A 56,320-nucleotide genomic window follows, 5' to 3' on the forward strand; every position below is an offset into this window, starting at 1 on the left:
TCGGCCAGAAGACGGCCGGCAATTTGCTCCGGCGACCAGTAGGCCTCCAGTTTCTCAATGACCATACGACGCAGATGCGGATGGCGCCGCAGCTTTCTCAGGCGTCGGCGCCGTTCCTTGGCAATATCATCGGCAACCGTCGAGAAGTAGCCGCTGTATTCGGGAAACTCGTGATCCTGGAACGTATTTCGCCTGATCTCACGGTAAATGGTCGAACGATGGCGCCCGAGTTGGCGGGCCATCTCGTTGATCGGCACCTTGCGTGCGACGAGGTGGTGAAGCCGCCGGCGATCGGCGAGGGTCAATTGCTTATAGCATCGGGACATGCCAAAATCTCCAAAGTGAAGCCATTGAAATCATTGGCATGTCGCACTTGGAAATAGAATGTACCCCGCTACACGGGTGGATCAGATAATCTATGTTATGGAACATAAGCCATGGGACCTGTCTGCTGGGGCGAAAGGTATTTCATCAAACTGCGGTTCTTCGGGATAAAGCGTAGCTTTTGCCCATTGCGTTTGCTTCGAGATATGGGAGCCTCGCATTCCGCCCTCAGCGAATGGCGTGTTGCGCCGCGAAGTGATTCGGAAATGACAATGCAACTTGATCAGTTCTTGGAGGCGGCTGATGCCCAACGGGTCATTGCTGTGCTCCAGAAATTGAACACCTGCGGTCTGGATTACGCCATCACCGGAGGAATAGCATTGGAGCCAAGTCTTGGCTCTGGCCTCGGCCGTCGGCGCGCTTTCAACGATATCGATATTGTCGTGTCGGCGTTCGAGGCATTGCCGTCGACCCTCGCCTCAGCATTCATGATTAGCCATGCACACCCAGATCGTCCAACAGGCAAGCTGGCCATCCAGCTTGTGGAGCCAAACCAGCGTGTGCGCGTCGACGTGTTTACCGCGTGCGGTGATACGCTAGCGCGGACCAGACCTGCGCTGATCGGCGACCTGACGATCAAGCTGGTCGCTGTCGAAGACCTTGCCTGTCGTATTGCTTCGGAAATGATGGGCTTTAGCAGAGGTGATACAGTCCCGCCCAAATGCGCTGACGATCATATCCGTGCGAGGCAAGCAGTAGATATGAACCTCGTTGAAACAGCTTGGCAGGACCAGCGTCTGGAGAAGGATCCTTTGACATATGCCGAAGCGGCGGTCCAAGTTACCGACGCCATGGAGCGGCAGAGCGGAAAGCTCGCAAAGCAAGTCTATAGCACGGATTCACATGCGCTCTGCCGTCACTGCCGCGATACCGCACACTTCACGGTAGCGTCTCCCAAGTCGATCCTTGCCATACTCGGTTACTGCTAACCAAGGCTGCTTCAACACTTGAGTGCGGGCAATTTTGAAACCGATCCGATGCCGGCATATCCGCTACGAAACGATGGGCCGTCTTTCGGATGAGTTTCAGTGATCGGCTTCGCCAGCGGCGGCGTCCGCGCTTACCAGCAGCTTGTCGATCCTGCGGCCGTCGAGATCCACGACCTCGATGCGCCAGCCGCCCTTCGAGAAGCTTTCGCCCACATCCGGAAGATGGCGTAGCTCCTGCAGAACGAAACCTGCGACCGTCTGATAGTCGCGATCGTCCTCGATCTGCAGGTTCATGAAATCGGCAAACTCGTCGATGGGCATCCAGCCGGATACGAGATAGCTGCCATCGTGACGGCGGACGAGAGCCTGCTCGCCGCTGGCATCGGTTTCCTCCTGAACGGCTCCCAGGATGGCTTCGAGGATATCGCCCGATGTGATGACACCTTCGAAGTGGCCGTATTCGTCGTAGACGAGCACCATATGCGAGGAAGAGCGACGCAGCGCCTTGACCACGTCAAGGGCGCTGGAAAGGTCCGAAACGATCGGGACCTGTTTGGCAAGCTTGAGAATGTCGGCTTGCCCGCTGGAAGCCAGGGCATCGAAGAAGTCCCTGGTTGTCAGCACGCCTACGATTTCATCGGAGCTGTCCTTGCGCAGCGGGAGCCGTGCCTTTTCGGTGCGGCGAAGCTGTTCGCGAACCTCGTCGATACCGTCTTCGATATCGATGACCTCCACGTCGCGACGCGGTGTCATCAATGCTCTTGCGGTGCGGTCGGCCAATCGCATGACGCCCGAGATCATCGCCTGCTCTTCCGTCGCAATGACGCCGGCGCTTTGGGCTTCCGCCAGAACCGTCTTGATTTCCTCATCGCTGACACCATCCGCGGCCTTGCCGGATTGGCCGAGCGCACTCAGAACCAGCCTTCCCGAGATGTCGAGCAACCAGACGAGCGGCGCTGCGGCCCGGGAAAGAAACACCATGGCCGGCGCAACCTTGCTGGCGACCGCTTCCGGCGCCCGCAGAGCGACCTGCTTCGGCACGAGTTCACCGATGATCAGTGACAGATAGGTAATGGCGACCACGACGGAACCGACGCCGATGGCGTCGGCGGCTGCAACAGAAAGACCCTGCTCGGCAAGCCAGCCCGACAGCCGAGCGCCGAGTGTGGCGCCTGAGAACGCGCCGGACAGGACGCCGACGAGCGTGATGCCGATCTGCACTGTTGAAAGGAAGCGGCCCGGTTCTTCCGCGAGCCTCATCGCCATAGTCGCGCCTCTGCTGCCTTGGTCGGAAAGCACTTTCAGGCGGGCAGGACGGGATGAGACGATTGCCAATTCCGACATGGCAAGCACGCCGTTCAGGAGGGTGAGGACAATGACGATAGAAATTTCGAGAAGCAAAATCAGCCCTTTTTGGTTGCAGCGGAAAGATAGGTGGCAAAGGCTGCAAAAGCCAGGGTTCCGCGGAATATGATTTCCGCGGTGCTGTCACCGAGGGCAATTTGCTGAAGCTATCGCATGGCCGGCAGAATATCCGCGGCGATCTCTTCCATGGTTTCCCCCGGCGGGCGTCCCTGCGCGATAAGATTGAAGGCGACATGATGAATGCCCGCTTCACGCATCGCCGACAAGGCGTCGATCAACCCTCGCCTGCCGGTTCTGCCGCCGAGATTGATTTCCTCATAAGAGGCCTGAGGGTTATCGAGCAGATCCAGGACCATGGACTGACCGAAGCCACGAAAATCAGCGGTGACCTTAGCCCGGGCATTGTGCCAAAGCGCCAACCGGTCTTTCTGAACGGATAGCGGCCGGTAATAGGTCATCCAGGCTGACGCGCGGCGGGCGATCCATTCGAGCGATTGCGACGATGAACCCACAGCCACCATGGGAATGGACTGTTGTTGCAGCACAGGTCTTATGGCGAACTCTTGCCGCACGCGACCCCCTTCATCGACGACCTTTTGATCCGGGCCAAGCGCTACGGCGAGGCGCTCCCAATGCGATTGAAAGAGCGCTTTGCGGTTCTCAATATCCTCTCCGAAAACGTCATATTCGCTCGGCCGGTCTCCCGAACCGAGACCGAGGACGAACCGGCCTTTCGACAGAGAGGCGACGGATAGCGCGGCCTTGGCGATATGGAGCGGATGCCGCAAAGGCAGCACGATCGCGCCCGTCGCCAGGGCGATCCTGGATGTGGAAGCGGCTAGAGCTCCAAGGAAGACCCAGGGATCGGCATGTCCGATCGGATCAGGATAGCTGTCGCTGTTAAGGGGAACATCCCTCACCCACAGCGCATCGAAGCCCAATTTATCGGCTTGGCCCGCAATGCCGAGCTGAGCATCGAACTCTATGTCGGCAGCAGTTCTCGTTTGCGCCGGCAGGACTATGCCGAATGAAAGCCTGTCTGGATGGAAAAGCACGCCGCACCCTGAAATTTATATCCTTGCCAAGGAGATAAGGAGGCTTGCGCTTGAGGAAAAGGGGCCGCGCAAGACGTACGGCGATTGTGCAAGGCACGTAGTCCGCCCCGTGGAGCGGACTGTCGTTATGTGATGGGTCCGGTTCGGATCCGTGATCGCGGGCCGATGCTCAGCTTGCGGTGATGCACTGCTTGACGTAATCGCGCAATGCTTTCCTTTCCAGACCTTTGGCGGTGCCTTCGTCATGACAGGTCTTGCGTTTCGCCAGGACTGGATACTTCTGCTGCAGGCAGCTTTTGACTGCGCCCTTGCGCGCGTCGCCCTTGAGGCCCTGCCCCGTTGCATCCTGCCGGCAGGCTTGCCGCGCCGTCTTGATCTCATCCTTCGAGGGCATGATCGACGACGTGGCCGATGTGGAAGGGGTCGTGGCGGGAGCTGGCGTTGCGGTCGTCGCAGGTGCGGTCGTTTGGGCGAAGACGACGGTTGCGGAAGATAGAGCGAAGAGAGCAGCGGCGGTCGCACTGAGCAGCTTGCTGGTCATGGGCATATCCTTTTGCCTGAAGGCCATTCGTGTTCAAGCCGCCGACCCCATCACGAGGCCGGCGTCCTTCTTGAACGGTGATCATCGGCTTATCCGTCGTTCGGACTGCCAAAAAACTTCCAGCGAGGTCGCCTGCAGCCTCAATACAGCACGACGCTACGAATGCTTTCACCCGAATGCATGAGCTCAAAACCCTTGTTGATGTCGTCGAGCGGCATGGTGTGGGTGATCATCGGATCGATCTCGATCTTGCCTTCCATGTACCAGTCGACGATCTTCGGCACATCGGTGCGACCGCGCGCGCCGCCGAAGGCCGTGCCCATCCAGGTGCGGCCCGTCACCAGCTGGAACGGACGCGTCGAGATCTCCTGGCCGGCGCCGGCCACGCCGATGACGACGGACTTGCCCCAGCCGCGATGGGAAGCTTCCAGCGCCTGGCGCATGACCTTGGTGTTGCCGGTGCAGTCGAAGGTATAGTCGGCGCCGCCAATCTGGTCGGCCCCGCGCTTCGTCATGTTGACGAGGTAGGGAACGATGTCGTCGCCGACCTCCTTCGGATTGACGAAATGCGTCATGCCGAAGCGCTCGCCCCAGGCCTTCTTGTCATTGTTGAGATCGACACCGATGATCATGTCGGCACCGGCAAGCCGCAAGCCCTGGATGACGTTGAGGCCGATGCCGCCGAGACCGAAGACGATTGCCGTTGCGCCCATCTCCACCTTGGCGGTGTTGATGACGGCACCGATGCCGGTGGTGACGCCGCAGCCGATATAGCAGATCTTGTCGAAGGGGGCGTCGGGATTGACCTTGGCGACGGCGATCTCCGGCAGCACGGTATAATTGGCGAAGGTGGAGCAGCCCATATAGTGATGGATCTTGTCCTTGCCGATCGAGAAGCGCGAGGTGCCGTCGGGCATCAGGCCCTGGCCCTGGGTCGCGCGGATCGCGGTGCAGAGATTGGTCTTGCGCGAGAGGCACGACGGGCATTCGCGGCATTCGGGCGTATAGAGCGGAATGACGTGATCGCCCTTCTTCACCGAGGTCACTCCCGGCCCGACATCGACGACGATGCCGGCACCCTCATGGCCGAGGATTGCCGGAAACAGGCCTTCCGGATCGGCACCGGACAGGGTGAAATCATCGGTGTGGCAGATGCCGGTCGCCTTGACCTCGATCAGCACTTCGCCGGCCTTCGGCCCTTCCAGCTGAACCGTCATCACCTCAAGCGGCTTGCCCGCCGCAACCGCAACCGCTGCTCTTACGTCCATAGAAAATCCTCCAAAATCAATAGTCTACTGTTGATACTTTTCTTAACTCATTAGCCAGTGGTTCTTGCCCACAAATCATATATTTCCCCCTTCATCAGCAGGGATTCTTCCCAGCGGTCGGTCGTGTCTTCACCGTCCTTTCCGGTGATGGCATAGGGCTTCGGCCCCAGTTCGCAGGTGAAGGCAAGTGTGGCGTCTTTGTCGGCGCGCTTCCGCCAGCTTTTGAAGCCATACTCCCACCAGCCGAGGAAAAGATCGACCCAGGGTCTGTGATGCGGGAAGGAAATTTCGATCTGAACCTGTTCGCGGGAGGCAACGCGGCCATGGAAGGCCCAGGAACTGTCCAATATCCGATGAATAAGGGCATGATTTTCGTCGGATACCGGCCAGGCGAACTCCCGCCCGACAAGGAAATGGGAGATATCGCCGAGCAGCCGCAGGTCCGGCAGGCGATCGAGCAGGTCGAGCGTGAAGAAGAGATCCGTCGTCATGCGGTCGCGATGCGTCTCGATCCAGACATCGATGCCGGCCTCTTCCGCCAGACGTTGCCAGCCTTCCAGCAACGGAATGCAATCCTCAAGCCGTCGCAGGCGCACGTCCGGCTGCAGACAGATATGATGAACGTTGTATTCGGCCGCGATCTCCAGCACCGGCTTTAGATCGTCGACAGTCTTGGGGAAACATTGGCCCTCCGCCTGCAGCCCATGCTGTTTGAGCAAGCCCGCGACGCGAGAAACGACCTTGCGGTCGTACCAATGGATACTGATGCCATCAAAGCCCGCAGACGCGATCTTTTCGATATTTTCTTCCAGAGAAAGCTCCGGATATCGCGCGCTGCGTCGCTCCATGGACCAGAGTGACTGGAATATGAGCAAGTTCTGCATGGTTTCTCCCCTACCAGTGCGCTGCTCAGATCATGAATCCGAGATCTCCGCCAGCCGGCGCGATGATGGCTTTTGATCATCGGCGCGTTTCATTGCAAAGCGGATGTATTCGCTCGTCGAGCGCCGGTCGCGTGAGGGGTTTTCATCAAGATGCTCTGAATGCGCCAACCGGGTCCACCCGTAACTCTTTCCAAATAGTCATGTGGCAGGTGTTTCTGTGCGACGCCTGGAAGAAGGTAATCGCCACCTTCTCCTCCCCCGATCGCGGCTCAGCAGAGTTCCCGTCGCCGTGAGCAAATTTCATCAAATCAATGCTGTCGTTTCGCGCCGAGGTCCCTGACACTGACCGCATAGTTCATTCACCGGGAGGCACATTATGGACGACACGCTCTACGGCACCCGCGACAAACGCGGCGACTGGAAACCCAACAAGCTTCTGCAATATCCGCCCGTCTTCATTTGGCCGGCCAAACCGATCGCCTTCCTGAAATGGTTCTTCGGCTATCCCGGCTATCTCATGCCCTGGAATGCCGTCTATGCCATCATCGCAACCTTGCTGTGGCTCTACGCGACACCTTCCATGGAAACGATGAAGACACTGGCGCCGGGCTGGATCGCCTATCTTCTCCTGCGCAATGCCGTGTTAGTCTTCCTGTTCTTCGGCGCCTTTCATCTGCGGCTCTATATGCAGAAGAAGCAGGGCACCACTTTCAAATATAATAGCAAGTGGCCGTCGAAGGATAACTCGGCCTTTCTTTTCAGCAACCAGACAGTTGACAACGTGATCTGGACTTTTGCGAGCGCAGTGCCTTTATGGACGGCATTTGAAGTTCTGACGCTCTGGGCCTTCGCCAATGGCATCATTCCCTACGTCGACTTTGCCGAGCACCCCATCTATTGCTTCATCATCATACTGCTGGTCCCGGCATTTCGCGATCTGCATTTCTATCTCGTCCATCGACTGATCCACTGGCCGCCGCTCTATCATACGGTTCACAAGCTGCATCATAACAACGTCAATCCCGGTCCCTGGTCCGGCCTCGCCATGCATCCGGTCGAACATCTGCTGTATTTTTCGGGTGTCCTCATCCATTGGATCGTACCGTCCAACCCGGTCCATGCGTTGTTCCATCTGACACATGCCGCTCTCGCACCGGCGCCAGGCCATGCCGGTTTCGACAAGATCGTGATCGGCGAGGAAGCCGGGATCGATACCCATGCCTACGACCACTATCTCCATCACAAATTCTTCGAGTGCAATTATGCCGATGGCGTCATCCCGCTCGACCAATGGTTCGGCACCTTTCACGACGGCTCGAAAGAGGCCGAGGACCGCATGAACAAGCGCTTCATGGAGCGCGCCAAGAAATACGCAGAAAAGCAGGCCCGTCGCTCCGGCACGCCAAGCTAGCAAAGAGCCGAGCCTGGCTGGGTTCTTCCAGCCAGGACAATGATCTCAAGGACTTGCCAAAGGCGCTATGTGCTCCATATGCGCGTATTGAGCTCCCCCCCCCCGCCACCGGTTCAATCGGCCGTTGATGGCGGGAAATGCCGGAGCCTGCGGTCCTCCTTCCGCAGGCTCCGGCCTTGTCACCTAGTGGTGACTGGATGCCGGGCCAACATTCTCCGTCGTATAGGTCAGGAACGGAACCGGCTCTTGGCTAACGGGCGCATCAATAATCTCCATACGCGATAATATCGTATCCAGTGCGCGCCTCGCCTGGGTTTCGGGTGCCTGATCGAGAACGAGCGTCATCAGTCCCGAGGCGATGAAGCGGTGCGTTTCGTCGTTGAGTTCGTGCCCTATCCAGACGCAATCCCTTCCCTGTCGTTCCTGAAAGCGCTGAAGCACCGAGCCGACGCCGAGATTGGCACCGTCGCGGCATTTAGATACCGACAATATCCGGACAGCGACGCAGCGTCTGCGTCATCACTTCCGCGGCAACGATCAGGCCATGCCGGCGAATGCTGCTATCGGCCACATGCGCAGCGAACTTCTCCGGCTCGCTCTCTTCGACAAAGGTCCGGTGGACGGTGATCGAGCTGTCCAGCGAGGCGGCGATTCGCTCGAAGGCATGGTTGAGCCGGCTGAAAAAAACGGCGACTCCGGCCTGACTAGGATGACTTCGATGCGGATCGTGCCGCGATAAAGACTTGGGATGATCCTTTTGTAGCCTAAGCGCTTTGCGGCAAGCACCACCTTCTCCGCCGTTTGCGGCCTGACGCTGCCGCGTTCGTTGAGAACGCGCTCCACGGTCGGAAGGCCGACACCAGCGGCAGCGGCGATGTCCACGAGACGTGCCTTCTTCATGCCGCTCCTCCCTGATGAAAAATGATCATAATCGGCGTGGAATGTGAAGGGGCATTTCGCGCATGCTTGGAATCAGCCGGGAGGAAAAAACGATGCGCGATCAAAGCGCAACGTCGACCTGCTCCCAAGATTGGATGATGCGTTTCGCGCCTTGCGGCGACTGCAATGAGGAGGAAGAAATGACGAACTGGGTTGATGCCTGCGCTACCGATGAGATCGATCAGGAGGATGTTGTCCGCTTCGATCACGCCGGGCGAACCTTTGCGATCTATCGTAGTCCCGATGACGAATATTTCGCTACGGATGGGCTTTGCACTCATGAGAAAATCCATCTGGCCGATGGGCTCGTCATGGATGACACCATCGAGTGTCCGAAGCACAATGGCCGCTTCAGCTATAAGACGGGTGAAGCGCGAGGCGCTCCGGTCTGCATCAATCTGAAAACCTATCCGGTCAGAGTGGAAGGCGATCGCATCCTGATCGGAATCGGCGCATGAGCAGCGATGCGGGCATCATCATCGTTGGCGCCGGTGAATGCGGCGCGCGCGCCGCTTTGAGCCTGAGGGAGAGCGGTTACCGGCAGGCGATCACCCTCATCGGCGATGAGGTTCACCTTCCTTACGAGCGGCCGCCTCTTTCCAAACAGGTTCTGCTTGGCGAGAAGGAGCCTCGGATGCCAACCGTTCTCAATGATTTCGTGCTGGCGGAGCAGGCAATCCGTCATATCGGCAGCACTTCGGGCGATACCATCGACACGTCCGGAAAGCAATTGCTCCTCTCCGATGGCCGGGCGCTGCCCTATGACAAACTGCTACTGGCGACCGGCGCGGCACCAAGGCGATTGCCGAACGCGCCCGTCAGCAGCCGCATAGTCTATCTGCGGACGATCGATGATGCGCTTGCACTCCGTTCCTTCGTCCGAGCCGATATGCATGTGGCAGTGCTTGGGGGCGGTTTCATCGGCCTGGAGGTCGCCGCTTCGGCACGCGGCCGCGGAGCGAGGGTTACGGTCATTGAGTCCCAGGAGCGTATCCTCAAGCGCGGTGTCCCCGAACCGATCGCCGAAACGATTACTGCCCTGCACCAAGGCAATGGCGTCGTCGTGAAATGCGGTGTAGCGGTTCTCGGGCTCGAAGCGGATGAGCAGCGTGCCGATATTTCTCTTTCCGATGGCGATGCGATTTCGGCCGATGTGCTTGTCGTCGGGATCGGCGCGCTGCCGCGCACCGAGCTTGCTGCACGCGCCGGTATCGCAATCGACAACGGCATTGCGGTCAATGAGCGCCTGGAAACATCGGAGCGCGATATTTATGCCGCCGGAGACTGCTGCTCGTTTCCGCATCTCCTTTATGACGGTCGCCGTCTGCGTCTCGAAGCATGGCGCAACGCGCAGGAGCAGGGCATTCTCGCGGCCGCAAATTTGATGGGCGCGGCGCGCAATTATCAGGCCGTTCCCTATTTCTGGTCCGACCAGTTCGATCATACGCTGCAGATCGCCGGACTCGTCGATGAGGGTCGCACGGTCGTTCGCAGAGACCTCGGGGACGGTGCCTTCATCCTGTTTCATCTCGACGACCAGCAGCGACTGGTCGCCGCAAGCGGCGTCGGCCCCGGCAACAAGGTCGCCAAGGATATCAAACTCAGCGAGATGCTGATTGCCGGGCGCGTCACGCCATCGGCCGAAGCGCTGGCTGGCAACGCGAACCTGAAATCCATGCTGCCTCGAGCGGCCTGACAGGCTATCAAGATACGTTGGCTTTGCCTCTTCGATCGCGACAGCCTGCCGGTATCATCGGCAGGCTGCAGCAGTGCATTCATGAGCAGATGCCATAAGTGTTTGCAGCATTCAGGTGTTAATCCGGCATCCGGATCGTCCTACATTCTTTCTGCAGTTCCCTAGGACTTAGCCGCGGCGGTAATTCGTTCGTATCGCTACGAGATCCGATGTGGATATCTGCCTTGTTCCGCAAAGACGTCGGGCCGGAGCCGAAAGCCCCATGAGCGACGTCCGCAGGCAACGCCAGACCCAATGAAGGATAGCCATGGAACGCACCCTTCCGCAGCAAGCTTCATCCTCGCAGTGCTTTTCCTGTGCGAATAAGCAAAGAGCTTGGAGCTTGGTCCGGCGGGCAGCCGCATGGCGGCAAAGCCCCGACAGAGACTTTTACCGGCCTGACAACCTCCGACGAGCACAGGAATGACCCGATGCCCCATATAATTTTGAAAATGGCAGCAGGAAGAACCGAAGCAATGAAGCATGCCGTGGCTGAAAATCTGACCAAGGCGGTCATCGAGACACTCGGCGCTGACGAGAGTTCGGTATCGGTCGCGATCGAGGATGTCGCGATGTCCGATTGGACTGGGAAGGTCTATGTCCCCGATATCCTGGACAAGTCAGACACGATCTATAAAAAGCCTGGCTACGATCCGTTTCGGTGAGGGCTAGTCAATCGGATCTGGCAGAGAGACGCAGATTACCATTTGCATCGATGCCCGCACTCACGCGATCATAGTCCTCAATAGTCGGATGCCGTGTGAATAACGGCGTCCGATGGGTCGCGCTGATCACAAGCACGGAAGCACCTGAGGCCTCCGCCGCCTCTATTCCCGCTGGCGCATCCTCAAAAATAAGACATTCTTCAATGGGTTGTGCCAACATCCTTGCAGCTAACATGAAACAATCCGGCGCCGGCTTGCCGTGCTGCACATCCTCGCCGGCAATCAGAATTTCGGGCCAGGGAATACCGGCTGCCGCAATGCGGACTTTGGCGAGTTCACGGGGAGCGGAGGTGACGATCGCCCAGCGATCCAACGGCAGGCTTTTCAGAAAGCCGATAGCGCCCGTGATCGGTTCAACGCCGGCAACATCATCGATTTCGGCCTGTGTGAGTATCCTGACCTCTTCGGCAGGATCGATCCCCGAAAGGCCGAGGCGGGTGATCGTCTCGATCGCCTTGCGACCATGAATGGTCGCCAGCAAGGCGATGGCATCGACACCGCGTTTTTCCGCCCACGAGGTCCAGACCCGTTCGGCGACCGCTATCGAATTCAGGACGGTTCCATCCATATCGAATAGGAAGGCGCCGAAGGAACGGTCGTCAAAGGGCATCAGGATCGATCCTCGACTTTTGGGTTGGATGACAGACGATCGAGGATAGCCTGCGCGGTATTGGCATCGGTGACCAAAGCATTGATCATTCCTGATCGTGCCGCGCCGATAATGCCGCTTGCTTTGCCGGGAGTAGCAGCAACGGCGATGCAGAGCGGCACCTTCCGCAATTGTGCGGGAGAGGCTGCAATCATCCCCTCCTCTCCATCCCAGTGCAGGATCTCGCCCTCCTCGGTGACGTAGTGGCGCAGCACATCGCCGGCTGCATGGCTCAGCGCCTTTTCGCCCGGCAACGCTGTTTCCGAGGGGTTGGCGGCATGTGTCAGCCCGACGCCGACGATTGCCGCGTCCAGCCTGTCCCAGAGAGACGTCACCTGCTGGACTGTGGGATCTCCGAGAAACGCATCCCGGAGTTCTGTCGAAGAGATATAGGGCGCATGCAGAAAATGCGGCACGCCACCCATCTGGACCGCCGCCTGGCGCACGAATTCGTTGATCTGGAAGTGAGGCGCTGCGTGCTGCATGCCGCCGTTCAGCGCAACCGTGAGGATACCAGGCAATTGCGGCAGACCAGCCAATGTCACCTCGCGCACCGCCCGTCCCCAGCCGATGCCGAGCGTCGAACCTGAACGCAGGCCCGCCTGCTGCAGAAGCGAGCCGACAGGCGCTGCAAGCGCGCTCAGCACGTTTGATGACGGCGTATCGATTACGGCAGCGGTGCGCAGCTTCAGGCCGTCGATCAGTGCAGCACTCAGATCTTCAGCAGGTGAGAGATCTATTACTTCGATCCGGACGATCCCAACCGCCCGCGCTCGCTGCAGCAATCGCGAAACCGTCGCCGTCGACAGGCCGAGCTTCCTGGCAATATCCACCTGCGCCATATCGGATTGGTAGTGCAGTTTGGCGACCGTGTGCAGCAACGCGCGATTTGCCGCAGCCTCCTGCGATTGAGACGAATTCAGATTGAAATTCCTTTCTGCAATGTGTTACACATACGCCACTTGAGGAGTTATCGCTTAAAAAGCCCGGTTTCGCAACGTTTATACCGCGCATGAGAGTCCTCAATTTCAAGAGTATTGCCCTCTTCGAGGAGTGGGGAAGGCTTGCTCGTATGGGTGCCGTTTTCGCAACGGCTGGAGGAAGGATCACATGACGAAATTGACGACAGCGGAGATGCGCGGCTACCAGCAGATTTGCGGCAGCGACGGTGCCATGATGGTGATTGCCTGCGATCAGCGCGGCGGCATGCGCAGCCTTCTGGCCACGGACCCGGCCGAACAGGCGGCGATCTCCGATAAGGTGCTGGGGGACACGAAGGCCGATATCGCCCGCTTCCTCGCGAGCAAGGCGTCCTGTGTTCTCGTCGATCCCATCTGCGCCGTGCCGGCGCTGGTGGATGATCGTGTCCTTCAGCGCGATACCGCACTGCTGATCGGCCTCGATGCTTCCGGCTGGGATACATCGGCGGACGGCTATCGTCTGTCGAAGCTGGTTGCCGGCATCTCCGCACGCCGCGTGCGCCAGCTGGGGGCAACGGGTGGCAAGATCATGGTCTATCTGCGCTCGGATCGGGATGCGGCGAATGCCCACAATATTCAGATCCTGAAGCAGTGCATCGAAGATTTCGCGCATGAGGATCTTCTGCTGGTCGTTGAATTCCTGACCTACAAGTTCGAAGACGAGGATGAGACAGATTACAAGGCGAAGCTGCCCTCTCTGATCGTCGGCGGCAGCAAGATCTGCCTCGATCTCGGTGCGAAAGTCTTGAAAATCCCTTATCCCGGCTCGTCGGAAGCCTGCGCCGAAGTCACGCGCCTTTCCGGTGATGTGCCGTGGGCGGTGCTGTCGGCCGGTGTCGACCACGCCACCTTCCTCAGCCAGGTCGAGGATGCCATGCGCAACGGCGCTTCGGGCGTCATCGCCGGTCGCTCGCTGTGGAAAGACTGCATCTCGCTCGATCGTTCGGTAACGAAGGATCGTCTGGAGACGGTCGCGGTGCCGAGGCTTCGGGAAATTCAGGCCGTCATTGCGACGCACTTCAAGGGCACAGGCTCGAACGGCGATGATCAAAGGCAGCGCGCCCATGGCTGACATCGCCATCGGTGTCGATATTGGCGGCACGAATATTCGTGCCGCCCTCGTCTCCGTTCAAGGCGAGATCCTTTCCAAGCTGTCGGAAAGAACCCCGACCGATCCGCTGTTGGCATTGGAGCGCGTCATTGCGATGGCGCGCACGCTCGACACTCCTGAAGTTTTGGGGATCGGTGTCGGCATACCAGGGCGGGTCGACGTCGACAGACGCGAGATTCTGTCTGGCGGCATCCTCAACCTTTCCGGTCTCGATTTCGTAAAACGGCTCGAGACAGCGCTGCAAAAACCTATTGTCATCGAGAATGATTGCAGTATGGCGTTGATCGCCGAAATGCGGATCGGCGGCGCCAAGGGCTATCAAAACGTCGCGATGCTGACGATCGGGACGGGCATCGGGGGAGCTGTCGCCCATGCAGGGCGCATCTACCACGGGCACAAGGCGGCCGGACAGCTCGGCCATATTTGTGTATCGCAGGATGGCCCGCCCTGCCCTTGCGGCAGACGCGGCTGCGTCGAGACCTTCAGTTCCGGAACCGCTTTGCGCCGGCATATCGCCGAATCCGGATTATCCGTCACGACAATTCGTGAAATCTTCGAGATGACGGCGGAAGGAAACGACACGGCAGTCCGTGTGCTGCGCCAATGGGCAACACCCTTGCGTGCCGCACTCGACAATATCGCAGCGACCATGGATCCGGAGATTATCCTGCTCGGCGGCGGGCTTGGCTGTGATGCCGCACGGGTTCTTGCCGATTTGCCAGCAAGCGCTCCCTGGTTCTGCCCCGCCATATTGCCAGCGAAGCTGTCAGACGATGCCGGCGTGATCGGCGCCGGACTTTCGATTTTTGGCGCTGATGCCGCGCCGCAAGGAAAGCGGGTTGTCATGGTCAACGGCGTGCCGGCTTCCGGCAAAAGCCGCCTGGCCAAAGCTTTGTCGCTGCGGACCGGCTGGCCGATCCTGTCTCTCGACGGCATCAAGAACCCGTTCCTGCAGCATATCGGCCCCGTCGACCGCGACTTCAATCGGACGCTGGGAAAGGCAAGCTACCAGGCGATCTGGTCCTTTATCGCGGAGGCGCCGACGGGCTCGACCTTCATTGTCGATGCATGGTTCGGCTTTCAGCCGAAGGCTCAACTAGAGAGTTATCTCAATGCTGCGCAGATAGGCCATGTCGCAGAGCTCTGGTGCAAGGTGCCTGGATCGGTTGCCGGCGCGCGTTACGCCAGTCGATTGAAGGACCGATTACCTGGACATCCAGGTGCCGAATATGTGCCGGAATTGGTAGCGCTTGCCGATCGGGCCGAGCCTATGAGGTGTGGTGCCGTAATGACGGTCGACCAGACGGAGGAACCGGATATGGCGGCTATCATGGCCTGGCTTTCAAAGATCTTCGAGGGCGAATCATAAGCGCCGCCGTCCGGGCAGACGGCATAAATGCGAAATAATCCTGAACTGTCGTGCGACGCTATGTCCCCGGCAGATGCCGGCATTGTGTGCATGGCAGAATTGTGGAGCTATATCAACAAGATGATGGAAATTCTTTGCAGAAAAAAATTGCTTGACGTGCCGCAGTAACCCACTGATTATCGCTTTGCCGGACAGGGGAGGTTCGGCTTCAAGAGGAGGAAAATTATGGAGCGCCGCTCATTTCTCAAGGCTACGGCCGTGGCATCGCTCGCTACCGGTGTTGCGGCAGTTGCCGGCAGCACCAAAGCCGCAGACAAGAAGTTTACGATTGCCCTCATTCCGGGTCTGACGACCGACGCCTTCTATATTACCATGCGCAAGGGTGCCGAAGCGGCAGCCAAGGCTGTCGGTGCCGAGCTCGTTTTTCAGGGCGGCCCCGATTTCAACCCGGTGACCCAGGTTCCGGTTCTTGACGCAGTGATCGCCAAGAAGCCCGATTTCATTCTGATTGCGCCGACCGACAAGGATCAGCTCATCCAGCCTCTGAAGAAGGCTGCTGATGCCGGTATTCCGATCATCACCGTCGATACCTTCATCGGTAACGGCGTCTACCAGACCGGCAGCGGTGATGCCGATTTCCCGCTGGCCTATATCGCTTCCGACAACCTGCTCGGCGGGGCGATTGCCGCCCGCGCACTGGCAAAGGCCGTTGGCGAAAAGGGCAAGGTCTATGTTTCCAACGTCAAGCCCGGCGTCTCGACCACCGACCAGCGTGAGCAGGGGTTCAAGGAGGAGATGAAGAAGTATCCGAACATCACCGTTCTGGAGACGCAATATAACGATGACGACGCCAACAAGGCAGCATCGCAGCTGCAGGCCGTCTTCGCACGCAACTCCGATCTCGATGGCGTTTTCGGGGCCAATCTGTTCTCCGCTCTCGGTGCCGCCAACGGCGTGCAGCAGGCCGGCCAGACGGGTAAGATCCGCGTGGTGGCCTTCGATGCGCCGACGTCTATCGTTGATAACATCAACTCCGGTCTCGTCGATCTGGCGATTGCGCAGCATCCGGCCGAGATCGGCTATTTCGGAGTGATGGCCGCTTATGCGCATCTCACCGGCAATTCGATTCCGACAGCGATCGGGACCGGCTTCACGGTCATCGACAAGTCGAACGTAGCCGACAAGAAGATCGCGAAGTTCATCTACTCCGATTGATGCGGAGATAGTCTGTGCCTCGCCCATCGGCGAGGCACATTATCCAACGATGATAGAGCGACGGCGCCCTAATCTTCGCGCTTCCAACGCTCCAGTTTGGACCGATCCATGACACTCGACAATGCAGAGGTCCGCAAGGCGGATCAGCACGTGGCGCCACAGGCAGACCACGGCGACCAGGCAAAAACACTTCTTAATCGTATCGCGCAATTGCGCGCGTGGCTCTTTCTTGCTGCGCTCATCGTAACTTTCGAGATCTGGGCGCGGATCGACTTCGGTGGCACGTTCATCGGCTCGAGCTTCAACTGGCAGTCCGTTGCGATCTTCGCGGTGGCACCGTTGCTGCTGGCAATCGGGCAGACTTTCGTCATCATCTCAGGCGGTATCGATCTGTCGACCGGCTTCATCATGGGCCTTGCGGCCGTCGTCGCCGCGCATATTGCCAATATCGCCGGTCTTTACATGCCTCTGCCCGTCGCAATGGTCTTCGGCATCCTCGTCGCCATGCTGGCAGCCGCAGTCCCCGGCCTCATCAATGGTCTCCTGATCTCCCGTCTCAAGGTTCCGCCGTTCATTGGTACACTCGGCATGTTCGGCGTGGCGCGTGGCACGGCCTTCCTGCTCGCCGGCGGTACGACGGTGCCGGTCAAGAACTCCTATTTCGCCGAGCTTGGCAACGGACGATTCTATGGCGTACCCTATCTCGTCATCGTCACGCTCGTCTTCGTGGTGATCATGCATTATTTGCTGAGCCAGACCCGCTTCGGCCAGCATAATTATGCCATCGGCGCCAATGCCCAGGCGGCGCGGCGCGCCGGCATCGACATCAAGTCCCATCTGCTGCGGCTCTATATTCTCTCGGCCGTCTGTGCGGGCCTGGGCGGAGCGCTCTATGCGGCCCGTTTCACTGCAGGCGCCGCCCAGGCGGGCGAGCCCCTGCTGCTCGATAGCGTGGCCGCCGTCGTTATCGGCGGCGCCAGCCTCTTCGGCGGTTCCGGCACGATCATCGGCACCATTGCCGGCGCTCTCGTCATCGCCGTCATCCAGTATGGTCTCGTCTTCATGAATGTGGAGCCGTTCTGGCAGTTCATCGCCGTCGGCGTCGTCATCATCATTTCGGTGCTCATCGACCAGGCGCAGCGTCGGTTCAGCGGAGCAAAACAGGATGAATAGTGCAACTCCCCTCCTCGAGGTCCGCAATCTCTCGCGTTATTTCGGTGCGGTGCGTGCCCTCGACAATTGCTCCATGGTCGTGCGGCCCGGTGAAGTCGTGGCACTTGCGGGTGACAACGGCGCCGGCAAGACGACGATGATCAAGGCGATTTCCGGCGTCTATCCGCCGACCGCCGGCGAAATCCTGATCGAAGGCAAGCCTGTCACCTTCTCATCGCCGCAGGATGCGCGCGAGAAAGGCATCGAGACGATCTATCAGGATCTGGCGCTTGCCGATAATCTGCCGATCGGCGCCAATATTTTCCTCGGCCGTGAGCCGATGAAGAAGCTCTTCGGCTTCCTGCCGGTGCTCGATCGGAAAGCCATGGCCGAAGCGGCGCGCAAGACGATGGCGGAGCTGGATTTCCACGTGAAGAGGCTCGATGCGCCCGTCAGCAACTTTTCCGGCGGTCAGCGGCAGGCCGTCGCGATTGGGCGTGCCGTCTATTGGAATGCCCGCATCCTCGTTATGGACGAGCCGACCGCAGCACTCGGCGTGCCGGAACAGCGCAAGGTCGTGGCCCTCATCAAGTCGCTGAAGGCGCAGGGGCGCGGCGTCATCTTCATATCGCACAATCTGCAGGACATTTTCGCGGTCTCCGACCGCATCGTCGTCCTGCGCCGCGGCATCGTTGCCGGTGAACGCAACATCGCCGACACCAATCATGAGGAAGTCGTGCGGCTCATGGTCGGCGGTTAGCAGGATCGCCGGCACATGATTTGAGCCGAGAGCGGCAACGGTGTTTCGTCGCCATTGCCGTTTCGTTGTCAGCAATCAAAGGCGCTCATTTTGGATTCACCAGAGCAGTAGCAGAACCAAGAGGCCGGCAGTTAATGCTGGAGCGCGTAGAAAGCCGGCAAGCGCGTTTCCGCTTGCTTTGCTTTGATTGCGTTCTCATATATTGCTATCAATGCAATCAAATATGGGAGCGTGAAGCAATGGCATCGATCACCATTCGCAATGTGCCGGACGAGGTGCATCGTGCGATCCGAGTGCGAGCTGCTATGCACGGTCGCAGCACTGAAGCCGAGATCCGCGATATTCTGGAAAAGGCAGCAAAACCAGAAGGCCGCCTGAAGCTGGGTTCGCTGTTGACATCCATTGCTCGTGAAGCGGGAGGGCTAACCGAAGCCGAAGCTGAGGGTTTCAACCAGCTTCGCGATAAGACCCCGGTCGGGCCGATTAGCTTCGAATGATTGTTCTCGACACCAACGTCATTTCCGAGCTGTGGAAGATCACGCCCGATCCGAATGTGTTGTCGTGGATCGATGCGCAGATGATCGAAACACTCTACCTCTCGATCATCACCGTTGCCGAACTGCGCTTCGGCTTGGCTGCGATGCCTGAGGGCAAGCGGCGTACGATCTATCAAGACCGATTGGAAAGGGAGGTTTTACCGGCTTTTGCCAACCGGGTTCTGCCTTTTGACCTGGATGCCTCGCAAGCCTATGCCGATTTGATGGCGTTAGCGAGGAGGGCAGGCAAGTCCATTGGCACGGCAGACGGCTATATTGCCGCCACGGCTGCCTCACATGGCTTTATGGTAGCGACGCGCGATACTAGCCCTTTTGAGGCTGGCGGTTTAAGCGTCATCAACCCTTGGAACATGAAATGAAGGCGGTTAAGGCAGTCGCGTGATAAGTCTACCGAACAATCCGAATATTCAAATGGCAACAGCTTGTTCACGCTGAGCATCGCCCGACGATCCGCGGGACCGCACCCGCTGATCTTCCTACTCTCGCGGTACCGAATGCATTCGATCCTTAATCGGGGAGCTAATCAGGAAATATTCGTAATCTTCAAACGGGATGTGCGACTCCTCAGCCATCCCGGCAACAAATGCAATCTGGAGGCTGGATCGAGGAAGAGCCACCGGGCTATAAGTGCTTTTCCTGGAGGCAAGCAGGCATGACCGAAGCCGTACCCATCGTGCGTTTCACCGGTACCGCACCGAAGATAAGCGACATTGCTTCGATAGCGCGCCGTAGCGCATGCATCGAGGTTTCGACTGACGTCGAAAACAAAATCGTCGCTGCGCGCGCAGTCGTGGAGCGCTATTTGGCTGCCGACCAGCCAGTCTATGGTTTGACGACGGCATTGGGCGCAGGTGTCGACACACGGCTCGCCACGGAGGACCTGATCGCATTTCAGTTACGTGTACCGCAAGCCCGCGCAGTCGGGGTTGGGCCGGCGCTGTCATGCGAAATCGTCAGGGCGATGATGGCCGCTCGTATTGCTGGCATGGCGGCTGGCGGCTCGGGCGTATCGCTCCCGGTTTTCGCCGGTCTCGTCGCCGCGCTGAATGCAGGCTTTCATCCGGTGGTTCCCTCGCTTGGCTCGATCGGCGCAGCCGATCTTGCGCCTCTGGGGCATATGGCACGGGCCTTGTTGGGCGACGGCGAGGCGGAGCTTGATGGCGCGATCATGCCGGCGCGGGATGCCCTCTCGAAACTCGGTCTGAAACCTTTGCCGATCGCGCCGAAGGATGGCCACGTCCTCGTGGTCGCCAACAGCCTGTCGGTTGGCAAGGCCTGCCTCTGCATCGAGGATATCGTGCGCCTGTTCGATTGGTCGCTTGCAGCCGTCGCACTGAATTTCGAGGCATTCCGCGCCAATGTCTCGGCTTTCGATGACCGCGCGCTGGCGGCAAGACCAGCCTTCGGCCAACGCGAAACCGCGGCGAGACTTCGCGAGGTGCTTTCCGGGAGCTCTCTTTTTGTCGACGGTGCGGCACGGCGCTTGCAGGATCCTTTGAGCTATCGCTGTGCCCCGCAGGTCTGGGGTGCCCTGCTCCACGCGATCGGCGAAGCGCGCGCCGCCACCGAGATCGAGCTTGCCAGCTCCGGGGACAATCCCGTCGTGCTCGCCGACGAGGGACTTATCTTGTCTCACGGCAATTTCGACATGACGGCCTTCGTTCTCGCATGGGAACGGCTTGGCCAGGCAATCGCACATTGTGCGGCGGCGACCGCCTATAGAACGATGAAAATCATGTCTCCGGGCATGTCGGAGCTGCCGCGCTTCCTGACCCCGCTCGGACAGAGCAGGACAGGATTTGCCACCGTGCAGAAAACGGTCTCGGCGCTTGAAGCCGAGATACGCCATCTGGCCAATCCGGTTTCGCTCACGCCGATCCCGGTCGCGGACGGCGTCGAGGATCAGGCGTCGATGGCGCCGAGTGTCCTGACGAAGATCGAGGCGATGATCGAGCGGATGCGTTATCTGGTTGCGATCGAGCTTGTCGCGTCCGCCCAGGCCGTTGATCTGCGCGGTTTGGCGGGCGAACTCGGCGGCGGAACGCAGCGCGCCTATCGCAAGGTGCGCGAAATTGTCCCGCCGCTGGAGGAAGATCGTGCGCAAGGACCAGATTTTCAGAGGCTGTCGGAGTTCATTGAGAATGCCGACATGATGGAGATGGCTTCCTGATCGATATGGCGGCAAGGCGGTCCACGCCCGCCGCCTCGCTTTCTCGCAGGCCGTCTGGCGGCCTGCATCATCCAATAAACCGGCACGGCCGGTGACATGCTGGAGAACGGTAATGCAGGAAATCTGGATCGACTATCTCAACGCCATCGACGCCAAGGGGCTGGCCCTTTCCAACGACGAAATACTCGACGCCGTGACCAAGGCGCTCGATGCTCAGGGGCGCGGCGAGACGGTCATCGAGCCTCGCGTTCATCTCGTGCCCGAGAGTTCCGACAAGGGGCATTTCAATGTGCTGCGCGGCTATGTGAAGCCGCTCGATTATGCCGGCGTCAAGGTCGTCGGCGATTTCGTCGACAACTACAAGCAGGGCCTGCCCTCGGAGCTGGCGGTTCTCAATCTCTTCGATCCGCGCACCGGCGTACCGAAGGCGATCATCGATGCGACTGCCATCACCGATATGCGCACCGGCGCGGTCACGGCTATCGGCGCGCGCCATCTCGCCCGCAAGAACAGCAGGATTCTCGGCCATATCGGCGCACGCGGCACTTCCTACTGGAACGTGCGGCTGCTCGATCACCTCTTCGACTTTGATGAGATCCGCGTGCATTCGCGCCGTCCGGAAAGTCGCGACGCCTTTGCGGCGCGGCTGGAAAAGGATCTCGGCAAGAAGATCATCGTGACGGACAATTGGGAGGATTGCCTGAAAGGCGCCGATATCATGATCGAGGCGAGCCGGCTGCCAGAGCCGACGCCGCTTTTCAAGACCGCCTGGGTCAAGAAAGGCGCTTTCGTCGTACCTTATGGCACGATGAGTGCACTCGAATTCGACCTGACCGACATCATGGACAAGGTCGTCGTGGATGACTGGGGACAATGCGGACCCGGGCGTCCCTTCGGTGCCCTTCGCCGCCATGTCGATGAAGGTAAGGTGACGGCGGAGACGCTGCATGCCGAAATCGGCCAGATCGTTTGCGGCACGAAGCCGGGCCGCGAAAGCGACGACGAGACCATCCTCTTCTGGCATCGGGGCCTGAGCACCACCGACGTCGCGCTTGGCGCAGCCATGGTTGAAAAGGCAAAGCGCATGAATATCGGCCAGCGCCTTCGGTTTGCGTGACGCGTCATGACGATATCCTCTGCCGCGGCCATTGCCTGCTCACGAATGTACAATCTGAGCCCGAAAATATCCGGTCTCTGGGATGAGCTCTTTCATTGGCTTGCCGACCGGTCAGGCGTCGAGCTCGAAATCATTGCGCATGCGGCTCCGGCACCTCTGTCCGACCTATGGAGACGTCCGGACATGGGTGCCGTTTTCATGTGCGGCTTTCCGTTCTCCCGGCTATCGCCGGCGGAGCGTCCGCAGCCATTGGCCGCGCCGGTTTCCCTGGCGGACTGGGCAAACGGGCAGCCTGTCTATGCGAGCCATATCGTCGCCGCTCGTGAAAGAGCGCTGACTGAAGCCGATCTCGCAACTGCACGCTGGGGCTGGACCGTGCGGGACTCTCAGTCCGGCTATAATGCGCCGAGGGAATTCTTTTCCATGCTTGCGAATAGACCCGCAGTGGCGCAGATCGTCGGCCCACTTCTCAATCCACGCGGCGTAGTCGACGCCATTCGTTTAGATACCATAGATGTCGGCGCCATCGACGCCTATGCCTTTCAGCTGATGGCAATGCACGAGCCGGACATGATTGTGCCGTTGCGCATCGTCGCTACCACGAAGCCGGCTCCCTTCCCTTTGCTGGTGGCCGCAAGGCAGCAATCGCCAGATATCGTCGACGCGCTACGCGCCGTTCTTCTCAATGCCCACCAAGACCGGCAAGGGAGCGATATTCTCGCATCGCTCGGACTGCTGGCCTTTGCCGAGCCGGATGTTGCCGCTTATGACCAGCTTCCCGCAAGAGCGCGCGCCATCGATTCTGCTCTCGGAACATGGTGAAGTTCGGATGCGCCAATCAATAGCCGGCACATTATGCGCTGGCGACGTGTATCAATAAATTCTTTGCTGCGAGACCCAGACATTCCTCGAAGGCCGTCAGATCCAGAAAGAGCTGGTCAGCCGCGACCTGACGCGTGACGATGACGCCGTCACGTGTCGCTATGCCGCCATCGAGCATCAGATTGTCGGTCATGTCGAAATTTTCCAGCGCCATGCCGTCGGGACCACGGTGGCGTCCGTCCTCCCCGAGCTGCACTTCGCCGCCATAAAGCCTGCTCACACGCTCGAAGTGGTTATCGAGGCAGTTGGAAAAGGCAAATGCCGGGCAGCCGCGGGCGCACATGAAGCCGAGTTCGAAGGCCGTGCCGATATCGGCGGCGACACCACGAAACGGCGTCAGGTTGGCGATGATGAGATCGGCGCTCATCATCAGTTTCTCGTTGATGGAACTGATGGCAAGTCCGCGCTGCCGGCGCGTCTCCGTCTCAGGCACGGCAAGGTCACCGGGAGAAACCGGCGTAAAACCATAGCTGCGCGCCAGCGCGATCTTGCGATCGAGGATTTCCCTAGCGTTCGGGAGGAAGACTTCCGGGCCTGCCAGATATGCTCTCAATGCCTCACCTCTTTAATGAAATCTTGCACCGCAGCAGTTGCGGAACCATATGAAGCCTATGGCTGATTCAAGGCGCAACCGCCATAGCTGGGCGCATAATTTACGAAATCGCGAAATAACGGCGATTGCCGTTCCCGGTCAACGACGAGACGCGTATAGTTCCCTTCGGACCGAATGGCGCTCTCTGTCCAGGACAGGTGACGGAATTTGTGGGGTATAGAAAATGCAATCTTCTCTTGAGGCCGTTGCCGCCTCGACACAGGACGACCAGGGCAATTGGCCGACGAAACAAAGCAAGATCCTCGATTGGCTTATGAATGATGTCCGCGACCAGCGTTTCATCGACAATATCCTCGTGGAACTCTGCGAGAAAATGCGGGCAATCGGAGTTCCGGTCGCAAGAGCGACGATGCACTTCCGAACGCTGCATCCGCAATGGCTGGGGGCGAGAATTCTTTGGCGCACCGGCATGAAGGAGGCCGATATCGCGACCTTCAGCTATGGGGTCGAGAACACGCCGCAATTTCTGGCAAGCCCTATCAATGAGATTTTCAATGGCGCGACGGAAGTCCGGAAAAATCTCGAGGTCTGTGAAAAGTCGGAGCTGAAATATCCACTATATAAAGAAATGCAGGCGGAAGGACTGACCGACTATATCGCCTGGCCGATCTACCACACGCTCGGCAAGCGCCATATCGTGACCTTTGCCTCGGATGCTCCGGGCGGCTTTACCGAACAGCACATCACTTTCTTGAAGGACCTGTTGCCGGCCCTGACAATGGTGACCGAGATCCGGTTGAAGAACATCATGGCCCGCACGCTCCTGCGCACCTATGTCGGACCGCATGCCAGCGAGAAGATCCTGGCTGGCGCCACGACGCGCGGCAGCGGCACCACGGTCGGAGCCGCGATCCTCATTTGCGATCTGCGCGACTTCACCACCATCTCTGACATGTGGCCGCGCGACGATGTTATCGAATTACTAAATGGTTATTTCGACGCGATGGTCGACCCGATCGAAAAGCATGGCGGCGAGATCCTCAAATTCATGGGCGACGGCCTGTTGGCCATTTTCCCGTTGAGCGATCCGAATGCCTGTCACAATCTGCTTCTTGCCATCAGCGAGGCGCAGGCAAGCGTTGCCGCACTCAATGAGGAAAACCGAAAACATGGCCGTGAAATTCTGCGCTACGGTGTCGGCGTGCATGTCGGTGACGTAATGTATGGCAATATCGGCTCGCGCACTCGCCTTGATTTCACGGTCATCGGTCCGGCCGTCAATATCGCTTCACGGTTGGAGTCCTTGACGAAGGAGGTCAAGCGGCCGGTACTTCTGTCCAAGGCCTTCGTCGACATGGCCGGCTGCAGGCGGGATATGGAAAGCCTCGGCTCCTTCCCTCTCAAGGGGCTTGGAGAACCGGTCGATGTGTTCGCCTTTGCCGCCAAGGAAGTCTTGCTTCAACACGGTTGACGGGTAGGCAGGGCGAGCTTTGCCCTGCAAATCCTCGATTTTGTACGGCGCGATTCAGTCGGTTGCAAAACGTGAAATGCCCAAAGGGTGCCGTGGCGGAAGGACTTCCCTATATTGTGAAGTGGATCATGACGATAGCCGCCTTAATTTGGGGATCGTTCTGCGCGTACGAACGTTAAATGAGGGTTGATTCTATCGGCTCTACCACGAGGGTGTTTGCCACCCATAATACTCTGACAAGGAGAAAACAGATGAGAAAAATCCTGACCCTGGCGTTTTCAGCGGCGTCGTTGATCGCGGCGGGCACCGCTGCGGCGCGCGCAGCCGACATGCCGGCGACCTATAGCGAGGAGCCGGATGACCGCAACGGCGTGAAAATCGGCTATCTCGAATGCGATATCGGCGGCGGTGTCGGCTACGTCCTCGGCTCTGCCAAGGAAATGGATTGCACCTTCCATTCGACAGTCGGGCATTCGCGTCGTGTCGATCACTATACCGGCGCGATCCGCAAGATGGGCGTCGATCTCGGCTTTACGACCCGCAGCCGGCTCGTTTGGCTCGTCTTCGCGCCGACAGCCGGCTACCATCGTGGTTCTCTGAGCGGCCTTTACCAGGGCGCTACCGTTGAAGCCACTGTCGGTGCCGGCGTGGGCACGAACATCCTTGTCGGTGGCACCGCCGGCTCCATCCACCTTCAGACCGTGAGCGTTACGGGTCAGCTCGGCTTGAACGTTGCGGCTACCGGTACGTCGGTCACGCTGACGTCGGTCGATTGAGTGTTTTGCTTAAAGTCTTGACCATTGAATATGGCCGCTCCTGCCTGGCGCTGGAGCGGCCTTTTCTATCGGGGCGGCGACAGCCGGCTTCGCAGACTTGGCGCCTTCCGCTCAAAATCGGTTTATCCATGTACCCTCGCGGCGCTATAGCTATGTAAACCCTAGAGATTCTTCGGAGCCAGATTTCATGACCGATACCGTCACCGATCGTTTTCTTCGTTATGTCGTCGTCGACACGCAATCGGACCCATCTTCGGTCACGCAGCCTTCCACGGCGAAGCAGAAGAATCTCGGGCGCATCCTGGTTGAGGAATTGCTGGCGATCGGGCTTGCCGATGCACATCTGGACGAGCACGGCTATGTCTATGCCACCATTCCATCGAATATCGACAAGCCGGTTCCCGTCATCTGCTTTTGTTCCCACATGGACACAGCGCCCGATTTTACCGGCACGAATGTCAAACCGCAGATCGTGCGTGACTATTCCGGCGGTGATATCCGCCTCACCGGCGACCCGCAGCAGGTCATTCGCGTTGAAGAGCACCCTGCCCTGCGCGATCAGATCGGCAACGACATCATCACCTCGGACGGTACGACATTGCTCGGCGCGGATGACAAGGCCGGTCTTGCCGAAATCGTCGCAGCCGCCAAATATCTCGTCGATAATCCCGATATCCGCCACGGCACCATCAAGCTTCTGTTCACGACCGACGAAGAGATCGGGCGTGGTGTCGACAAGGTGGATTTGAAGAAGCTGGGAGCGCAATTCGCCTATACGGTCGACGGCGAAACGGCGGGGCATATAGAAGACGAGACTTTCTCGGCCGACAGTGTCGAGGTTATCATCCATGGCGTCGCCATCCATCCAGGCTTCGCCAAAGGAAAAATGGAAAATGCCATCAGGATTGCCGGTGCGGTCATCGACAGGCTGCCGAAGAACATAGCTCCAGAGACGACGGACGGTCGCGACGGCTTCATTCATCCTACCGGCATCAGTGGCTCGATGGAGAAGGCTTCACTCGGCTTCATCATCCGCGATTTCGAAGAGCAAGGCCTTGTCGACAAGGAGACTATGCTGGAGGCGATCGTCAAGGATGTCATGAAAGCCTATCCCGGCTCCTCGCACACCTTCACCGTTCGGCATCAGTATCGCAATATGAAGACGATTCTCGATCGCCATCCGGAAATCGTCGAAAATGCCGTCGAGGCCATCCGCCGTGCCGGTATGACGCCAGTGCGCGGCAGCATTCGCGGCGGTACGGACGGTTCCAGGCTTTCCTTCATGGGACTGCCCTGCGCCAATATCTTTGCCGGCGGGCATGCCTTTCATTCGCCGCTGGAATGGGTAAGCCGGCAGGATATGGAAAGAGCCGTAAAGACGCTTGTAGAGTTGGCCAAGGTGTGGGCGGAGCGCTCCTGAAAGCTTTCGAGAAAAAACCTCGTTCATCCTATAAAAGCCTAGTAACCCTGTCGCGAAATAGGTCACTTTGGCCTGTTCGGAACCAATCTCCTTGTCATTATGCAAGCCATCCGTGAATTTTTATATTGAAGCATTACTAAATTAGATTATTCTGTAGTGTAGTCTTGGGAGGAAAGGAGAATAGACAGGCCCCTTCATTCCAACTCTACGGTGCGCGCGCTCCGGCAATCAGAAACAGGCTGACAAAAGCCTAAACTGAAACGGAGTTTAGTCATGAGAATACAATCTTCACGGATGGCAATCGCTGCATCCGCTCTTCTTCTATTGACCTCGACAAGTTATGCAGAGCCCGGCGGCGGGACGGATCACGGCGGCAGCCGATCCGGAAGCAGCGGATTGGGTGTTGGCGTATCGGTCGGCGGCATCAACGCTGGTTTGGGCGCAGGGCTTGGTTCCAATGGGCTTAATGCCGGCGTCGGTGCATCGGTCGGCGGCACGAACGGCGTCAACGCCGGTGCGGGTGCTTCCGTATCCGGAACGAGTGGTGTGAACGCGGGCGTCGGCGCGTCCGTTGGCGGTTCCAACGGAGTGAATGCCGGCGTGGGCGCATCGGCCAATAGCAATGGCGTCAACGCTGGTCTCGGCGCTTCGGTTGGAGGCTCAAGTGGTGTCAATGCCGGCGCTGGTGTCTCCGTCGGCGGATCCGGAGTGGGCGTCGGCGTGGGTGTTGGTATCGGTGGGAGCGGTTCAGGCGGCAGCGGCGGTGGAACCGGCAGCGGGACTGGCTCGACTGGGGGTACCGGCTCCAGTGGAATGGGTATGGCAACCGGAGGCACAGGCGGCACGAGCGGCTTCGGGCTGGGCTCGGGCAATTCCGGCAGGGGATCGAGCACCCGCACGCTTGCCGCTTTCCGTACCATGTCGAGCGCTGAGCAGAAACGTATGCTGATTGCCTGTCGTCAGGTGACGGCATCCGGCAATTTCGATGCTGGTCTTGTCAGCCTTTGCCGGCTGCTGCGCAGTACGGCGAGCGCCGGCGGCCTATAGGCGGCTTTTCGTCGGGTGTCTCAACACCCCTTCGCTCGAGAATAAAAGTCTGCGCCCGTTGCCTCGATATCGGCAATGGGCGCGGACATGCGTCCCAATTACCAGTCTACGCGGGCCACATTGTCGATCATCTGCCGGCTGCGGCGGAACATCATGCCAGGGGCATCCACCGCTCTGTTCAAAAGGTTGCGCGCGCCGGCAAGCGGATGAAATCCGACCCTTTCCTCCAGCACGGGAGGCGGATCGTCGTTTGCAAGCGGCGGAGTTGCCTCAGCATATTCCGGGTGACCTGTTATCAGCGGATCCTGTGTTTCGCATTGCGGCAGGCAGCGGTCGAAATGTTCCACGTCACCGGATGACGCGATCCTGGTCTTTGCAGCATCGGAATGCGACGCAATGCGCTTTACCGGCAAATTGGTCTTGGTCATGGCAGCAAGCGGCGAAGGTTGCGGAATTGGCACTGCCATCTGCGGCTTTGCCGGGCTCGCATCAATCGCTAACTGTAAATGGTTCACGGCAAGCTGCGGTGCGGGTGCTGGGCGATTGATAACGATGCGGCCGCTGTCGTCGATGAATTGTATGGTGCGGTCGACGGGGCCGGTTTGAACAATGACATAAAGAGCACCGACAACGGTGCCGCAAACAGCAAGCCCGGAACCCAGCCTTCGGGTCGTCTCGCTTTGACCATTCCACCATCTCATAGGCTGCGTATCCATCGACCGCTCCTTTTGACAAAATCCCGGATAGCCATTTTCATGTGAACTGTGGCGCGGCTTTTACCGAAACATGGCCAATTGCAGACCTTTTGCAAAGAAATGTTGACGAATGCACTTTGCGTATCCGGACGGTATGGATGAGCCCGCATTCAGGGGCCGCCATTCAGCCTGCCGTAAATCCTGTGACTTTTGCTGCGGCTCGTATGCATCAATGCCGGCATGATTTCTTCGACACGCTGGAGATCAGGCTAACATTCCGCTTCATAAGACTATCGAAAGACCTGTGATGAAAAACTAGGCCCAGGCTCGATGGTCGGTCGGAGTTCGCGGATAGCGAGTATAGGTCAAACGGCTGCGAACATACGGCAAGAATTGATGTTTCTGCTGCAGCTATGTGATCGAAATGGCGAATCATTCAGGGCGGATGGCTCCTCAAAGTCGCTGATTCGGTTAAATTGAATCTCATATTCTTGCCGCACTTATCCTGGCTGCAGGTGGATTGCATCGAACATTATTAACCATGTTTTTTAAAACTATTAATTATCTATGGGTATTCGCTGAGTAAAATCAAACTATACTTTGGAGGTATTCTTTCGATGCTGTCGCGTCCGTCCAAGCGCATTCCCGCCTGATTGCCAGCGAAGCATATATGTGCTTATTTTATTATATTCTGATATTTTCTGAAGCATATGCGAGGGGGAATGTGAATGCTGAGAATGCTCTGCGGTGCCGTCCTGACTGGTATCGCAATGACCATGGCAGCATCGCCGGCGATGGCTGCCACTGCAACCGCCAATATGACGGTGACCATCACCATCCAGGCGCAGTGCCTCGTACAGAGCGCCAATAATCTCAACTTTGGCACCAACGGTGTCATCACCAGCAATATCGATCAGGCAACCACCATCGGTGTGCAATGCACATCCGGGCAGACCTACAATGTCGGCCTGAGTGCCGGCGCTGGTGCGGGAGCGACAACAGCTGTCCGTGTCATGACAGGCCCGGCAAGTGCGACGATCAATTATGCGATCTACAGCGATGCCAACCGAACGCAGACTTGGGGCACCACAATAGGCACCGATACTGTCTCGGGCACAGGCAATGGCGCAGTCCAGAATATAAATGTCTATGGCCGGGTACCCCCTCAGACCACCCCAGCCGCGGGCGTCTACACCGATACCGTGGCGGTTACCGTCACCTACTGAAAACTCATAGATCCAGGAGGCCGTCATGCAACGCATGTTGCCATGCATTGCCGCGACTATGCTTTTGCTGCTCGGTGCTTACGGCTTGAACGCGGCATCTCTGCGAGTGGCTCCCACAAGTCTTGAGCTCACGGCGCCGGCCGCTGCCACGGTCTTGAACCTCGCCAATGACGGAGATCATCCGATCAACGTCCAGATACGTGTCTTCAAGTGGAGCCAGGCGGGCGGCATAGAAACTCTGGAGCCGACCCGGGATGTCGTTGCCAGCCCGCCCGCGGCGAGACTGAATCCCAATGCTCAGTATGTAGTCAGAGTGGTTCGTACGAGCAAGGCGCCTGTCAGGGCCGAAGAGACTTATCGTGTTATCGTCGATGAGCTGCCAGACCCTGCCCGCGCCCGCGCCGGCACAGTCACCCTCATCATGCGCCAGTCCATTCCAGTCTTCTTCAAACGGCCGGACGTAAAACCCGCCGATATCGTCTGGAGCCTCAAACGACAGGGCAACAACCTTTCTCTGACCGGCAGGAACAATGGCGGCAGCCGCTTCCGTCTGTCGAACGTAACCCTGGCGCAGGGCACAACGAAGATCGGCAGCCGCAACGGGCTGGTCGGATACGTACTTGCTGGCGCGACGATGCAATGGCCGATGGGAACAGCAAAATCCCTCACCGGCAGCGTCGTAACACTCCATGGCCAGAGCGATCTTGGGCCGTTTGATGCTGAAGTCGCCGTTAATCAACGGTAGTGCCGGCACCGTTCTCATATGCATGCTTTTCTCAGTTTCGGCGCTGCGTGCTCAGGAAGTGCCGGATCTGCCGGCAAACGCAGCCATGGCGGCCCAACCGGCGGCCACACTGGACGTCTACCTCGAAGTATTCATCAACAATGCATCGATGAAGATGATTGGCAATTTCAAACAGCGTCCGAACGGTTCCCTCGCGGCAACCGCGGAAGAGCTGCGCGAAGTCGGCATTAAGCCGCCAGCCGGCGCGGCCGACGACAAGCTGATCGAGCTCAGCACCTTGCCCGGTCTGTCCTATCAGGTCGACGATGAAACGCAGCGCCTTTATGTCCAGACGACGGATAAGGGGCGCGCACCCCGCGTCATCAATGTCAGACAGCAGCAGGAAAATGCGATTCCGGCACCCCAGGCCGGCTACGGCGCCGTCTTGAACTATTCCCTCTACGCAAGTTCCAACGGTCTCTTCCAAGGCAATTCAAATCTGTTCCAGGGAATATCCGGATCGTTCGATGCCCGGCTCTTCAGCCCGTACGGCACGCTCAGCCAGTCCTTCCTCGCCGGATATTCAGAAGGCAGCCTCGATGGTATAACCCGCCTCAACACGACCTGGAGCTACTCCGATCCGAAGAGCCTCGTTACCTATCGCGCAGGCGACCTGACGACCGGCGGCCTGTCATGGACGCGGCCAGTTTATTTCGGCGGCATTCAGTTTCAGCGCAATTTTGCGCTGCGCTCCGACCTGGTGACCGAACCGCTGCCTTCCTTTGCCGGGACGGCTGCCGTCCCTTCGACACTCGATATCTATACGCAGAACGTTCGCACCTATTCGAGCGATGTCCCTGCCGGACCATTCGAAGTGACCAACCTGCCGGTCTTTTCCGGAGGCGGGCAAGCGACCGTCGTTTTGCGTGACAGCCTCGGGCGGGAAACGACGCAGACCTTGCCCTTCTATTCCTCCAACTGGCTTCTGCGCCGAGGCCTGTTGGATTTTTCCGCCGAACTCGGCACTCCGCGTCTGAATTTCGGAACGGATTCCAATGATTATGACGGCCGTATCATGGGCGCCGCCACCGCAAGGTACGGCCTGACCGATTGGCTGACACTGGAAGGCCACTTCGAGGGCGGTGCCGATCTTCTGAATGGCGGTGCGGGAGCCGCCTTTCCGGTCAGCTCGTTCGGTGTAGCGTCAATAGCGGGCGCGGCAAGCAAAAGCGGGTCGCGTTCCGGCGCGCTGATGAATGCCGCATTCGAGTTCAGTTACGACAGATGGGCTCTTTATGCCCGCGTGCAGCGGACCTTTGGCGATTATGACGACATAGCCTCGGTCTCCGCTCGGCCGACAACCAGTACCGCGGGAGATGTGAGCATCCTCAGCGCCGGTGTGCCGCGAGCCATCGATCAGATCACGCTGAGCGTGCCAACGCCACTCGATCTTTCCAGCCTCAACCTCTCCTACACCAACCTAGAAAGTGCCGACGGCACCAGGAGCAAGATAGCCGGTCTTTCCTACAGTCAGACCTTCAAGCGTGCGACAATCTATGCCACCGCCTTCACGGACCTCGACAACCAAAGCAATTTCGGATTCTTCGCCGGCCTCTCCATCCCCTTCGGCGGCAATGTCACGGCCAATACGGGTGTACAAGGCGGGCCTAACGGCCTCGGCATCGTGGCCGACGTTTCCAAGTCGATGCAGCAGGAGGACAACAGCTTCGGCTGGCGCCTGCGTACCTCCGAAGGCGAAGACACCTATCGCGAGGGGGCAATCAGCTATCGGGCTCCCTTCGCGCAGCTCGAGGCGGGCCTTCAGCAACAGGATCATCAGACCAATGCTGTCGCTCGCGTCGATGGAGCCATTGCTGTTGCAGGCGGTGGCGTCTTTGCCACCAATAGGATTGACGATGCCTTTGCCGTGGTCGATGTCGGCGCTCCCGATGTCGAGGTTCAACAGCAGAACAGACCTGCCGGCAAGACCAATTCGAGCGGCCGCATCCTGGTGCCCAATCTCAATTCCTATGAACCGAATACCCTATCCATCGATCCCAAGAACCTACCCGTCGACGCCGACGTGCCGGCAACGAAGGAAATCGTCGTGCCGGCGGATCGCAGCGGCGTTGTCGTCAAGTTCGGTGTATCCGAAGCACCGCAAGCCGCTCTCATTACGATCAAGGACAAGAACGGGGTGCCGCTGCGTGCCGGGCTCGCCGGCACCTTACAAGGATCAAGCGAGGATTTCGTCATCGGCTATGACGGACAGGCCTACATTCGCGGACTGCACGCAAGGAACGCAATCGACATATCACTTGAAGACGGAACGAAGTGCCATGCCGAATTCGCCTACAAGCCGCAGCGAGGCGAACAGGTCGTCATCGATGACGTCAGGTGCCTTTAAAAGGGAGTTGAAAAGATGCTGCGTTCGCTCACTCTTTTGCTCGCACTGTTGTTGCCTTCGCTATGCGCTGCACAAAGCTGCAACTTCTCGGCTACCAATATGAACTTTGGCGCGGTCGATACCTTATCGGGCACCCCGGTCAATTCGACATCTACGATAAGTGTATCCTGTTCCGGCGGGCTCCTGGACCTGGGCAAGCGGCTTCTGATTTGCCCCGACATCGGCGCCGGCAGTGGAGGAGCATCGTCGGCCGCGGCGCGCCAGATGTTGAACGGCAGCAGTTCTTTGAACTATCAGCTCTATTCCGACAACGGTCGGAGCGTGGTGTGGGGATCGAGCAGCTGGTCCTATCCGTCACGCGCACCGGTCTATGCGTTGACAATGGCCTTGCTGAATGGCTCGTTGATCGGTGCAACCGGCAGCATGACGGTCTATGGATCCGCACTCGGGTCTCCGCCGACGGCTGTACCGGGGCCGTTTACCTCCAGCTTCACATCGACCTACACCTCCTTCTATTACAGCTACAGTAGTGCGACTACCTGTTCTGCTCCCTCTGGAACGATTGGAACCGCATCGTTCAGCGTCAATGCAACCGTCGCCGCCAATTGCCTCGTCACTGTCCAGAACATCGATTTCGGGACACAGGGCGTATTGAGCACGAATGTCGATGCCACGGGTTCCGTCACGGCAACCTGTACGCCGGGCACGACCTATACGATCTCCTTGGGCGGTGGCGGCGCGAATGCTCCGCCGACGGCGAGAAAAATGGCGAAAGGATCGGAGACGGTGACCTACGGCCTCTACAAGGATACCAACCGGTCGCAGCCCTGGGGCGATGCCAATACGCCGGGCAGCACCGTCGCCGGAACGGGAACCGGCAGTGCTCAACTGCTGACGGTTTACGGCCGAGTGCCACCGCAGACCACGCCATCCTCAGGCACTTACACCGATACGGTCGTGGTGACGCTTACCTACTGACCACGAGCTTCCAACGAGCAGGTTCGGATGATCTCGGTCATAGCGAAGCGTGTCAGGCCGCGCTTGCGCCGCTCTGGCCGCGTCTCGAGGCGGAGATTGCCGTCTGTCCAGTCGTCTTCTCGGATGAGCAGACCAAATTGCGCCCGTTGCGCTTGGCTTGATAGAGCCGGTTGTCCGCAACGACGACCAGCTTTTCCCAATTTTCGAACATGCATTGCGCCTGCCAATCGACGCCGAAGCTCGCAGTCACCTTCAAGCCATGCTCATCGCTGACGACGGCTTGCGCTAATGTTTCCCGCAATCGCTCGGCCGTTGAACGCGCCGAGGCCTCGGTGACGTCACCCATTACGACGATGAATTCCTCACCGCCGTAGCGGGCGAATAGATCGGCGGCGCGCAGGCACGGGCCTAGAATCTGCGCCGTTCTTTGCAGCACCATGTCGCCGACGGCGTGACCGTACCGATCATTGATCGATTTGAAATGGTCGATATCGAACATGATGATTGCAAAGCCTCGGGAGCCCGCTGTCGGGGTCGCGAGCAATTCCTCCACCGCATCCTCCAATGCGCGCCGATTGAGAAGGCCAGTGAGTGCATCCGTCTGGGAGAGACGCCTCAACTCCTCCGTCATCGATTTGCGCTCCATTTCCAGGTGCCGCTTGAAGCGTTGCTGCTCACGCAAAAGGTCAAGACGCAGGAACAGCTCCCGCATTTCACGTCCGGCGTGAGGTATCGGTGGTGGCGTCGTAAGGTTGCCGACGGCAATCTCGTCGATCTGTCGCATGACGGCCAGCATCGGCCGAAAGAGCGAACGCCTGAGCACGTAGGCCAACCCAATCACAACCGATACCGCCATGACGGCAAGCAGCGCGGAGATCAGCATGGCTCTCAGGGATTTCTGCTGTACTTCTCCAAGAGAATTCAATGCCGCGGTTTCGATGAGTTCACGCAGGTTCTCGGTCGATTTCATTCCAGGCACGTATTTCGCTGTGAACTCTCCGGGTGTGAGCGCATCGCTCGCATTCGGATCAAAGGCGACGCGCTGAGCGTAAGGCAGCGCTCCGGCAAAGTAACTGACCGTCACCTGATCCAACAGCCTTGCCAGAGCCTGCGATTGCAATGTAACGGGCGCATAGGTTTTCAGCAGCGCATTCACTTCAAAAAGCCGGTTTAGCTCGTTGTCGAACGCAGCTCTATAGTGGGAACGGGCTTGCCCCTGCGAGGCCAGCATTATGACGACATAGGAGCCCAGCCTTCCGGCACGCTCTCTGAGCGTTCCGGCCATCGAGGTCAGCATGACTTCGGCGCCTGTCTCAGGCGCCAGCGCAATGACCGATCGGCCGGCGACATCCCGGTAATCCTGGGCACGATCCGCTGCACGGAACATCGCCTGTATGGCGTCTGCGATCTTTGCGCCGCTGCGCTCGCCGCGTGGTAAGGCGGCCACTGCATCGACCGCCTGGCGGCCGCTCTCCAGCTGAGCCTTAAGCGCCATGAATGCGCTGCGCATTTCAGCGGACTGGTCTATTTCCGTTTTAAAGAGCGCTTCAAGCTTGGCGATATCCCTATCGGTTGCTTCGCGGCTTGCTTTCAGATCGGCGGCAAATTGCGCTTGTTCACGCTCCGAAGCGCCCATGAGACTGTTTGCAGGACCGCGCTCTCTCGATATCGTCGCGGCCGCATGCAGTGCAGTATGAAAACGACCGAATTCGATCACGCCGCGTTTGTAGTTGAGGTAATCCGACAGGCTGAAGGCAATCGTCGAGCCGGCCATCATCAGGCAAACCATGATAACAGCTATTGCGCCGATCCATTGTAGCTGTTGAATTTTAAGCCGCGACAATAAATGCTCTCCAAAATCACCGTCTATTGCGGATTACATCAGATTTGATGGAATCTTCACTTAACGAACAGGCTTAAATCTTTCTCATGTTCTTTAAGTCCGCATATCCGAACAGTCGGCCTGATATGACAGTCTTCCGCGCGCGGGATGACAGTTTTGTCGATCTTGAGCCGCAATTATATTGCGGCTGGTTGCCGGCGTCGTGCTCCGCGCATGCGATAGGAAAGAATAGTGCCGAAAATGCGTTCGCGGCGCGTATCGCAACTGCTTGATAGCGGACCTGCTTCATCAAGCGGTTCTTGCCGGGCAAGTCTAGTTTTGCAGAAAAATCGAAGGCATCAGGTTGGCCCGAGCCGAATAATGTGGCTGGCCGACGACATGGGATATCACCAGCGCATAGACCAGGATAGAGCCGACTACGATGACGATGCCGCTAATGGGAAGCCCAATTTTTGAGTTGGGAGCCGTCGACGTATCCGGCGGATTCGCGCGGCCGGCCTTTCGGGTGGTTTGATTCGCCATTGCAAGGGGAAGCTGCAGCTCCCTTTCCATGCGAGCCTGCGCATCAAGGTGCTTGCCGTATCTCGCTGCGGGCCGAAACTGGATGACTTCGCCCATTTCTCACGCGGTCCCTTTCACCGCTTTCGGTTATTGGCCATTTTCCTGGCTGTTGTCATTATTGCCGTAGTCGACACGAACCACGACCTTTTCCGGTCGTTGCTCGCCATGCTGAACGATCACAGTCACGATACAACGATTCTCACGTGGCTTGACGGATAGGAGGCGTCCCTTGGTCGTCGACAGAACCTGATCCACCGCACTCGAGCAATCCTGAACATTGTAGGTGCTTTGAGTGATTTGACCCGCCATTGCGGAACCTGCAATCGAAATTCCCGCAAGTATCGTTAGGACCCTGATCATGCTTACACTATACCTCAACGAAGGCAAGGAAGCGACAGCAGTTCGCAACAAACCAAGTCTATTTGCGTCATCTTTCCAGCTGTGCGGCAGAAAGCACAGAGGCTAATATCGGTAGGCAGATATAGACTTTCATGATGAATTCATCGATGGAGATACAGCACAGCCTGCCGCCCTGTCAAAGATTGGGCGCGATCGCGCCATCGAGATCAATCCGTTCGTCCCTGGGAGAACGATGCTTACTCTGGAAACCTCCCGGCTCGTTCTCAGGCCTTGGCAGGATAGCGACCGCGCTCCTTTTGCAGCCGTAAACGCGGATGCGCAGGTTCGGCAATATTACTATCCGAGCCTGCTCACGGCTGCCGAGACAGATGAACTGATCGATGAAGCCAACGCGCAGTTGGCCAACGAAGGTTTCGGCTTCATGGCCGTCGAGCGGAAAGCCGATGGCGCACTGATTGGCGGCGCGGGTCTTTCACGCCCTGGTCCGGAAGTTCCGGGCGATTTTCCATTGGAGATCGGTTGGATTCTGGGGCGTGCATACTGGCGGCAGGGTTACGCGGCGGAAATCAGCCGGCGTTGCCTGGATTTCGCCTGGCAGGAACTGCAGGCTGATTGTGTGATCGGCTATACCTCGGCGATCAACATTCCTTCCCGCCGCGTGATGGAAAAAATTGGCATGATCTATGTCGAGGGCGGAGATTTCGATGACATCACCGTGCCGCCAGGCCATATTCTGCGACCGCACGTGCTCTATCGCATCGACCGTCCCAAGCAGAAAATCCATGAATGAACAGGAGTAAGCCGCGCCGAAAGCCTGCGGATCGGCCATCCCTATTCTTGCGTTCCCCGTCCTTTCACGCGAAATATTTGCCATGAGCATACCGACATCCCACCCCTTCGATTTCGATCCGACCTATGGCATGCAGCTTGCGCAGTTGCAGGCGATAGAGACGCCGGAAGCCCCGGCGGGCTTCGACGATTTCTGGCAGCAGCGCTACAGGGCGGCTCTCGCCGTCGATCCGCAACCCAAGCTTCGCCACAGCAAGCTGCGCCACGACAATTGGCACGTCTTTGATATCAGCTACGCGTCGACAGGGTTATTTCAGATCAATGGCTGGCTGCTCATTCCCCGCAGCGGACAGGTGCGGCGCGGCCTCGTTGTCGGACACGGATATGGCGGAAGAGACCAACCGGAATTCGATTGGCCGGTAGAAGAAACGGCGATCCTTTTTCCCTGCTGCCGCGGGCTCTCCCTCAGCGCCAGCCCGAAAATCCCCTCGGATGCGTCGGGCCATGTCCTTTGCGGCATCGAAAGCCGCGATACCTATGTCATCGGCGGCTGCGTGGAAGACATTTGGCTCGCCGTCTCGACATTGGAGACCCTCTATCCCTGGCTTGCCGGCCATATCGGCTATAGCGGCATCAGTTTCGGTGGCGGCATCGGTGCCCTGGCAATTCCTTTCGATGCGCGGATCAGGCGCGGCCATCTCATCGTCCCGACTTTTGGCCACCGGCAGCTATGGCTGACACTGCCAACAGTCGGCAGCGCCCAATCGGTTCAGGCCTATCAGCAAAAGCACGGCACCGTTCTTGAGACACTGCGGTTCTTCGATGCTGCGATCGCCGCTCAGCGTATCACTGTGCCGATGCTTGTCGCACCCGCGCTTTTCGATCCCGCCGTCGCGCCACCCTGCCAGTTCTCTGTCGCAAATGCGCTGCAGAAATTTAACGAAATCTTCATTCTGGATGCCGGTCACTTCGATTATACTGGCGGCGAGCAGCAGAACGCAATTCTGCGAGACAAGGTCGGGCAATTCTTCAAGGTGCTATGAACCGCGAATACCTATGCTGGTACAGTCCTCGGCTGCATCGCGACATGGAGTTGCTGGTGTTCGGCCATGCCGGCGCCAAGGTATTGGTATTTCCCACCCGCGACGGTCGCTTCTGGGAATATGAGCAGGTCGGCATCGTCGCCAGCCTCGCGGACAAGCTGAATGCCGGACAGCTTCAGCTCTACTGCATCGAGGGACTGGCAACCGAAACCTTCTACGGTTTCCATCGCCATCCGGCCGAGCGCATTCGCAGACATAACGCTTTCGAGGAATATATTCTCAACGAAGTCCTGCCGCTGATGGCGCAGAAGAACGGGCACGAGTGCACCATTGTTCACGGCTGCAGCCTCGGCGCTTTCCAAGCCGCGAGTCTGGTTTTTCGCCACCCTCACCTCTTCCGCAAGCTGGTCGTCTTTTCCGGCCGTTACGACCTGACGACGAATGTCGAATCCTTCACGGATCTATTCGACGGTTATTACGACGACGATATCTATTTTCACACCCCGACGCATTTTCTGCCGAGACTTGCCTGCGAATGGCGGTTGGAGAGCCTGCGCCAGATCGACATCGTGATGGCGATCGGAGATGCCGATCCCTTCCTCGACAACAATCGGTATCTGAGCCACTTGCTAGCCGACAAGCGGATCGATCATCGGCTGCATGTATGGGATGGGCGCGCCCATCAGGCAGGCGCATGGCGGCGAATGGCGCCGCTCTACATCTAGCGAAAGCGCGTTTTCGGTCGCTCAAGCAAGTCCGACCGGGATCGGCCGTAGCACCTTGTGCGTGCCGTAATCACGCTCGTGAGATTTGCGATGCTGCCGTTCGGAGCTTGCGGAAAACTCGACCAGAATACGTTCCATCATGCCATCCGGATAAGTGCCGGTGTCCTCGGTTGCTACTTCCGATTGGGCAGTCACGATCTTCATATTCATTTATAGTCCTCCGGCTCTGCACGGAAACCCTTGATTCCAATATCTGTTCCATTAGTATCTCAACAATTGTTAAAAAATTAACGACGTTCGTTAATCAAATCAGTCCACAGATCCTAAAGCTTGAACGGGTGAGTGGATTGGAACATTCTCGCAATCGTGACGTTCAGTCTCTGATTTGATTAGGGGGATTGATGAACCGATCCAAATCGCCCTGGGCGTGGCTCCTCTCGTTGCCGGCGAAACTACAGACATCGATTTCGTTATAGCCAGCCGTCGAGGTCCGGAGGGACCTCGCGCGAGTTTGCAAGCCTTCGAGTAATCACTGTCTCATCGACGGTTAGATTGGAGCAGATCATGGCCCTCGTAATCACATCGATCATCCTCGCACTTATCGGTCTGGCGCTCGGCGGCGGTGGGCTGTGGCTTGCACTGCTCGGTGGAAGCCTTTTTTATCTTTTGGCCGGTCTTGCCTTCCTGGTAACCGCCATCCTGCTTTATACGCGAAAAGCCGCCGCGCTCTGGTTCTACGCGATCTTCGTGCTGGCAGCGCTTGGATGGGCGATATGGGAGGTCGGTTTCGACTGGTGGCAACTCGGCCCGCGCGGCGGGTTGATCATTCTGATCGGTCTGTGGCTATTGACGCCATGGGTCCGGCGCCCGCTGGGCTTTCGCAGCCTGGACGGCGTTCACTACGGGGCCAATCCCTGGCCGCTCGCGATCCCCTTGATCATCGCCATCCTCGTAGCCGTCTATTCGATGACGACCGATCCGCACGATCTTTCCGGCGATTTGCCGACGGCAACAGCCGCAAATGCCCCGATGGGCGGCGATGTGCCCGATGGTGAATGGCATCAATATGGCAGAACCTCCTTCGGCCAGCGTTATTCGCCCCTCGATCAGATCAATGCGCAGAATGTCGCGAACCTCAAGGAAGTCTGGCGCTATCAGACCGGCGATGTGAAGCGTCCCGACGACATTGGCGAGACGACCTATCAGGTCACGCCGCTGAAGATCGGCGACACGCTCTACATCTGCACACCCCATAGCCTGGCGATCGCCATCGGTGCGACGGACGGCAAGGAAAAATGGCGCTACGATGCCAATGCCGGCATGAACCCCAACCGGCAGCATCAGACCTGCCGCGGCGTCTCCTATTACCATGACACCGCAGTTGCCGCAGGAGCGCCGTGTGCCGATCGCGTCTATCTGCCGACCTCGGATGCCAGGCTGATCGCGCTCGATGCCGCCAACGGCAAGGTTTGTCCGAGTTTTGCCAATCAGGGCACCCTGCATCTTGAAACCGGCATGAAATACAATCCTGCGGGCTATTACTATTCGACATCGCCGCCCGTGATCGTCGCCGACAAGATCATTATTGGCGGCGCGGTAAATGATAACTACTCCACCCAGGAGCAATCCGGCGTCATCCGCGCCTTCGATGCCCGGACGGGCGCACTGCTCTGGAACTGGGATTCGGGCAATCCCGATCAGACGGCGCCGCTGCCCGCCGGGCAGACGTATACGACCAACTCACCGAATAGCTGGTCGGTTTCCAGCGCCGACGAAAAGCTCGGCATGGTTTATGTTCCGCTTGGCAACCAGACGCCCGACCAGCTTGGCATGGGCCGCAACGCCAATGTCGAACGCTTCTCCTCCTCGGTTGTGGCGCTCGATATCAATACCGGCCAGCTCAAATGGGTGCAGCAATTCGTCCATCACGATCTCTGGGATATGGACGTGCCGGCCCAGCCCGTGCTCGTCGATCTGACCAAGGCCGACGGCAGCACGGTTCCTGCGCTGGTTGCCTCAACTAAGCAGGGCGATATCTACGTACTCGATCGCCGCACCGGCGCGCCGATCATTCCCTTCAAGGAAATTCCCGCTCCCGGCGGCACCATTCCCGAAGACCATGCCTCGCCGACACAGCCGATCTCCGATCTGACCTTCTCGCCGCCGCCCTTACAGGAAAAGGACATGTGGGGCGTTTCGCTGTTCGATCAGCTCGCCTGCCGCATCGCCTTCCATCAGCATCAATATGAAGGCCGCTACACGCCCCCGTCGCTGCGCGGCTCCATCATCTTCCCCGGCAATTTCGGCACCTTCAACTGGGGCAGCGTCGCCGTCGATCCCGAACGGCAGATCATGTTCGGCATGCCGACTTATCTCGCCTTCACCTCGCGACTGGTGCCACGTGCCGAGATCCCGCCGAAGGGAGCTGGCGACAAGGGTAGCGAACAGGGGCTGAACCGAAACGAAGGTTCACCCTATGGCGTCTATATGGGGCCGTTCGTCAGCCCGCTCGGCATCCCCTGTCAAGCACCGCCTTGGGGCTATGTCGCCGGTGTCGATCTGAAGACCGGCAAGATCGCCTACAAGCATAAGAACGGCACCGTTCACGATATGACGCCGCTGCCCCTTCCCTTCAAGGTCGGCGTTCCCGGCATTGGCGGGCCGATCGTCACCAAGGGCGGAGTAGCATTCCTGGGGGCAGCCGTGGATAATTATCTCAGGGCATATGACGTGACGACCGGGAGACAACTCTGGCAGGCGCGTCTACCGGCGGGTGGCCAGGCAACGCCGATGACCTATACCGCCAGCGACAACAAGCAATATGTCGTCATGGTGGCCGGTGGTCACGGTTCTGTGGGAACAAAACCAGGCGACTATGTGATCGGCTATACGCTGCCATGAGCCGATAATGGAGCGGCACTAAGCCGCTCCCTTCTGCCGTACCCGGCTTAGCTCTTCGAAGAGCGGAGGCCGCCCTCGGCACCATCGTCCTCGGCGTCCACGGGAGGCTCCCAGCCGAAAACGCTGCGGCCGCCATAGGAGAAGGAGCGGTCGAATTCGCCCGCTACGATCTCCTTGAGATCGGGGCCGGTGACATAGCGCTCCAGTATTCTCGATTGGTCATCCAGGCGCTTCAGCGCAGACAATTCTTCGTCGCGACCGAGACGCCCTTTCCTGACCGCCGATTTCATCACATTGATGGTCTCGTCATAGACCTTCAGCGGCACCGGAAAGGGATGCCGGTCCTTGCCGCCATGGGCGAGCGAGAAGCGCGCGGGATCGGAGAAGCGGCAAGGTGCGCCGTGAACGACTTCAGCGACCATCGCCAAAGCCTTTACAGTGCGTGCGCCGACGCCGGGCGTCAGAAGCAGATCCTCGAAATCCACCGGACCACGATCGGCAGCCGCGGCGAGATTTCCGTGCAGGCGCCGCATGTTCACGTCTTCCTGACGCACGTCGTGATGTGCCGGCATGATAAGATATGGCAGCGTTGGTTGCGCTTCTTGCTTGCTGATTGCTGGAATTCTTCCCTCCAGGGTATTGAATTCACGGATGATTTTATCTGGCCCCAAGGAAGCGAGCAAATCCAGCTGACGGTTGCGGGAGCGGCCGGCGCGTCGATCGGCGAGATTGATGATCTCGCCCTGCTCGCGCCCCTCGATGGCAGAGTGTGGCGAATCCAGGAAGTTCGTCAAACCCTCCGATAGCCAATGATACCGCCGCGCCTGCCGCCGTTCATCGTTCATGCCCTGCTGGATGACGACCCACTTGCCGTCATCGGCGACGATGAAACCATGCAGATAGAGATCGAAGCCATCCTGCACGGCCGCGCTGTCCACCTTCGCGATCAGCCGGCTTTTCATGGCAAGGGACGCGCCGTCGAGGCCGACGCGATCGCCGATATGGATGAGCTCGTCCGGCGTCTTGCGCGAATGCGCGCCGCGGCCGCCGCAGACATGGATGCCGAGCTCGCCGGAAAGCGGCGTCAGGCCGCGCTTCAAGGCACCGAGAACGCTTGTCGTGATCCCCGAGGAATGCCAGTCCATGCCCATGACTGCGCCGAAGGACTGGAACCAGAAGGGATTGGCGAGACGGCGAAACAGCTCGTCACGTCCATAATGCTGCACGATCGCTTCGGTGATGACGGCGCCCAGGCGCGTCATGCGATCGCCAAGCCAGCGCGGTACGCGTCCGCCATGCAGGGGAAGATCGGCTTTGCCGGCTCTCTGTGCCAAATCCACGACTCTCGTTCTTTACCGAGACATTGTAGTCCCGGCAGCGAAGATATGCCAATCGCAACGCTTAGCGATCATTGGAGGTGGTACTGTTGGATTATGATGAGATTAGGCCAATACCGGTGCCGGTGCAAAATCCTGCATTGCCCCTGAAAAAGGCTTTGGTAATGGCGAGGCGTAGGAACTGCGCTTGCTGGTGGATAGTCCCAGGGACACTAAAGCTTCGGCCTGCTTGACCGCTGCGGCGACACCATCCACGACCGGGACGCCGTAGATCGACTGCAGTTCTCTTGCGAGATCGGTCATCCCGGCACAGCCGAGGACGATGGCTTCTGCTCCGTCTTCGGCAAGCGCACGCTCGATTTCCGCTCGCAGCTTTCCGATTGCACCTGAAGACGAATCTTCAAGCTCGAGCACAGGGATGTCGGAGGCGCGAACCTTTGCCCGCGCGCCCATGCCATAACGATGGACAAGATTGTCGATGAGGATGCGTGACCGCTCGAGCGTCGTCACCACGCTAAAGCGCTGTGCCAGGAAGCCGGCCGTCGCGACGGCCGCCTCGCAGAGACCGACGACCGGAACGTTGCAAAACATGCGTGCGGGCTCCAGGCCGGTGTCGTCGAAGCAGCAGATGATCGCGGCGTCATAACCTTCAGCCTGCCTCTCCTTCAGCTCGCGCAGCATGCCGGGCACGGCAATAGCTCCATCGTAATAGCCCTCGATCGAAGCCGGCCCCATCTGCGAGGTGGCGGCGATGATCTCGGTGCCGGGGCCTGCTACGGCACGCGCAGCGATGGCCGCCTTCTCCGTCATGGAAACGGTGGTGTTCGGATTGATGAGCAGCAGGCGCATGATCTCAACTTTTCTTGGCTTGACGGCGGCCAAGCATGGTCATGACCGCAAGCGCCAGCAGAATGATGGTGAAGGAGAAGAGCGTCGTCACCGTCCCGAGCGCATAGAGCACCGGCGTCGTGACGTTCGTCGTCATGCCGTAGATCTCGAGCGGCAGAGTGTTGTAGGTGCCCGATGTCATCAGGGTGCGAGCGAACTCGTCGTAAGACAGCGTGAAGCCGAAGAGGCCGACGCCGATCAGGCTCGGTGCGATCATCGGCAGCACGACATGACGGAAGGTTTGCCAGGAGCTGGCGCCAAGATCGCGAGCGGCCTCCTCATAGGCCGGCGAAAACCGGTTGAAGACTGCAAACATGATCAGCACGCCGAAAGGCAAGGTCCAGGTCAAATGCGCGCCGAAGGCAGAGGAATACCACGCCGGCGCAATGCCGCCCTGCTGGAAGACTACGCCGATCCCAAGCGAAATGATGATGGACGGCACCACGAGGCTCGCAACGGTGGAATAGAATAGAAACGTCGAGCCACGGAAGCGGCGGCGAAAGGCAAGGCCGGCCAGCAGCGAGACGACGACGGTGACGATCATGACCATAACGCCGAGGATCAGCGATCGCTGGAACGAGGCACCGAAATCGCCCACCGCCTGCTTCTCAAAAAGATTGGCGAACCAATGCAGCGAGACGCCATTCAACGGGAAGGTCAAGCCGCCATCCGGCCCCTGGAAAGACAGGATGATGACCGCCGACAGCGGACCATAGAGAAACAACACGAAGATCGTGAAGAAGATCGCGAGAACATAAAATTCCAGGCTGCGCTTTTCACGGTTCATCCTAGAGCTCCTTGCGGATATCGACGATACGCAGGATGGCGGCAACCATCAGCAGCACGACGATCAGCAGCACGACCGCATTGGCGGCGGCTGCCGGATATTGCAGCAGCGACATCTGGTTCTTCATCATCAGCGCGATGGATGCGCTTTGGCCGCCCGACATCACCTGCACAGTGGAAAAATCCGCCATGACGAGCGTGACGACGAAGATGCTGCCGATCGCCATTCCGGGTTTGGCAAGCGGGATCACCACATTCCACAATACCTGCCATCCGCTGGCGCCGGCATCGCGCGCGGCTTCAAACAGCGAACGGTCGATACGCATCAGCGTGTTGAAGATCGGAGTGACCATGAAGAGCGTATAGAGATGGACCATGGCGAGCACGACGGCGAAATCGGAATAGAGCAGCCATTCGATCGGCTGCGGGATGAGGCCCATCTCGATCAGCGTCGAATTGACCAGCCCGTTGCGCCCGAGAACGGGTATCCATGAGATCATGCGGATGATGTTGGATGTCATGAAGGGCACGGTGCAGACGAGGAAAAGGATCATCTGCGTCGAGGTTCGGCGAATATGGAAGGCAAGAAAATAGGCGACCCAGAAGCCGATGAAGAGCGTCAGCGCCCAGACAATTGCTGTGAATTTCAATGTGTTGAGGTAGGTTTTCCATGTAACCCACGAACCGAGCGTATCGGTATAATTCGTGGTCAGGAATGCCGGATAAAGGCCAGCGAAATCATAATCCCAGAAACTGACGACGCCGATCATGGCGATCGGTAACAGGAAGAAGAAGCCGAGAATGAGGAACAGCGGCGTTGCCTGCAGATAAGCAACCGCCCAGCCGGGCACGGCTAAACCGCGTCGGGCCTTTTGAGTTTCCTGCTCCGCATCCGAGGAAGCGATTGTCGCCATGGTCCGGCTTCTCCATTGATTGGATCCTCCCCCCGTATCGGACGGGGAGAGGCGATGATCGATTGCAGCTTAGGCAGCGATGAATTCGTTCCAGCGACGAACCATGTAGCGGTCCTCGTCCATGACCGAGTTCCAGCAGGCAACCGCACCCATGCGGGTTTCGAAGGAACCGCCGTCGCGAACGGCGCCGGCCTTCTCCATGACCTTGCCTTCCGGAGAGAGGATATCGCCCTGCGCCGGCTTGCCCTCGATCCAGTAGCCCCATTCATCGGCCGACATGAAGTTCTTGGCCGTTTCCATGCAGGCGGAATAGTAGCCCTGGCGGTTGAGATAGCCGCCGACCCAGCCGGAGGTGTACCAGTTGATATATTCATAAGCCGCGTCGAGCTGCGCACCCTTGAGATGCGAGGCAAGGCCGAGACCGCCGCCCCAGGCGCGATAGCCTTCCTTGAGCGGCTGGAAGGTGCAGGCAATGCCCTTGGAGCGGACGGCAGCAACCGCGGGCGACCACATGGACTGGATGACCACTTCGCCTGATGCCATCAGGTTGACGCTTTCGTCGAAGGACTTCCAGAAGGCACGGAACTGGCCATCGCCCTTGGTCTTGATCAGGAAGTCGATCGTCTTGTCGATTTCCGCCTTCGTCATGTTGCCCTTGTCGGCATATTTGATCTTGCCGGCGGCTTCCATGATCATCGCGGCATCCATGATGCCGATCGACGGGATGTTGAGGATCGCGGTCTTGCCCTTGAAAGCAGGATCGAGAATGTCGGCCCAGCTGTTGATCGGACGGCCGGTGAGGTCCGGGCGGATGCCGAGCGTATCGGCGTTGTAGATGGTTGGAACCATCGTCATCCACTGCGTCGGCTCCTTGGCGAACTTCTTGGAGCCCTGTCCTTCGACGAAGCCGACGGTGTGCGGCGCCGTGCCCTGCGCAATAACGCTATCCGGCTTCAGCTTGCCGGTGATGAAGAGCGGCACGATCTTGTCGTAATATTTCAGCTTCTTGACGTCCATCGGCTGCAAGACGCCGGTCGGGAAGACCTTTTTGGCGATCCAGTATTCGATGTCGGCGATGTCATAGCTGTTCGGCTGCGTCACCGCACGCTGCGCGGCGGCATCGGAATCGGTCGCGGTCATCTCGAGCGTGATGCCGAGATCGGCCTTGCACTTCTCCGCAATGGCATTGATGTTCGAAACGCCGGTACCGAACTGGCGCAGCGTGATGTTCGATTGCGCCCAGATGGTCGGGAAACCGGTGATTACGCCGGAGCCGGCCATGGCGCCGAGAGCGGCAGCGCCGGTCTTCAGCAGCGAGCGGCGGGAAATGCCCTTCGTGGTCTTCTCAGTCCTGGTTTCAGTCGTCATGTCAGTTCCCCTTTTTTAATGCTTCGGATTTTCATGCGGATATACGGCCGAGAAGGATTGCATCCTCCTGAGCCCAACTCAGTGAGACAGCATCGCCAACGGTGAGCGATTTAGTCGCATCGTCGTCATTGCTTGCGATGACGGTGAAATCGTCGCTGCCGGCACCGATAACGGTGATCTTCAGCGTTGCGCCGCGATATTCGATATTGGAGACGACGCCGTTGAAGCCCAGCCCTTTGTCCGATGGCGGCGAAAGCCGGACGCGGTCGGTGCGGACCGCGATATCGACGGCTTCGCCGACGGCCCGACCTGACCCGTTTACCGAGAAGCCCTGCCCTTCAGGCACGGTCATGGTGATCAAGCCATCTTCGCTCGACGTTACGCGGCCGGACAAGACATTATGATCACCCATGAAGCGGGCAACGAAGGCCGTTGCGGGGTGTTCGAACACCTCCCGCGGCGATCCTGCCTGCTCGATCCGGCCGTCATTCATGATGACCATGATATCGGCAAGCGCCATCGCTTCTTCCTGGCTATGCGTGACATGGACGAAAGTAATGCCGAGCGACTTCTGCAGCTTCTTGAGTTCCGCACGCATGCGGATCTTTAAGAAGGGATCGAGCGCCGAAAGCGGCTCGTCGAGCAGCAACGCTTCCGGATCGGTGATCAGGGCGCGGGCAAGCGCGACACGCTGTTGCTGGCCGCCCGAAAGTTGGGCCGGACGGCGCGTGGCGTAGGCTTCCATCTGCATGAGCTTCAGCATTTCGAGGGCCTTGGCGCGGCGCTCTTCCTTGGCAACGCCCTTCATCTTCAGGCTGAAGGCGACATTGTCGATAAGATCCAGATGAGGAAACAGCGCATAGGACTGGAACATCATCGCCGTGCCGCGTTTGGCGGGCGGGAAATCGGTAACTACGGTATTGCCGAGCCTGATATCGCCGGAGGAAATCCCCTCGTGACCAGCAATCATGCGCAAGGTCGATGTCTTGCCGCAGCCGGAGGGGCCGAGGAAACAGCAATAGGAACCCGCCGGTATCTTCAGGCTGATCGCATGGACAGCCGTGGTCGTGCCGTAGACCTTCGAAACGGACACTATATCGATCTCTGCCGCTTTCGACATCATCTTCCCCTTTGGTTTGGGAAAGACACTGCATCAATCGTGCCAGTTTTGTCGGAGGTTGACTAACCGGCTGGAATTTCTGAATTTTTTCTCCGTAAATAAATTTTGCCTTCTGATAGGCAATTAGGAATCTGCACAGGAAATAGGCTATTGTGCGCGATTTATGCAAAATATTGTATACATTTTACAGGCTTATTTGCATCAGATTTCGTTTAACTTCCGCGCGAAACCTGTCTATCATTGCAGCCAGTTACTCAGGCTACCGATCATGAACTCTTCAACAGATGCGCTTTTGACGCCCAGCGACGCCACCGATAGCGGCGCGCAACAAATCCGCGAGGCCATTCGCGACGCGATCGTGGAGCGGCGGCTTGCGCCGGGCACGAAACTGTCCGAGAGCGATGTTGGCGCTCTCTTCAACGTCAGCCGGACACTGGCACGTGCTGCCCTGCAGGCTCTTTCCTATGAAGGGCTCGTCAGCGTCGAGAAAAACCGAGGCGCTTTCGTCGCCTATCCATCGCCAGAGGAAGCCCGACAGATATTCGCCGCGCGCCGCCTGGTCGAACCGGGGATAGTGCGATCGGCGGCCGAACACATCACCGCGGCCCAGCTCGCACAGCTCCGGCAGCTCCTCGTGGAAGAAGGCCGCCTTATGGGAGAGCGGGGTCAATCCGCGCGCCGGGCCGAGATCAAGGCCTCAGGCGACTTCCATCTGATGCTGGCGGCCATTTCCGGCAATCTCATCATGCAGCGCTTCATGGAGGAGCTTGTTGCTCGCTCCTCGCTGGTGATTGCACTTTATGGACAGTCAAGCGCCTCCAGTTGCGGCCATTCCGAGCATGGGGACATCATCACCGCGCTGGAGCGCAAGGATGTCGACACGGCCTGTCATCTCATGCTGCATCATATCGCGCATATCGAAGCCGATCTTGACCTACGTGAGCGCAAAAGCTTCGGCCTGAAAGAGGCTTTCGAGCGGTAGGACATCCGCTGCCCAGGCATTTCGCGCGCGACCGGTGGCCATCGATTCATGGAGAAAAAATTGAGCACGATCGAAACTCTCTTTACCCGGGCCAAACTTGCCGACGGTTCCATCAAGGACATCGGCGTCACGGGCGGGCGGATCGTGTCGATGACCGAGACTGGAGCACCGATTTCTGCCTCCCAGCTCATCGACCTTGAAGGCGCCCTCGTCGTGCCGGGCTTCGTCGAAGGGCATATTCATCTCGATACCAGTTTTTACGGTGATGCCTGGATACCGCACAAGCCGTGCACCAACGGCTTCGACGTCCACGAACGTGTTGCCTTCCAGGCGCAAAACATGGCGCAGGCCGCGCCGATGGACGAAAGAGCCAGAAACCAGCTCGAACTCTGCATTGCCAACGGCAGCACGTATATGCGCAGTCATGTCATGGTGGACGGTTCCGTTGGACTGAAATCGCTGGAGACCGTGCTTGCCGTGCGCGAAGAATACCGCGACCTGATCGACATCCAGCTTGTTGCCTTTCCGCAAAGCGGCATTCTGAAGAGTCCCGGCACGCCTGAGCTTCTGGATCAGGCGATCGCCATGGGGGCCGATCTCGTCGGCGGGCTCGATCCGGCAAGCTTCGATCGCGATGTCGAAAAACATCTCGATGTGGTTTTCGGCGTCGCCGAGAAGCATGGCGTCGATGTGGACATCCATCTTCATGACGGCGGCACGCTCGGCCTCTTCACCATCGAGCAAATCTGCGCCCGCACGCGTAAGCTTTCCATGGGCGGGCACGTCGCGATCAGCCACGCCTACGGACTTGGCGATCTCTCGATCGAAGCGGCCAAGCGCGCTGCGGCCCTGATCGCCGAGAGCGGTGTCTCCATCATGACCAACGCACCCGGCGCCCATACCTTCCCGCCCGTCGCCTTGCTTCGGGCTGCCGGTGTCACTGTTTTCAGTGGCAGCGACAACATCCGCGATTCATGGTGGCCCTATGGCGACGGCGACATGCTGGGCCGCGCGATGATGATCGGCTATCGGTCCGGCTTCTATACCGACGAGGAGCTGAACACCGCCTTCGATGTCGTGACGGAAAGCGGCGCCAAGGCCCTGCGCCTGGAGGGTTATGGCTTGAAGATCGGCGCCAAAGCCGACTTCGTTACCTTGGAGGCGGAGCATATTCCCGAGGCGGTCGTCGCAGTGCCGAGAGGACGCGCAGTCTACAAGGCGGGCAAACTCGTCGCCAAAGATGGGGCCGTCCTGCGGCGCTGATCAGGCACCAGGACCACGAATCGGCAGCCTGCTACCGCTTCAACTCCCGCTCGAATTTTTCGATCTGCTGCAGAACCCATGGGTCATCGGCGGAATGTTGGGTCGTTTCCTGTTCCGGCCGCCGCTTGCGGCAAATCCAATCGATGAAGACACGAAGCAGGCGCATGTGGGTATCCAAGGTTTTTAGTATCTGCGAGGCCCGGCAACGTGGCTGGCAAGCCGTAGAAACCGGGCCTCAATGACCGCAAGGCGTTGCGGTGATTGCCTTTTTGCCCGTGGCAAAATGAACGCTGGCTGAATATATTGCACGGCACGATAGTTTCCTTGCATCTTTGCAGCCACTAGGAGAGAGCCTGGAAACCAATCTCATTTCACGAATGAAGAGCTTTTTTACGTGAGCGTACCGCTATCGGCAAAACTGACCTAGCCGGGAGAGAAGACGACCGTTAGACAATGCCGCGTCGCTTCCGATTTCCCCGGAGCGGCACAAGCTTAGCCTCGCCTGTGCGGGGCTTTTTTCTTTTCGGCCTATGCTTTTCTGCGCCGCGGCTCGCCGCCCGGTGCATAAATCGTGTCCTGCTCGAAAGGAAATACCGAGCCGCATCGGCAGCGCACCATATGCTTGCGCGGATCGGTCGATGGCCGTTCCGTGGAAAAGCCGCGCGGCATCTCGTCTATCTTGAAATCGCGGCTCGTCGCCCGACGATCGTCAGTTTCGGAAACTTCAGCAAAGCCGGTGTGGTCGCATTTCGCGCATTCCAGCTTCCGTGAATATCGATCTCTTGCGGCCATTCTCTTCCAGCCCGGGACTCACAACACGTTCCTTCTATCAGCGCTGCCGGTGCTCTTGAAGGCCGCAAACAACCTTCGTTACCGCGCGCTTTCCGTCCTTAAAAATTTGAGGGCTGGAAAAATGACCGTGCTAAGAAAAAGATATTGACCTGATGGCAGATGTCAGACCAATTTACTGTCCCATGACAAAACCCGTGCTTACCCCTCTTCCTTCCATCGACCGGACGCAGCAAGTCATCGAGGCGCTGTCGACCTTCATCGAATCGTCCAAGCTGCAGGCAGGCGACCGGCTTCCGACCGAGCGCGAGTTGATGACCGCGCTTTCCGTGGGGCGCTCCACCATTCGCGAGGTGATCACTTATTTCCAGGCGCTCGGCGTCATGGAGACGCGCAAAGGCAGCGGCACCTATTTGCTGAAGCCGGTTTCGAAGGCGACGATCCATATGCCGCTTTCCTTCAACCCGTCACATCTGCGCGATGCGCTGCTGCAGACGCTGGAGGTCCGCCGCGGCATTGAATGCGAGGCCGGCATGGTGGCTGCGAGAAAGCGCACCGACGAAGACCTCATCATCATCGAAGAGAAACTCAACGAGATGGAGCGCGTGCACATGGCCAAGGGCACATCCGGGCCCGAGGATCTTGCCTTCCATCTTGCCGTCTATGACGCCACGCATAACCCGCTGTTCCGGCAGCTTCTCGAACAGATGAGAGAAACCTTCGAGCGCTTCTGGGAGCATCCCTTCGATCGGCAGGATTTTGCTCGCCGCTCCTTTCCCTATCACCGCACGCTGTTCAACGCGATCGTCGACCAGGATCCCGAAGCAGCGCGCGCCGAAACACTGAAAATTCTCGACGTCGTCGAGGAAGACATCAAGGAAATGTCCCAATGACCGACGGGCTAGAGCCGTTCGAACTTGCATCCCTTATTACAGCTCACGACGACGGCAATTTTGCCGAAGCCGTCGTACCGCCGATCTTCCAGACGTCGCTGTTCACTTTCTCGAACTATGACGAAATGATCGCCTCCTATCGCGGCGAAAAGGTGCGGCCGATCTATACGCGCGGTCTCAACCCGACGGTGCGCATGTTCGAGGAGATGCTGGCGAAGCTGGAGGGCGGCGAGGATGCGCTCGGTTTTGCCAGCGGTATGGCGGCGATCTCATCTGCAGTGCTGAGTTTTGTCGAGCCGGGCGATCGGATCGTTGCGGTCAAGCATGTCTATCCCGATGCCTTCCGCCTCTTCGGCACGGTTTTAAAGCGCATGAAGGTGGACGTGACCTATGTCGATGGTCGCGACGAAGAAGCGGTCGCTAAGGCGCTTCCCGGCGCCAAGGTGTTCTACATGGAAAGCCCGACGAGTTGGGTCATGGAAGCGCATGACGTCGGCGCGCTCGCTGCACTCGCCAAACAGCACGGCGTCGTCTCGATGATCGACAACAGCTGGGCAACTCCCTATTTCCAGCAGCCGCTGAAGCTCGGCGTCGATCTCGTCATCCATTCCGCCTCCAAATATCTCGGTGGGCACAGCGACGTGGTCGCGGGTGTCGTTGCCGGCTCGAAGGAGATGATCGCTCGCCTGAAAGCCGAAGCCTACCCCTATCTCGGGGGCAAGCTCTCGCCCTTCGACGCATGGCTCCTGATCCGCGGCCTTCGCACCCTGCCGATTCGCATGAAGGCGCATGAGGCGGCGGCGCTGACCATCGCCAAACGCCTGCAGGAGCTCGATGTCGTTGAGCAGGTCTGCCATCCGGGCTTGGCCAACCGTCTGCCATCCGGCCTGAACGGCACCTCGGGCCTGTTTTCTTTCATCTTCCGCGAAGGCGTCGACGTGCGTGCATTCGCGGATCGCCTCACGCTCTTCAAGCTGGGTGTGAGCTGGGGCGGACATGAGAGCCTGATCGTGCCGGGCGAAGTCGTGCTGCAGCAGAAGGCGCAGCCGAATTCGGCGCATACTTTTGGCATCAATCCGCGCTCCGTACGTCTCCATGTCGGCCTCGAAGGAACCGAGGCCCTGTGGAAGGAACTCGAGGAGGCAATCGCCGCCGCCTCGTGACATCGTCAATCTGAGAGGAAAATCCAAAAAGGGGAACCAACATGAAAAGACTGATAACGGCAGCACTCTTTACCGCTTTGATGGGCGGCACCGCCTTTGCCGATACGACTCTGAAGCTCGTGGAAGTCATCACCAGCCCGGAGCGCACCGAGACGCTCAAGTCGATCGTCGCAAAGTTCGAAGCCGCGAACCCAGGCACCAAGGTCGACATCATCTCCCTGCCCTGGAACGAGGCCTTCCAGAAATTTGCCACCATGGTCTCTGCCGGCGATACGCCCGACGTGATGGAAATGCCGGACACCTGGCTCTCGCTCTATGGCAATAATGGCATGCTGGAAAGCCTCGAGCCTTACCTTGCCAAGTGGGAGCATACGAGCGAGCTGACGCCCCGCGCGCTTCAACTCGGCCGCGATGTCAAGAACACCGCCTATATGCTGCCCTACGGCTTCTATCTGCGCGCCATGTTCTACAACAAGAAGATCCTGAAGGATGCCGGCGTCGCCGAGCCGCCGAAGACGATGGACGAATTCGTCAAGGCATCCGAGGCGATCTCCAAGCTGCCCGGCAAATACGGCTATTGCATGCGCGGCGGTCCGGGTGGTCTCAACGGCTGGATGATCTTTGCCGCTTCCATGGCCGGCGACAACAAGTACTTCAAGGATGACGGCACCTCGACGATGAACAGCCCCGGCTGGGCCAAGGGCATCGAGTGGATGGTCGATCTCTACAAGAAGGGTTATGCGCCGAAGGATAGCGTCAACTGGGGCTTCAACGAAGTCGTTGCCGGCTTTTATTCCGGCACCTGCGCCTTCCTCGATCAGGATCCGGACGCCTTGATCGCAGTCGCCGAACGCATGAAAAAGGATGATTTCGGCGTAGCGCCGCTGCCGAAGGGTCCCGATGGCAAGTCCTTCCCGACCATTGGCTACGCCGGCTGGTCGATGTTCGCGACAAGCCAGAACAAGGATCTATCCTGGAAGCTGATCGCGACCCTTGAAGGCAAGGAAGGCAATCTGGAATGGAACAAGAAGATCGGCGCCTTGCCGGCCTATACGGCCGCGGAAAAGGACCCCTTCTATGCCGGCGATCAGTTCAAGGGCTGGTTCCAGGAACTGGCCGACAAGGACACCGTTCCCACCGTCATGCCGACCTACCTTGAGGAATTCGCCTTCTTCAAGGATTCCCTCGCCATCAAGACCTCGCAGCAGGCATTGCTCGGCGATATCTCGGCAAAGGACCTCGCCGATCAATGGGCCGATTACCTGACCAAGGCCCAGCAGAAATTCCTGGCCAAGAAATAGAACGCACATGCGGCGGCGGAGCAATCCGCCGCCATCTCTGCCCAATTGAAACAGACGGCGTTCGAACGCCGCGAACGGGAACTCTTGCAGATGACTTCGATCACCGACACGCTCGAGAGGCGCCACGACCGCAGGCCGTGGCTAAAGCGCCTCGCCGACGCCTCGGAGCCCTATCTCTACAGCGCCCCTGCCCTCATCCTCATCATCGCCGTGATGCTGGTGCCGCTGGCAATCGGCATATCCTACGCCTTTCGCGATATTCAACTGCTCAATCCGTTTTCCGGCGGCTTCATCGGCCTGGAACACTTTCGCGAGCTCTCCAAGGATAAGGCCTTCTACTGGGCACTGAAGAATACACTTTGGTGGACCGGCGCCTCCGTGGTGCTGCAGTTCATCTTCGGGCTGATCCTGGCACTTCTGTTGGACAAACCGTTTTTCGGCAGATCGATCGTTCAGGCGCTGGTATTCCTGCCCTGGGCCGTTCCTTCTTTCCTCGCCGGCCTCAACTGGTCCTGGCTGTTCAACCCGGTCATCGGACCGATCCCGCATTGGCTCTATGCTATGGGGCTGATGAGTGAGCCCGGCAATATCCTGTCCGATCCGAACTATGCGATGTGGGGGCCGATCATCGCCAATGTCTGGTGGGGCATTCCTTTTTTCGCGATCACGCTCCTGGCAGCCCTTCAGGCGATCCCGCGCGATCTTTATGAGGCGGCTTCGATCGACGGCGCCGGCTGGTTCGAGCGCTTTCGTTCGATCACGCTTCCTTTCCTGGCGCCGACCATCGCCATCACGATCC

General features: G+C 58.7%; 55 protein-coding genes and 1 pseudogene (1 of these 56 cut by a window edge). 33 read left to right on the forward strand and 23 right to left on the reverse strand.

Going from position 1 to position 56,320, the window contains the following annotated elements; translation table 11 throughout:
* Window positions 1-326 (reverse strand): helix-turn-helix domain-containing protein (locus FBZ97_RS06980; protein ID WP_145650995.1); only part of this gene is annotated, 326 nt, incomplete at its 3' end.
* A 270-nt stretch (window positions 327-596) separates the two neighbouring features.
* Between FBZ97_RS06980 and FBZ97_RS06985 the strand changes: the two genes are divergently transcribed.
* Window positions 597-1,313, forward strand: a complete 717-nt coding sequence (locus tag FBZ97_RS06985) for a hypothetical protein (RefSeq protein WP_145317676.1) — start codon at window positions 597-599, stop codon at window positions 1,311-1,313.
* Window positions 1,314-1,409: 96 nt separating this feature from the next.
* On the opposite strand, the gene FBZ97_RS06990 is transcribed toward FBZ97_RS06985, so the two are convergent.
* The 5 genes from FBZ97_RS06990 to FBZ97_RS07010 form a co-directional block, all read right to left on the reverse strand.
* Entirely contained in the window at window positions 1,410-2,714 is a 1,305-nt protein-coding gene (locus FBZ97_RS06990; protein WP_145317679.1) for a hemolysin family protein, read from the reverse strand.
* 110 nt (window positions 2,715-2,824) lie between these two features.
* The gene (locus tag FBZ97_RS06995; RefSeq protein WP_145317682.1) at window positions 2,825-3,733 is read right to left on the reverse strand and encodes a TIGR03571 family LLM class oxidoreductase; all 909 of its coding nucleotides are present in this window, start codon (window positions 3,731-3,733) and stop codon (window positions 2,825-2,827) included.
* A gap of 169 nt (window positions 3,734-3,902) precedes the next feature.
* On the reverse strand, window positions 3,903-4,274 hold the full coding sequence (locus tag FBZ97_RS07000) for a PsiF family protein (RefSeq protein WP_145317685.1): 372 nt from the start codon (window positions 4,272-4,274) through the stop codon (window positions 3,903-3,905).
* A 140-nt stretch (window positions 4,275-4,414) separates the two neighbouring features.
* A complete protein-coding gene (locus FBZ97_RS07005; RefSeq protein ID WP_145317687.1) occupies window positions 4,415-5,542 on the reverse strand; it encodes an S-(hydroxymethyl)glutathione dehydrogenase/class III alcohol dehydrogenase in 1,128 nt (375 codons plus the stop codon).
* A 50-nt stretch (window positions 5,543-5,592) separates the two neighbouring features.
* Complete coding sequence (locus FBZ97_RS07010) at window positions 5,593-6,426, reverse strand: TIM barrel protein (protein WP_145317690.1); 834 nt, start codon at window positions 6,424-6,426, stop codon at window positions 5,593-5,595.
* 376 nt (window positions 6,427-6,802) lie between these two features.
* Here FBZ97_RS07010 and FBZ97_RS07015 point away from each other — a divergent pair, with 376 nt between their 5' ends.
* Window positions 6,803-7,837, forward strand: a complete 1,035-nt coding sequence (locus FBZ97_RS07015; protein ID WP_113351192.1) for a sterol desaturase family protein — start codon at window positions 6,803-6,805, stop codon at window positions 7,835-7,837.
* 183 nt (window positions 7,838-8,020) lie between these two features.
* Here the strand turns inward: FBZ97_RS07015 and FBZ97_RS07020 are convergent.
* A pseudogene (locus tag FBZ97_RS07020) lies at window positions 8,021-8,737 on the reverse strand (LacI family DNA-binding transcriptional regulator).
* Window positions 8,738-8,916: 179 nt separating this feature from the next.
* Between FBZ97_RS07020 and FBZ97_RS07025 the strand changes: the two are divergent.
* The 3 genes from FBZ97_RS07025 (at window position 8,917) to FBZ97_RS07035 (ending at window position 11,176) form a co-directional block, all read left to right on the forward strand.
* Window positions 8,917-9,234 (forward strand): MocE family 2Fe-2S type ferredoxin, encoded by a 318-nt coding sequence (locus FBZ97_RS07025; protein WP_145317693.1) that lies wholly within the window; start codon window positions 8,917-8,919, stop codon window positions 9,232-9,234.
* Entirely contained in the window at window positions 9,231-10,472 is a 1,242-nt protein-coding gene (locus FBZ97_RS07030) for an FAD-dependent oxidoreductase (protein WP_145317696.1), read from the forward strand. The genes FBZ97_RS07025 and FBZ97_RS07030 overlap by 4 nt, the downstream gene beginning before the upstream one ends.
* 470 nt (window positions 10,473-10,942) lie before the next feature.
* On the forward strand, window positions 10,943-11,176 hold the full coding sequence (locus tag FBZ97_RS07035) for a tautomerase family protein (protein WP_145317699.1): 234 nt from the start codon (window positions 10,943-10,945) through the stop codon (window positions 11,174-11,176).
* A 7-nt stretch (window positions 11,177-11,183) separates the two neighbouring features.
* On the opposite strand, the gene FBZ97_RS07040 is transcribed toward FBZ97_RS07035, so the two are convergent.
* Both FBZ97_RS07040 and FBZ97_RS07045 read right to left on the reverse strand, forming a co-directional pair.
* The gene (locus tag FBZ97_RS07040) at window positions 11,184-11,846 is read right to left on the reverse strand and encodes an HAD-IA family hydrolase (RefSeq protein ID WP_145317702.1); all 663 of its coding nucleotides are present in this window, start codon (window positions 11,844-11,846) and stop codon (window positions 11,184-11,186) included.
* A complete protein-coding gene (locus tag FBZ97_RS07045; protein WP_186449466.1) occupies window positions 11,846-12,766 on the reverse strand; it encodes a sugar-binding domain-containing protein in 921 nt (306 codons plus the stop codon). The genes FBZ97_RS07040 and FBZ97_RS07045 overlap by 1 nt, the downstream gene beginning before the upstream one ends.
* A 229-nt stretch (window positions 12,767-12,995) precedes the next feature.
* Here FBZ97_RS07045 and FBZ97_RS07050 point away from each other — a divergent pair, with 229 nt between their 5' ends.
* The 10 genes from FBZ97_RS07050 (at window position 12,996) to FBZ97_RS07095 (ending at window position 23,138) form a co-directional block, all read left to right on the forward strand.
* Entirely contained in the window at window positions 12,996-13,937 is a 942-nt protein-coding gene (locus FBZ97_RS07050; protein ID WP_145317705.1) for a tagatose-bisphosphate aldolase, read from the forward strand.
* Window positions 13,930-15,345, forward strand: a complete 1,416-nt coding sequence (locus FBZ97_RS07055; protein ID WP_145317710.1) for an ROK family protein — start codon at window positions 13,930-13,932, stop codon at window positions 15,343-15,345. Before FBZ97_RS07050 ends, FBZ97_RS07055 begins: the two co-directional genes overlap by 8 nt.
* A 225-nt stretch (window positions 15,346-15,570) precedes the next feature.
* Window positions 15,571-16,560, forward strand: coding sequence for a substrate-binding domain-containing protein (locus FBZ97_RS07060; protein ID WP_113332629.1), 990 nt, complete (start codon window positions 15,571-15,573; stop codon window positions 16,558-16,560).
* Between the two features lie 108 nt (window positions 16,561-16,668).
* Window positions 16,669-17,733 (forward strand): ribose ABC transporter, encoded by a 1,065-nt coding sequence (locus FBZ97_RS07065; RefSeq protein WP_145317713.1) that lies wholly within the window; start codon window positions 16,669-16,671, stop codon window positions 17,731-17,733.
* The gene (locus FBZ97_RS07070) at window positions 17,726-18,472 is read left to right on the forward strand and encodes an ATP-binding cassette domain-containing protein (RefSeq protein WP_069615566.1); all 747 of its coding nucleotides are present in this window, start codon (window positions 17,726-17,728) and stop codon (window positions 18,470-18,472) included. Before FBZ97_RS07065 ends, FBZ97_RS07070 begins: the two co-directional genes overlap by 8 nt.
* Window positions 18,473-18,711: 239 nt before the next feature.
* The gene (locus FBZ97_RS07075; RefSeq protein WP_113332631.1) at window positions 18,712-18,969 is read left to right on the forward strand and encodes an Arc family DNA-binding protein; all 258 of its coding nucleotides are present in this window, start codon (window positions 18,712-18,714) and stop codon (window positions 18,967-18,969) included.
* Window positions 18,966-19,388 carry a type II toxin-antitoxin system VapC family toxin gene (locus FBZ97_RS07080; protein ID WP_113332632.1) on the forward strand — a complete coding sequence of 141 codons (423 nt, stop codon included), beginning with the start codon at window positions 18,966-18,968 and terminating at the stop codon, window positions 19,386-19,388. Before FBZ97_RS07075 ends, FBZ97_RS07080 begins: the two co-directional genes overlap by 4 nt.
* 293 nt (window positions 19,389-19,681) lie before the next feature.
* Window positions 19,682-21,199, forward strand: coding sequence for a histidine ammonia-lyase (hutH, locus tag FBZ97_RS07085; protein ID WP_145317716.1), 1,518 nt, complete (start codon window positions 19,682-19,684; stop codon window positions 21,197-21,199).
* Between the two features lie 112 nt (window positions 21,200-21,311).
* Window positions 21,312-22,316 (forward strand): ornithine cyclodeaminase family protein, encoded by a 1,005-nt coding sequence (locus FBZ97_RS07090; protein ID WP_145317719.1) that lies wholly within the window; start codon window positions 21,312-21,314, stop codon window positions 22,314-22,316.
* A gap of 45 nt (window positions 22,317-22,361) precedes the next feature.
* Window positions 22,362-23,138, forward strand: a complete 777-nt coding sequence (locus FBZ97_RS07095; protein WP_145319965.1) for a PhnD/SsuA/transferrin family substrate-binding protein — start codon at window positions 22,362-22,364, stop codon at window positions 23,136-23,138.
* A gap of 31 nt (window positions 23,139-23,169) precedes the next feature.
* Here the strand turns inward: FBZ97_RS07095 and FBZ97_RS07100 are convergent, their stop codons facing one another.
* Window positions 23,170-23,751, reverse strand: coding sequence for a nucleoside 2-deoxyribosyltransferase (locus tag FBZ97_RS07100; RefSeq protein ID WP_145317722.1), 582 nt, complete (start codon window positions 23,749-23,751; stop codon window positions 23,170-23,172).
* A 223-nt stretch (window positions 23,752-23,974) separates the two neighbouring features.
* Between FBZ97_RS07100 and FBZ97_RS07105 the strand changes: the two genes are divergently transcribed.
* The 4 genes from FBZ97_RS07105 to FBZ97_RS07120 all read left to right on the forward strand — a co-directional run bounded on the left by FBZ97_RS07105 (window position 23,975) and on the right by FBZ97_RS07120 (window position 28,465).
* Window positions 23,975-25,222, forward strand: a complete 1,248-nt coding sequence (locus FBZ97_RS07105) for an adenylate/guanylate cyclase domain-containing protein (RefSeq protein WP_113351181.1) — start codon at window positions 23,975-23,977, stop codon at window positions 25,220-25,222.
* Window positions 25,223-25,473: 251 nt separating this feature from the next.
* Window positions 25,474-25,998: a DUF992 domain-containing protein gene (locus FBZ97_RS07110; protein ID WP_145317725.1), complete on the forward strand. Its 525-nt coding sequence runs from the start codon at window positions 25,474-25,476 to the stop codon at window positions 25,996-25,998.
* Between the two features lie 187 nt (window positions 25,999-26,185).
* The gene (gene pepT, locus FBZ97_RS07115; protein ID WP_145317728.1) at window positions 26,186-27,418 is read left to right on the forward strand and encodes a peptidase T; all 1,233 of its coding nucleotides are present in this window, start codon (window positions 26,186-26,188) and stop codon (window positions 27,416-27,418) included.
* 273 nt (window positions 27,419-27,691) lie between these two features.
* Window positions 27,692-28,465 carry a hypothetical protein gene (locus FBZ97_RS07120; protein ID WP_145317731.1) on the forward strand — a complete coding sequence of 258 codons (774 nt, stop codon included), beginning with the start codon at window positions 27,692-27,694 and terminating at the stop codon, window positions 28,463-28,465.
* 98 nt (window positions 28,466-28,563) lie between these two features.
* Here the strand turns inward: FBZ97_RS07120 and FBZ97_RS07125 are convergent, their stop codons facing one another.
* Complete coding sequence (locus FBZ97_RS07125; RefSeq protein ID WP_145317734.1) at window positions 28,564-29,181, reverse strand: hypothetical protein; 618 nt, start codon at window positions 29,179-29,181, stop codon at window positions 28,564-28,566.
* Between the two features lie 707 nt (window positions 29,182-29,888).
* On the opposite strand from FBZ97_RS07125, the gene FBZ97_RS07130 reads away from it, so the two are divergent.
* From FBZ97_RS07130 to FBZ97_RS07145, 4 genes are read left to right on the forward strand one after another with little or no spacing between them, the layout of a single operon-like run.
* Window positions 29,889-30,386 (forward strand): spore coat U domain-containing protein, encoded by a 498-nt coding sequence (locus FBZ97_RS07130; protein WP_069615555.1) that lies wholly within the window; start codon window positions 29,889-29,891, stop codon window positions 30,384-30,386.
* Window positions 30,387-30,411: 25 nt separating this feature from the next.
* Window positions 30,412-31,131: a molecular chaperone gene (locus tag FBZ97_RS07135; protein ID WP_113332642.1), complete on the forward strand. Its 720-nt coding sequence runs from the start codon at window positions 30,412-30,414 to the stop codon at window positions 31,129-31,131.
* Window positions 31,132-31,153: 22 nt separating this feature from the next.
* Entirely contained in the window at window positions 31,154-33,517 is a 2,364-nt protein-coding gene (locus FBZ97_RS07140; protein WP_145317737.1) for a fimbria/pilus outer membrane usher protein, read from the forward strand.
* A gap of 15 nt (window positions 33,518-33,532) precedes the next feature.
* Complete coding sequence (locus tag FBZ97_RS07145) at window positions 33,533-34,495, forward strand: spore coat U domain-containing protein (protein ID WP_145317740.1); 963 nt, start codon at window positions 33,533-33,535, stop codon at window positions 34,493-34,495.
* 52 nt (window positions 34,496-34,547) lie between these two features.
* Here FBZ97_RS07145 and FBZ97_RS07150 read toward each other — a convergent pair whose 3' ends face one another.
* The 3 genes from FBZ97_RS07150 to FBZ97_RS07160 all read right to left on the reverse strand — a co-directional run bounded on the left by FBZ97_RS07150 (window position 34,548) and on the right by FBZ97_RS07160 (window position 37,208).
* Window positions 34,548-36,338, reverse strand: coding sequence for a GGDEF domain-containing protein (locus tag FBZ97_RS07150; RefSeq protein ID WP_145317742.1), 1,791 nt, complete (start codon window positions 36,336-36,338; stop codon window positions 34,548-34,550).
* 312 nt (window positions 36,339-36,650) lie between these two features.
* Window positions 36,651-36,956, reverse strand: a complete 306-nt coding sequence (locus FBZ97_RS07155; RefSeq protein WP_113351174.1) for a hypothetical protein — start codon at window positions 36,954-36,956, stop codon at window positions 36,651-36,653.
* 30 nt (window positions 36,957-36,986) lie between these two features.
* Window positions 36,987-37,208 carry a hypothetical protein gene (locus tag FBZ97_RS07160; protein WP_113332647.1) on the reverse strand — a complete coding sequence of 74 codons (222 nt, stop codon included), beginning with the start codon at window positions 37,206-37,208 and terminating at the stop codon, window positions 36,987-36,989.
* Window positions 37,209-37,491: 283 nt separating this feature from the next.
* Here FBZ97_RS07160 and FBZ97_RS07165 point away from each other — a divergent pair, with 283 nt between their 5' ends.
* The 3 genes from FBZ97_RS07165 (at window position 37,492) to FBZ97_RS07175 (ending at window position 39,816) form a co-directional block, all read left to right on the forward strand.
* Entirely contained in the window at window positions 37,492-38,049 is a 558-nt protein-coding gene (locus FBZ97_RS07165) for a GNAT family N-acetyltransferase (RefSeq protein WP_113351173.1), read from the forward strand.
* A gap of 82 nt (window positions 38,050-38,131) precedes the next feature.
* Window positions 38,132-39,091, forward strand: a complete 960-nt coding sequence (locus FBZ97_RS07170; protein ID WP_113351172.1) for an acetylxylan esterase — start codon at window positions 38,132-38,134, stop codon at window positions 39,089-39,091.
* Window positions 39,088-39,816, forward strand: coding sequence for an alpha/beta hydrolase-fold protein (locus FBZ97_RS07175; RefSeq protein WP_113351171.1), 729 nt, complete (start codon window positions 39,088-39,090; stop codon window positions 39,814-39,816). The genes FBZ97_RS07170 and FBZ97_RS07175 overlap by 4 nt, the downstream gene beginning before the upstream one ends.
* Before the next feature lie 21 nt (window positions 39,817-39,837).
* On the opposite strand, the gene FBZ97_RS07180 is transcribed toward FBZ97_RS07175, so the two are convergent.
* Window positions 39,838-40,026: a hypothetical protein gene (locus FBZ97_RS07180; RefSeq protein WP_113332651.1), complete on the reverse strand. Its 189-nt coding sequence runs from the start codon at window positions 40,024-40,026 to the stop codon at window positions 39,838-39,840.
* 354 nt (window positions 40,027-40,380) lie between these two features.
* Here FBZ97_RS07180 and FBZ97_RS07185 point away from each other — a divergent pair, with 354 nt between their 5' ends.
* Complete coding sequence (locus tag FBZ97_RS07185; RefSeq protein WP_145317745.1) at window positions 40,381-42,717, forward strand: glucose/quinate/shikimate family membrane-bound PQQ-dependent dehydrogenase; 2,337 nt, start codon at window positions 40,381-40,383, stop codon at window positions 42,715-42,717.
* Between the two features lie 47 nt (window positions 42,718-42,764).
* Here FBZ97_RS07185 and FBZ97_RS07190 read toward each other — a convergent pair whose 3' ends face one another.
* From FBZ97_RS07190 to FBZ97_RS07215, 6 genes are all read right to left on the reverse strand, one after another.
* Window positions 42,765-44,051 carry a DUF763 domain-containing protein gene (locus FBZ97_RS07190; RefSeq protein ID WP_145317748.1) on the reverse strand — a complete coding sequence of 429 codons (1,287 nt, stop codon included), beginning with the start codon at window positions 44,049-44,051 and terminating at the stop codon, window positions 42,765-42,767.
* 108 nt (window positions 44,052-44,159) lie between these two features.
* Window positions 44,160-44,903, reverse strand: coding sequence for an aspartate/glutamate racemase family protein (locus FBZ97_RS07195; protein ID WP_145317753.1), 744 nt, complete (start codon window positions 44,901-44,903; stop codon window positions 44,160-44,162).
* A gap of 4 nt (window positions 44,904-44,907) precedes the next feature.
* Window positions 44,908-45,729: an ABC transporter permease gene (locus tag FBZ97_RS07200; protein WP_145317755.1), complete on the reverse strand. Its 822-nt coding sequence runs from the start codon at window positions 45,727-45,729 to the stop codon at window positions 44,908-44,910.
* 1 nt (window position 45,730) lies between these two features.
* Window positions 45,731-46,642 carry an ABC transporter permease gene (locus FBZ97_RS07205; RefSeq protein WP_145317758.1) on the reverse strand — a complete coding sequence of 304 codons (912 nt, stop codon included), beginning with the start codon at window positions 46,640-46,642 and terminating at the stop codon, window positions 45,731-45,733.
* Between the two features lie 69 nt (window positions 46,643-46,711).
* The gene (locus tag FBZ97_RS07210; RefSeq protein ID WP_113332657.1) at window positions 46,712-48,010 is read right to left on the reverse strand and encodes a PotD/PotF family extracellular solute-binding protein; all 1,299 of its coding nucleotides are present in this window, start codon (window positions 48,008-48,010) and stop codon (window positions 46,712-46,714) included.
* 31 nt (window positions 48,011-48,041) lie between these two features.
* Window positions 48,042-49,130, reverse strand: coding sequence for an ABC transporter ATP-binding protein (locus FBZ97_RS07215; RefSeq protein ID WP_145317761.1), 1,089 nt, complete (start codon window positions 49,128-49,130; stop codon window positions 48,042-48,044).
* A 268-nt stretch (window positions 49,131-49,398) separates the two neighbouring features.
* Here FBZ97_RS07215 and FBZ97_RS07220 point away from each other — a divergent pair, with 268 nt between their 5' ends.
* Together FBZ97_RS07220 and FBZ97_RS07225 are read left to right on the forward strand one after the other, a co-directional pair.
* Window positions 49,399-50,112 carry a GntR family transcriptional regulator gene (locus FBZ97_RS07220; protein WP_113351203.1) on the forward strand — a complete coding sequence of 238 codons (714 nt, stop codon included), beginning with the start codon at window positions 49,399-49,401 and terminating at the stop codon, window positions 50,110-50,112.
* Window positions 50,113-50,172: 60 nt separating this feature from the next.
* Window positions 50,173-51,375: an amidohydrolase family protein gene (locus FBZ97_RS07225; RefSeq protein WP_145317764.1), complete on the forward strand. Its 1,203-nt coding sequence runs from the start codon at window positions 50,173-50,175 to the stop codon at window positions 51,373-51,375.
* 31 nt (window positions 51,376-51,406) lie between these two features.
* Here FBZ97_RS07225 and FBZ97_RS35030 read toward each other — a convergent pair whose 3' ends face one another.
* Complete coding sequence (locus FBZ97_RS35030; protein WP_281406119.1) at window positions 51,407-51,541, reverse strand: hypothetical protein; 135 nt, start codon at window positions 51,539-51,541, stop codon at window positions 51,407-51,409.
* A gap of 362 nt (window positions 51,542-51,903) precedes the next feature.
* Complete coding sequence (locus FBZ97_RS34660) at window positions 51,904-52,167, reverse strand: hypothetical protein (protein ID WP_112345019.1); 264 nt, start codon at window positions 52,165-52,167, stop codon at window positions 51,904-51,906.
* A 152-nt stretch (window positions 52,168-52,319) separates the two neighbouring features.
* Between FBZ97_RS34660 and FBZ97_RS07235 the strand changes: the two genes are divergently transcribed.
* From FBZ97_RS07235 to FBZ97_RS07250, 4 genes are all read left to right on the forward strand, one after another.
* On the forward strand, window positions 52,320-53,057 hold the full coding sequence (locus tag FBZ97_RS07235) for a FadR/GntR family transcriptional regulator (protein WP_186449468.1): 738 nt from the start codon (window positions 52,320-52,322) through the stop codon (window positions 53,055-53,057).
* On the forward strand, window positions 53,054-54,220 hold the full coding sequence (locus FBZ97_RS07240) for a PLP-dependent transferase (RefSeq protein WP_145317770.1): 1,167 nt from the start codon (window positions 53,054-53,056) through the stop codon (window positions 54,218-54,220). The genes FBZ97_RS07235 and FBZ97_RS07240 overlap by 4 nt, the downstream gene beginning before the upstream one ends.
* 41 nt (window positions 54,221-54,261) lie before the next feature.
* Window positions 54,262-55,521 (forward strand): sugar ABC transporter substrate-binding protein, encoded by a 1,260-nt coding sequence (locus FBZ97_RS07245; protein WP_113332662.1) that lies wholly within the window; start codon window positions 54,262-54,264, stop codon window positions 55,519-55,521.
* Between the two features lie 90 nt (window positions 55,522-55,611).
* Window positions 55,612-56,320 carry the 5' portion of a sugar ABC transporter permease gene (locus FBZ97_RS07250; protein ID WP_145317773.1) on the forward strand. The gene runs 227 nt beyond the window's last position, so the window shows 709 of its 936 coding nt (coding positions 1-709); it begins with the start codon at window positions 55,612-55,614; its stop codon lies off the right edge, out of view.

This window comes from Rhizobium sp. ERR 942, from assembly GCF_007828395.1.
Taxonomy (GTDB): Bacteria; Pseudomonadota; Alphaproteobacteria; order Rhizobiales; family Rhizobiaceae; genus Rhizobium; species Rhizobium dioscoreae.

Excerpts from the sequence above, each read along its gene's own strand:
- FBZ97_RS06985 (WP_145317676.1), top strand. The coding sequence starts at position 597 with ATGCAACTTGATCAGTTCTTGGAGGCGGCTGATGCCCAACGGGTCATT.
- FBZ97_RS07000 (WP_145317685.1), bottom strand. The coding sequence starts at position 4,274 with ATGACCAGCAAGCTGCTCAGTGCGACCGCCGCTGCTCTCTTCGCTCTA.
- FBZ97_RS07005 (WP_145317687.1), bottom strand. The coding sequence starts at position 5,542 with ATGGACGTAAGAGCAGCGGTTGCGGTTGCGGCGGGCAAGCCGCTTGAG.
- FBZ97_RS07010 (WP_145317690.1), bottom strand. The coding sequence starts at position 6,426 with ATGCAGAACTTGCTCATATTCCAGTCACTCTGGTCCATGGAGCGACGC.
- FBZ97_RS07015 (WP_113351192.1), top strand. The coding sequence starts at position 6,803 with ATGGACGACACGCTCTACGGCACCCGCGACAAACGCGGCGACTGGAAA.
- FBZ97_RS07025 (WP_145317693.1), top strand. The coding sequence starts at position 8,917 with ATGACGAACTGGGTTGATGCCTGCGCTACCGATGAGATCGATCAGGAG.
- FBZ97_RS07030 (WP_145317696.1), top strand. The coding sequence starts at position 9,231 with ATGAGCAGCGATGCGGGCATCATCATCGTTGGCGCCGGTGAATGCGGC.
- FBZ97_RS07035 (WP_145317699.1), top strand. The coding sequence starts at position 10,943 with ATGCCCCATATAATTTTGAAAATGGCAGCAGGAAGAACCGAAGCAATG.
- FBZ97_RS07040 (WP_145317702.1), bottom strand. The coding sequence starts at position 11,846 with ATGCCCTTTGACGACCGTTCCTTCGGCGCCTTCCTATTCGATATGGAT.
- FBZ97_RS07050 (WP_145317705.1), top strand. The coding sequence starts at position 12,996 with ATGACGAAATTGACGACAGCGGAGATGCGCGGCTACCAGCAGATTTGC.
- FBZ97_RS07055 (WP_145317710.1), top strand. The coding sequence starts at position 13,930 with ATGGCTGACATCGCCATCGGTGTCGATATTGGCGGCACGAATATTCGT.
- FBZ97_RS07060 (WP_113332629.1), top strand. The coding sequence starts at position 15,571 with ATGGAGCGCCGCTCATTTCTCAAGGCTACGGCCGTGGCATCGCTCGCT.
- FBZ97_RS07065 (WP_145317713.1), top strand. The coding sequence starts at position 16,669 with ATGACACTCGACAATGCAGAGGTCCGCAAGGCGGATCAGCACGTGGCG.
- FBZ97_RS07070 (WP_069615566.1), top strand. The coding sequence starts at position 17,726 with ATGAATAGTGCAACTCCCCTCCTCGAGGTCCGCAATCTCTCGCGTTAT.
- FBZ97_RS07075 (WP_113332631.1), top strand. The coding sequence starts at position 18,712 with ATGGCATCGATCACCATTCGCAATGTGCCGGACGAGGTGCATCGTGCG.
- FBZ97_RS07080 (WP_113332632.1), top strand. The coding sequence starts at position 18,966 with ATGATTGTTCTCGACACCAACGTCATTTCCGAGCTGTGGAAGATCACG.
- hutH (WP_145317716.1), top strand. The coding sequence starts at position 19,682 with ATGACCGAAGCCGTACCCATCGTGCGTTTCACCGGTACCGCACCGAAG.
- FBZ97_RS07090 (WP_145317719.1), top strand. The coding sequence starts at position 21,312 with ATGCAGGAAATCTGGATCGACTATCTCAACGCCATCGACGCCAAGGGG.
- FBZ97_RS07095 (WP_145319965.1), top strand. The coding sequence starts at position 22,362 with ATGTACAATCTGAGCCCGAAAATATCCGGTCTCTGGGATGAGCTCTTT.
- FBZ97_RS07105 (WP_113351181.1), top strand. The coding sequence starts at position 23,975 with ATGCAATCTTCTCTTGAGGCCGTTGCCGCCTCGACACAGGACGACCAG.
- FBZ97_RS07110 (WP_145317725.1), top strand. The coding sequence starts at position 25,474 with ATGAGAAAAATCCTGACCCTGGCGTTTTCAGCGGCGTCGTTGATCGCG.
- pepT (WP_145317728.1), top strand. The coding sequence starts at position 26,186 with ATGACCGATACCGTCACCGATCGTTTTCTTCGTTATGTCGTCGTCGAC.
- FBZ97_RS07120 (WP_145317731.1), top strand. The coding sequence starts at position 27,692 with ATGAGAATACAATCTTCACGGATGGCAATCGCTGCATCCGCTCTTCTT.
- FBZ97_RS07125 (WP_145317734.1), bottom strand. The coding sequence starts at position 29,181 with ATGGATACGCAGCCTATGAGATGGTGGAATGGTCAAAGCGAGACGACC.
- FBZ97_RS07130 (WP_069615555.1), top strand. The coding sequence starts at position 29,889 with ATGCTGAGAATGCTCTGCGGTGCCGTCCTGACTGGTATCGCAATGACC.
- FBZ97_RS07135 (WP_113332642.1), top strand. The coding sequence starts at position 30,412 with ATGCAACGCATGTTGCCATGCATTGCCGCGACTATGCTTTTGCTGCTC.
- FBZ97_RS07140 (WP_145317737.1), top strand. The coding sequence starts at position 31,154 with ATGCTTTTCTCAGTTTCGGCGCTGCGTGCTCAGGAAGTGCCGGATCTG.
- FBZ97_RS07145 (WP_145317740.1), top strand. The coding sequence starts at position 33,533 with ATGCTGCGTTCGCTCACTCTTTTGCTCGCACTGTTGTTGCCTTCGCTA.
- FBZ97_RS07155 (WP_113351174.1), bottom strand. The coding sequence starts at position 36,956 with ATGGGCGAAGTCATCCAGTTTCGGCCCGCAGCGAGATACGGCAAGCAC.
- FBZ97_RS07160 (WP_113332647.1), bottom strand. The coding sequence starts at position 37,208 with ATGGCGGGTCAAATCACTCAAAGCACCTACAATGTTCAGGATTGCTCG.
- FBZ97_RS07165 (WP_113351173.1), top strand. The coding sequence starts at position 37,492 with ATGCTTACTCTGGAAACCTCCCGGCTCGTTCTCAGGCCTTGGCAGGAT.
- FBZ97_RS07170 (WP_113351172.1), top strand. The coding sequence starts at position 38,132 with ATGAGCATACCGACATCCCACCCCTTCGATTTCGATCCGACCTATGGC.
- FBZ97_RS07175 (WP_113351171.1), top strand. The coding sequence starts at position 39,088 with ATGAACCGCGAATACCTATGCTGGTACAGTCCTCGGCTGCATCGCGAC.
- FBZ97_RS07180 (WP_113332651.1), bottom strand. The coding sequence starts at position 40,026 with ATGAATATGAAGATCGTGACTGCCCAATCGGAAGTAGCAACCGAGGAC.
- FBZ97_RS07185 (WP_145317745.1), top strand. The coding sequence starts at position 40,381 with ATGGCCCTCGTAATCACATCGATCATCCTCGCACTTATCGGTCTGGCG.
- FBZ97_RS07195 (WP_145317753.1), bottom strand. The coding sequence starts at position 44,903 with ATGCGCCTGCTGCTCATCAATCCGAACACCACCGTTTCCATGACGGAG.
- FBZ97_RS07200 (WP_145317755.1), bottom strand. The coding sequence starts at position 45,729 with ATGAACCGTGAAAAGCGCAGCCTGGAATTTTATGTTCTCGCGATCTTC.
- FBZ97_RS07205 (WP_145317758.1), bottom strand. The coding sequence starts at position 46,642 with ATGGCGACAATCGCTTCCTCGGATGCGGAGCAGGAAACTCAAAAGGCC.
- FBZ97_RS07210 (WP_113332657.1), bottom strand. The coding sequence starts at position 48,010 with ATGACGACTGAAACCAGGACTGAGAAGACCACGAAGGGCATTTCCCGC.
- FBZ97_RS07215 (WP_145317761.1), bottom strand. The coding sequence starts at position 49,130 with ATGTCGAAAGCGGCAGAGATCGATATAGTGTCCGTTTCGAAGGTCTAC.
- FBZ97_RS07220 (WP_113351203.1), top strand. The coding sequence starts at position 49,399 with ATGAACTCTTCAACAGATGCGCTTTTGACGCCCAGCGACGCCACCGAT.
- FBZ97_RS35030 (WP_281406119.1), bottom strand. The coding sequence starts at position 51,541 with ATGCGCCTGCTTCGTGTCTTCATCGATTGGATTTGCCGCAAGCGGCGG.
- FBZ97_RS34660 (WP_112345019.1), bottom strand. The coding sequence starts at position 52,167 with ATGGCCGCAAGAGATCGATATTCACGGAAGCTGGAATGCGCGAAATGC.
- FBZ97_RS07235 (WP_186449468.1), top strand. The coding sequence starts at position 52,320 with ATGGCAGATGTCAGACCAATTTACTGTCCCATGACAAAACCCGTGCTT.
- FBZ97_RS07240 (WP_145317770.1), top strand. The coding sequence starts at position 53,054 with ATGACCGACGGGCTAGAGCCGTTCGAACTTGCATCCCTTATTACAGCT.
- FBZ97_RS07245 (WP_113332662.1), top strand. The coding sequence starts at position 54,262 with ATGAAAAGACTGATAACGGCAGCACTCTTTACCGCTTTGATGGGCGGC.